The organism is Acholeplasma sp. ORD1043, from assembly GCF_057808485.1.
In genome coordinates this window covers 1-57,671 of record NZ_JAQLOJ010000004.1, presented here as the reverse complement: position 1 = coordinate 57,671, position 57,671 = coordinate 1, and the positions used below count along the sequence as shown (strand labels likewise).

At 31.9% G+C, this 57,671-nt stretch carries 52 protein-coding genes (1 of these 52 running past the window's edge); 5 read left to right on the top strand and 47 right to left on the bottom strand.

Annotated features, from left to right (window positions below; translation table 11 throughout):
* Nucleotides 1-515, top strand: partial view of an aminomethyl-transferring glycine dehydrogenase subunit GcvPA gene (gene gcvPA, locus PG914_RS02410; RefSeq protein ID WP_488822090.1) — the 3' portion only. It extends 799 nt beyond the left edge of the window; only the last 515 of its 1,314 coding nucleotides appear in the window; its start codon lies beyond the left edge, outside the window; it ends in the stop codon at nt 513-515.
* The gene (gcvPB, locus tag PG914_RS02405) at nt 512-1,966 is read left to right on the top strand and encodes an aminomethyl-transferring glycine dehydrogenase subunit GcvPB (RefSeq protein ID WP_488822089.1); all 1,455 of its coding nucleotides are present in this window, start codon (nt 512-514) and stop codon (nt 1,964-1,966) included. The genes gcvPA and gcvPB overlap by 4 nt, the downstream gene beginning before the upstream one ends.
* 46 nt (nt 1,967-2,012) lie before the next feature.
* Here the strand turns inward: gcvPB and PG914_RS02400 are convergent, their stop codons facing one another.
* The 15 genes from PG914_RS02400 to PG914_RS02330 all read right to left on the bottom strand — a co-directional run bounded on the left by PG914_RS02400 (nt 2,013) and on the right by PG914_RS02330 (nt 18,545).
* A complete protein-coding gene (locus tag PG914_RS02400) occupies nt 2,013-4,658 on the bottom strand; it encodes a starch-binding protein (RefSeq protein WP_488822088.1) in 2,646 nt (881 codons plus the stop codon).
* Nucleotides 4,659-4,806: 148 nt separating this feature from the next.
* Nucleotides 4,807-5,154, bottom strand: a complete 348-nt coding sequence (locus PG914_RS02395) for a hypothetical protein (protein WP_488822087.1) — start codon at nt 5,152-5,154, stop codon at nt 4,807-4,809.
* Between the two features lie 30 nt (nt 5,155-5,184).
* The gene (locus PG914_RS02390; RefSeq protein ID WP_488822085.1) at nt 5,185-5,532 is read right to left on the bottom strand and encodes a hypothetical protein; all 348 of its coding nucleotides are present in this window, start codon (nt 5,530-5,532) and stop codon (nt 5,185-5,187) included.
* Nucleotides 5,498-6,388, bottom strand: coding sequence for a DegV family protein (locus PG914_RS02385; protein WP_488822084.1), 891 nt, complete (start codon nt 6,386-6,388; stop codon nt 5,498-5,500). Before PG914_RS02385 ends, PG914_RS02390 begins: the two co-directional genes overlap by 35 nt.
* 2 nt (nt 6,389-6,390) lie before the next feature.
* Nucleotides 6,391-7,236, bottom strand: coding sequence for an SDR family NAD(P)-dependent oxidoreductase (locus PG914_RS02380; protein ID WP_488822083.1), 846 nt, complete (start codon nt 7,234-7,236; stop codon nt 6,391-6,393).
* Complete coding sequence (locus tag PG914_RS02375) at nt 7,211-8,272, bottom strand: hypothetical protein (protein ID WP_488822082.1); 1,062 nt, start codon at nt 8,270-8,272, stop codon at nt 7,211-7,213. The genes PG914_RS02380 and PG914_RS02375 overlap by 26 nt, the downstream gene beginning before the upstream one ends.
* Before the next feature lie 11 nt (nt 8,273-8,283).
* Nucleotides 8,284-9,918, bottom strand: a complete 1,635-nt coding sequence (locus PG914_RS02370; RefSeq protein ID WP_488822081.1) for a uridine kinase family protein — start codon at nt 9,916-9,918, stop codon at nt 8,284-8,286.
* 12 nt (nt 9,919-9,930) lie between these two features.
* Complete coding sequence (gene parC / locus PG914_RS02365) at nt 9,931-12,507, bottom strand: DNA topoisomerase IV subunit A (RefSeq protein WP_488822079.1); 2,577 nt, start codon at nt 12,505-12,507, stop codon at nt 9,931-9,933.
* Nucleotides 12,504-14,459, bottom strand: a complete 1,956-nt coding sequence (gene parE / locus PG914_RS02360) for a DNA topoisomerase IV subunit B (protein WP_488822078.1) — start codon at nt 14,457-14,459, stop codon at nt 12,504-12,506. Before parE ends, parC begins: the two co-directional genes overlap by 4 nt.
* 87 nt (nt 14,460-14,546) lie before the next feature.
* On the bottom strand, nt 14,547-15,386 hold the full coding sequence (locus PG914_RS02355; protein WP_488822077.1) for an aldo/keto reductase: 840 nt from the start codon (nt 15,384-15,386) through the stop codon (nt 14,547-14,549).
* Nucleotides 15,387-16,442 (bottom strand): M42 family metallopeptidase, encoded by a 1,056-nt coding sequence (locus PG914_RS02350; RefSeq protein ID WP_488822076.1) that lies wholly within the window; start codon nt 16,440-16,442, stop codon nt 15,387-15,389.
* Nucleotides 16,435-17,043 (bottom strand): tRNA (guanosine(46)-N7)-methyltransferase TrmB, encoded by a 609-nt coding sequence (gene trmB / locus PG914_RS02345; RefSeq protein ID WP_488822075.1) that lies wholly within the window; start codon nt 17,041-17,043, stop codon nt 16,435-16,437. Before trmB ends, PG914_RS02350 begins: the two co-directional genes overlap by 8 nt.
* The gene (locus PG914_RS02340; RefSeq protein WP_488822074.1) at nt 17,024-17,923 is read right to left on the bottom strand and encodes an undecaprenyl phosphate translocase family protein; all 900 of its coding nucleotides are present in this window, start codon (nt 17,921-17,923) and stop codon (nt 17,024-17,026) included. Before PG914_RS02340 ends, trmB begins: the two co-directional genes overlap by 20 nt.
* Nucleotides 17,920-18,192 (bottom strand): HPr family phosphocarrier protein, encoded by a 273-nt coding sequence (locus PG914_RS02335; RefSeq protein ID WP_488822073.1) that lies wholly within the window; start codon nt 18,190-18,192, stop codon nt 17,920-17,922. Before PG914_RS02335 ends, PG914_RS02340 begins: the two co-directional genes overlap by 4 nt.
* Complete coding sequence (locus PG914_RS02330; RefSeq protein WP_488822072.1) at nt 18,189-18,545, bottom strand: PTS sugar transporter subunit IIB; 357 nt, start codon at nt 18,543-18,545, stop codon at nt 18,189-18,191. The genes PG914_RS02335 and PG914_RS02330 overlap by 4 nt, the downstream gene beginning before the upstream one ends.
* A gap of 110 nt (nt 18,546-18,655) precedes the next feature.
* Here PG914_RS02330 and PG914_RS02325 point away from each other — a divergent pair, with 110 nt between their 5' ends.
* Nucleotides 18,656-19,486: an undecaprenyl-diphosphate phosphatase gene (locus PG914_RS02325; protein WP_488822071.1), complete on the top strand. Its 831-nt coding sequence runs from the start codon at nt 18,656-18,658 to the stop codon at nt 19,484-19,486.
* Here PG914_RS02325 and queA read toward each other — a convergent pair.
* Genes queA through ruvA form a run of 3 tightly spaced genes read right to left on the bottom strand, consistent with a single transcriptional unit; the run spans nt 19,479 to nt 22,076 of the window.
* On the bottom strand, nt 19,479-20,498 hold the full coding sequence (gene queA, locus PG914_RS02320; protein ID WP_488822070.1) for a tRNA preQ1(34) S-adenosylmethionine ribosyltransferase-isomerase QueA: 1,020 nt from the start codon (nt 20,496-20,498) through the stop codon (nt 19,479-19,481). The genes PG914_RS02325 and queA overlap by 8 nt on opposite strands.
* The gene (gene ruvB / locus PG914_RS02315) at nt 20,495-21,505 is read right to left on the bottom strand and encodes a Holliday junction branch migration DNA helicase RuvB (protein WP_488822069.1); all 1,011 of its coding nucleotides are present in this window, start codon (nt 21,503-21,505) and stop codon (nt 20,495-20,497) included. The genes queA and ruvB overlap by 4 nt, the downstream gene beginning before the upstream one ends.
* A 10-nt stretch (nt 21,506-21,515) precedes the next feature.
* A complete protein-coding gene (gene ruvA / locus PG914_RS02310) occupies nt 21,516-22,076 on the bottom strand; it encodes a Holliday junction branch migration protein RuvA (RefSeq protein ID WP_488822068.1) in 561 nt (186 codons plus the stop codon).
* 90 nt (nt 22,077-22,166) lie between these two features.
* Here ruvA and PG914_RS02305 point away from each other — a divergent pair, with 90 nt between their 5' ends.
* Nucleotides 22,167-25,739, top strand: a complete 3,573-nt coding sequence (locus tag PG914_RS02305; protein ID WP_488822067.1) for a hypothetical protein — start codon at nt 22,167-22,169, stop codon at nt 25,737-25,739.
* 30 nt (nt 25,740-25,769) lie between these two features.
* On the opposite strand, the gene obgE is transcribed toward PG914_RS02305, so the two are convergent.
* From obgE to PG914_RS02170, 27 genes are all read right to left on the bottom strand, one after another.
* Nucleotides 25,770-27,029: a GTPase ObgE gene (gene obgE, locus PG914_RS02300; RefSeq protein WP_488822066.1), complete on the bottom strand. Its 1,260-nt coding sequence runs from the start codon at nt 27,027-27,029 to the stop codon at nt 25,770-25,772.
* 87 nt (nt 27,030-27,116) lie between these two features.
* Nucleotides 27,117-27,395 (bottom strand): 50S ribosomal protein L27, encoded by a 279-nt coding sequence (gene rpmA / locus PG914_RS02295; RefSeq protein ID WP_488822065.1) that lies wholly within the window; start codon nt 27,393-27,395, stop codon nt 27,117-27,119.
* 2 nt (nt 27,396-27,397) lie between these two features.
* Complete coding sequence (locus PG914_RS02290) at nt 27,398-27,712, bottom strand: ribosomal-processing cysteine protease Prp (RefSeq protein ID WP_488822064.1); 315 nt, start codon at nt 27,710-27,712, stop codon at nt 27,398-27,400.
* A 1-nt stretch (nt 27,713) separates the two neighbouring features.
* Nucleotides 27,714-28,013, bottom strand: coding sequence for a 50S ribosomal protein L21 (rplU, locus tag PG914_RS02285; protein WP_488822063.1), 300 nt, complete (start codon nt 28,011-28,013; stop codon nt 27,714-27,716).
* Nucleotides 28,014-28,175: 162 nt separating this feature from the next.
* Nucleotides 28,176-29,114: a DUF697 domain-containing protein gene (locus PG914_RS02280; RefSeq protein WP_488822062.1), complete on the bottom strand. Its 939-nt coding sequence runs from the start codon at nt 29,112-29,114 to the stop codon at nt 28,176-28,178.
* Between the two features lie 31 nt (nt 29,115-29,145).
* Nucleotides 29,146-29,826 carry a RadC family protein gene (gene radC / locus PG914_RS02275; protein ID WP_488822061.1) on the bottom strand — a complete coding sequence of 227 codons (681 nt, stop codon included), beginning with the start codon at nt 29,824-29,826 and terminating at the stop codon, nt 29,146-29,148.
* A 32-nt stretch (nt 29,827-29,858) separates the two neighbouring features.
* The gene (locus PG914_RS02270; RefSeq protein ID WP_488822060.1) at nt 29,859-30,548 is read right to left on the bottom strand and encodes a DUF6320 domain-containing protein; all 690 of its coding nucleotides are present in this window, start codon (nt 30,546-30,548) and stop codon (nt 29,859-29,861) included.
* On the bottom strand, nt 30,548-31,825 hold the full coding sequence (locus PG914_RS02265; RefSeq protein ID WP_488822059.1) for a hypothetical protein: 1,278 nt from the start codon (nt 31,823-31,825) through the stop codon (nt 30,548-30,550). The genes PG914_RS02270 and PG914_RS02265 overlap by 1 nt, the downstream gene beginning before the upstream one ends.
* A 17-nt stretch (nt 31,826-31,842) precedes the next feature.
* Nucleotides 31,843-32,838, bottom strand: a complete 996-nt coding sequence (locus PG914_RS02260; RefSeq protein ID WP_488822058.1) for a P-loop NTPase — start codon at nt 32,836-32,838, stop codon at nt 31,843-31,845.
* Nucleotides 32,831-34,213: an ABC transporter permease gene (locus tag PG914_RS02255; RefSeq protein WP_488822057.1), complete on the bottom strand. Its 1,383-nt coding sequence runs from the start codon at nt 34,211-34,213 to the stop codon at nt 32,831-32,833. Before PG914_RS02255 ends, PG914_RS02260 begins: the two co-directional genes overlap by 8 nt.
* Complete coding sequence (locus PG914_RS02250; RefSeq protein WP_488822056.1) at nt 34,200-35,105, bottom strand: ABC transporter ATP-binding protein; 906 nt, start codon at nt 35,103-35,105, stop codon at nt 34,200-34,202. Before PG914_RS02250 ends, PG914_RS02255 begins: the two co-directional genes overlap by 14 nt.
* Nucleotides 35,106-35,218: 113 nt before the next feature.
* The gene (gene thrS / locus PG914_RS02245; protein ID WP_488822055.1) at nt 35,219-37,147 is read right to left on the bottom strand and encodes a threonine--tRNA ligase; all 1,929 of its coding nucleotides are present in this window, start codon (nt 37,145-37,147) and stop codon (nt 35,219-35,221) included.
* Nucleotides 37,148-37,418: 271 nt separating this feature from the next.
* Nucleotides 37,419-38,216 carry an ATP-binding protein gene (locus tag PG914_RS02240; RefSeq protein ID WP_488822054.1) on the bottom strand — a complete coding sequence of 266 codons (798 nt, stop codon included), beginning with the start codon at nt 38,214-38,216 and terminating at the stop codon, nt 37,419-37,421.
* Nucleotide 38,217: 1 nt separating this feature from the next.
* A complete protein-coding gene (locus tag PG914_RS02235; protein WP_488822053.1) occupies nt 38,218-39,426 on the bottom strand; it encodes a DnaD domain protein in 1,209 nt (402 codons plus the stop codon).
* A gap of 21 nt (nt 39,427-39,447) precedes the next feature.
* On the bottom strand, nt 39,448-40,812 hold the full coding sequence (gene mutM, locus PG914_RS02230; RefSeq protein ID WP_488822052.1) for a DNA-formamidopyrimidine glycosylase: 1,365 nt from the start codon (nt 40,810-40,812) through the stop codon (nt 39,448-39,450).
* A 12-nt stretch (nt 40,813-40,824) separates the two neighbouring features.
* Entirely contained in the window at nt 40,825-43,461 is a 2,637-nt protein-coding gene (gene polA, locus PG914_RS02225) for a DNA polymerase I (RefSeq protein ID WP_488822051.1), read from the bottom strand.
* Between the two features lie 113 nt (nt 43,462-43,574).
* The gene (ffh, locus tag PG914_RS02220; protein WP_488822104.1) at nt 43,575-44,981 is read right to left on the bottom strand and encodes a signal recognition particle protein; all 1,407 of its coding nucleotides are present in this window, start codon (nt 44,979-44,981) and stop codon (nt 43,575-43,577) included.
* Nucleotides 44,978-45,292: a YlxM family DNA-binding protein gene (gene ylxM / locus PG914_RS02215; RefSeq protein ID WP_488822050.1), complete on the bottom strand. Its 315-nt coding sequence runs from the start codon at nt 45,290-45,292 to the stop codon at nt 44,978-44,980. Before ylxM ends, ffh begins: the two co-directional genes overlap by 4 nt.
* Nucleotides 45,292-46,248: a signal recognition particle-docking protein FtsY gene (gene ftsY / locus PG914_RS02210; RefSeq protein ID WP_488822049.1), complete on the bottom strand. Its 957-nt coding sequence runs from the start codon at nt 46,246-46,248 to the stop codon at nt 45,292-45,294. Before ftsY ends, ylxM begins: the two co-directional genes overlap by 1 nt.
* A gap of 138 nt (nt 46,249-46,386) precedes the next feature.
* Nucleotides 46,387-46,878: a thiol peroxidase gene (tpx, locus tag PG914_RS02205; RefSeq protein ID WP_488822048.1), complete on the bottom strand. Its 492-nt coding sequence runs from the start codon at nt 46,876-46,878 to the stop codon at nt 46,387-46,389.
* A 63-nt stretch (nt 46,879-46,941) separates the two neighbouring features.
* Entirely contained in the window at nt 46,942-47,715 is a 774-nt protein-coding gene (locus PG914_RS02200) for an ABC-2 transporter permease (RefSeq protein ID WP_488822047.1), read from the bottom strand.
* Nucleotides 47,696-48,439, bottom strand: coding sequence for an ATP-binding cassette domain-containing protein (locus tag PG914_RS02195; protein ID WP_488822046.1), 744 nt, complete (start codon nt 48,437-48,439; stop codon nt 47,696-47,698). The genes PG914_RS02200 and PG914_RS02195 overlap by 20 nt, the downstream gene beginning before the upstream one ends.
* A 268-nt stretch (nt 48,440-48,707) precedes the next feature.
* On the bottom strand, nt 48,708-50,498 hold the full coding sequence (gene topA, locus PG914_RS02190) for a type I DNA topoisomerase (protein ID WP_488822045.1): 1,791 nt from the start codon (nt 50,496-50,498) through the stop codon (nt 48,708-48,710).
* Between the two features lie 177 nt (nt 50,499-50,675).
* A complete protein-coding gene (rnhB, locus tag PG914_RS02185) occupies nt 50,676-51,281 on the bottom strand; it encodes a ribonuclease HII (RefSeq protein ID WP_488822044.1) in 606 nt (201 codons plus the stop codon).
* Nucleotides 51,265-52,119, bottom strand: coding sequence for a ribosome biogenesis GTPase YlqF (gene ylqF / locus PG914_RS02180; RefSeq protein WP_488822103.1), 855 nt, complete (start codon nt 52,117-52,119; stop codon nt 51,265-51,267). The genes rnhB and ylqF overlap by 17 nt, the downstream gene beginning before the upstream one ends.
* A 2-nt stretch (nt 52,120-52,121) precedes the next feature.
* Complete coding sequence (locus PG914_RS02175) at nt 52,122-54,215, bottom strand: DNA translocase FtsK (RefSeq protein WP_488822043.1); 2,094 nt, start codon at nt 54,213-54,215, stop codon at nt 52,122-52,124.
* Nucleotides 54,202-54,981: a hypothetical protein gene (locus tag PG914_RS02170; RefSeq protein ID WP_488822042.1), complete on the bottom strand. Its 780-nt coding sequence runs from the start codon at nt 54,979-54,981 to the stop codon at nt 54,202-54,204. Before PG914_RS02170 ends, PG914_RS02175 begins: the two co-directional genes overlap by 14 nt.
* Nucleotides 54,982-55,104: 123 nt before the next feature.
* On the opposite strand from PG914_RS02170, the gene PG914_RS02165 reads away from it, so the two are divergent.
* Nucleotides 55,105-55,917 carry a Cof-type HAD-IIB family hydrolase gene (locus PG914_RS02165; protein ID WP_488822041.1) on the top strand — a complete coding sequence of 271 codons (813 nt, stop codon included), beginning with the start codon at nt 55,105-55,107 and terminating at the stop codon, nt 55,915-55,917.
* A 111-nt stretch (nt 55,918-56,028) separates the two neighbouring features.
* On the opposite strand, the gene PG914_RS02160 is transcribed toward PG914_RS02165, so the two are convergent.
* Together PG914_RS02160 and PG914_RS02155 are read right to left on the bottom strand one after the other, a co-directional pair.
* Nucleotides 56,029-56,790, bottom strand: coding sequence for an SHOCT domain-containing protein (locus tag PG914_RS02160; protein WP_488822040.1), 762 nt, complete (start codon nt 56,788-56,790; stop codon nt 56,029-56,031).
* 12 nt (nt 56,791-56,802) lie between these two features.
* Nucleotides 56,803-57,567, bottom strand: coding sequence for a hypothetical protein (locus PG914_RS02155; protein ID WP_488822039.1), 765 nt, complete (start codon nt 57,565-57,567; stop codon nt 56,803-56,805).
* Nucleotides 57,568-57,671 lie beyond the last annotated feature (104 nt).

The following is a 57,671-nucleotide window of genomic DNA, read 5'->3' as shown; positions in this document are numbered from 1 at the left end:
CATTTGGTGGTGCTTATATTGGTTTCTTAGCTGCTAAAACACCACTACTTCGTAAGATGCCAGGTCGTATTTGTGGTATTACAACAGACCAAGATGGAAAACGCGCTTTCGTCTTAACATTACAAGCAAGAGAACAACACATCCGTCGTGCAAAAGCTAACTCAAATATTTGTTCAAACCAATCGTTAATGGCTTTATCAGTTGCAATTTATCTTTCGAGTCTAGGTCGTCAAGGTTTCAAAGATCTTGCAAGATTATCACTTGAAGGTGCATATTATTTAGAGTCTCAATTATTAAAAACAGGTCTATTTAAAACGGTTTATAATCAAACACATTATAAAGAATTTGTTTTAGAATCAAAAATTGATCCAGATAAATTTGATAATTTCTTAATTGAAAAAGGTTATCTTGGTCCACAATATTTAGGTGATGGTAAATTCTTATTTGCAGTAACTGAAAAAAGAACAATGTCTGAGATTAATGAATTTGTGAAAGTTGTAGGTGATTTCAAATGAAATACTACGACACATTGATTTTTGAAATCTCAAAACCTGGTAGAGTTGGATCAAATCTACCAAAAAATGAATTCCCAAAAGTCGAATTAGATTCATCACTTCTTCGTGAAGTTGATGCTAATTTACCTGAAGTTTCTGAATTAGAAGTTGTCAGACACTATACGAACGTTTCACAAAAGAACTTTGGTATTGAAACAGGCTTCTATCCACTTGGATCATGTACCATGAAGTACAACCCTAAATTAAACGATGACCTTGCAACCCTTCCAGGTTTTGCAAGTATCCATCCTCTACAACCAGATAAAGTATCCCAAGGTTTCTTAGAAATTTACTTTGAACTTTCAAAATATTTATCTGAATTAACTGGCATGGATGCTTATTCATTAAATACATATGCTGGTGCACATGGTGAACTTGCAGGTTTAATGATTATTAAAAAATATCATGAATTAAGAAATGATTCAAACCGTAATTTAATTATCGTTCCAGACTCTGCTCATGGAACAAACCCAGCTTCTGCTACTGTTGCTGGTTTTGATGTTATAGAAATCAAATCAAATCCAGACGGAACAGTAAATATCGATGCATTAAAAGAAGTTTTATCCGATAATGTTGCTGGATTAATGTTAACGAATCCAAATACTGCTGGAATCTTTGAAAAAGATATTGCTGAAATTTCAAGATTAGTTCACGAAGCTGGTGGTTTAGTCTACTATGATGGTGCGAATTTGAATGCATTACTTGGTGTATCAAGACCAGGTGATATGGGATTTGACATCACTCACTTAAACTTACATAAAACATTCTCAACACCACACGGTGGTGGTGGCCCAGGTTCTGGTCCAGTTGGAGTTAAAGCATTCTTAAAAGAATTTTTACCAGGACCAGTTGTTGAAAAAGTTGGAGCAGATTATAAATTTGTTCAACCTAAGACATCAATCGGTGCACTTTCTGCTTTCTACGGTAATGCATCAGTTTACCTCAGAGCTTATGTATACATTAGAACATTAGGTATTGAAAACTTAACAATGATTGGTAAACTTGCTACCTTAAATGCAAACTACATTAAAGCATCCCTAGAATCGTTCTATGAACTTCCAATTAAAGGACATGCAATGCATGAGTTTGTATTCGATGGTTTAAAAGACCAATCTACAGGTGTTAAAACACTTGATATTGCGAAACGTCTCTTAGACTTTGGTATGCATGCACCAACTATCTACTTCCCATTAATCTTTAGTCAATCCATGATGATTGAACCTACTGAATCTGAATCAAAAGAAACATTAGATCAATTCATTCAAGCACTAAAAGATATCGCAGAGGAAGCAATTTCTAACCCAGATTATTTAAAATCAGCACCTCACAATACAATTGTTAGAAGATTAGATGAAGCTAAGGCTGCTAGAAACCCAATTGTATCATTTAAAGATATTCATAAGTTTATTTAAAAATAAGGAGTTTCCGTTTTGGAAACTCCTTTTTACTTACATATTATTAAGCAAGTACTGCTTCAAAACTATCATATCCTACGCCATTAACATCAAAATAAACATGATTTGGATTTGATTGATTCAGATCTCCAGTGTTATGTGTATTGTTGTCATGAATAATATAATTGATACCATATCTTGTGTACATAATATGGACAGGTATGATTACTTTAAACCATCCATCATGGCCTTCTAAAGCAGTTGCTTCTACGCCAGGCCAAATAGATTCTTGTCCTTGTCCATCAATCTTTAAAAACCAATAATGTATATAAAGTGTTGGAGTATTCAATAATGAATTATACACATAAAATGTTGTTTCATTTACAAAAGTAGCTAACGCTTCTTCTGCATCTGTTTTAGTTTCAAATGAACCAAAGTATGTGACGAATACTCCACTTTCAATTGTTAAATCTCTTGTTTGTTGATTATCACCATTACTAAATAATAGTCCTTGTACTAACTCTAAATTAAATTCTACATCAACATAGAACCAACCTTCATCTTCTAAGTCAGATGTTAGTACTTGACCTGGCCAACTACCAACTAAACTGTTGCCACCTTCTTGCCAAGCCCAAATATAAATATTTTCCCAGTCTAAAGTATTATAGAAATAAATTTTTTCTAATAGCGGATCTTCTGGGTCTTGTGGTTCTTCTGGTTCAACATCCAATAAAGCTTCTGCTTCTGCTGACGCTTTTGAGTTATACCAAATGCCATTATAAAAATATATATACTCCGTATTATCTAATACTAAATCTATAGTTTGGTTATCAAAGCCTGTAAGACCATTATTAAAAATTATGTTTAAAGGTAATATAACATTTTCAAATTTAAAACTATACCAATCGTCTGCTTCCTCTATCATTAACGTCCCTGGATACTCACCGACGATTTCTGGACTAAATGTAAAAACCTTTAAAGTTTCCCATTTTTGTTTAGAATTTAGAAACCATATTTCAACATCAACTTCTACCTCAGGTTCAAGCTCGAAAACTGCTTCCTCAGCCGCATCAAATGAACTATAAATACCTGCGAGTGATGCATAAACATTTTCTTCTGTAACGATTAAGTCATCTGTTTTTCTCTCATCAGCATTTGATAAACCATTACTGAAGAGAATTCCAAATTCACCTTCAAATGGTACTTTAACCATAAACCATGAATCCTTACCTTCTATAACTTGTGCTTTAATTCCTGGCCATGTTTCAAATGCATTGCCACCCGCATTCCAAGCCCATGCATAAACATCTGTCCAATTGTTTGAATTATAGAAGTATACCGTTGTAGGTAGAACTGGTTCTTCAGGTAGTGGATCAATTACTGCTCCACCATTTGCTGTATGTGCATCTTCTTTTGATGCATACCAAGTACCATCAAAGAAATAAACATTTGTATCATTTGTCACTTGTAAGTTAGCAGTCTGGTTAGATTCACCACCACTACCATTATTAAAGATAATATTCACCGGTAAGATCACATCTTCTAATAAAATTTGATACCAACCATTACTTTCATATGTCATTTCAGTTCCTGGCCATGTACCAAATAACTCTGGACTAAATGTATAAACATGTACCTTAGCCCAATTGGATTTAGCGTTAAAGTAATAAACCATGACATCTTGTGGAACTAACGTTTCAAGAGATGCCTCAGCAGCACTATATGAACCATAAATACCTGCAAGTGACACATATTTGAGTGTCGTTGTCACTGTAACATCTGGGGTCTTTTTTTCATTACTCTCACTTAATCCATTATTAAATAATAACCCAAACTCACCTCTTAAGACATCAAATGGTACAGTCGCAACATACCAACCAGGTTTACCTGAAACTGGAGTTGCTAACATACCTGGCCATGTTGGATATGCATTAGTTGTTTCTCGCCATGCCCATACATAAACTGTTTCCCAATTATCCGAGTTAAAGAAATACACATCTGTTGAACCTTCTGGTTCATTCGGATTTCCAACACTTGCTTCTGCATCTTCTTTATTATTATAAGGACTACCTTGAGCATTCATTGTCACATATAATGCGAATCTTGAATCAATAAAGATATCCTCTGTTTGACGACCTTCGCCACCAGTACCATCATTAAAGATGATAGTAAATTGATCACTATTAACATCTAATTCTACATCAATATAGTACCAGCCACTTCCTAAGTCATCAACATCAATAACTGCCGCTGTACCTGGCCATGAACCCATAGCCTCACTGGTTGGTTCACCATAAAATACATAAGCATATACTTGCATCCAACCATTTGTATTTAAGAAATAAACTCTTGTTTTAGCATCATCTAATCCGGAAGCTTCTGCTTCTTCAAATGATGTGAATTGTCCATTTAAACTAAAGTAAATGGCAGTCTTTGTAATAAGTTCAAATTGAACTTTTTCTAAACCGACTGCAAATTCTAAGCTCAAATCTAAGTTATCTATCGATTCAACTTTAAAAGTTGCATAATACCAACCTTCACGATCATGTGAAGACATTGTTATTTCATTATCCTGATCGACTTTCAAAACCGCAGGTGCATCACCAGGATGATAAAAATAGACTGTGAAGTCTTCTAAAGATGATGATGTACATGAAACTAAAATCATTACAAAAACCATCATCGTTATAAGTGATAATATTTTGTTCATTCTTATTCCCCCTGAACAATTTTAACATACATATTATAATATGTAAGCGCTTATATTCATAATGAATTGAACTATAAACAGTTATGGAAAGGTTTCCTTAATCATTTTAATAAAAAAATACACTCCTGATGAGTGTATTTGATTTTAATTATTCAGCGTCAATATAATCTTTTTGCTTCTTTTTGTTCTTTTTAATTTGTTCAAAGATTCCAGGTCCAAATAATGTGTAATAGATTGGGATTAATAAGAATAACACCCACCCTGGATGCCACCAATCGAATACAAACCCAAGAACTAAATATACAGCAATAATGATTACAGAAAAACTAATCTTTATTTGTTTTAAGCCGACAATAAATGGAGATAATGGAATTAATAAAAAGACTGCTGCCGATGGAACCCAAGCGTCGGTAATAAATCCAAGCATTAAGAAAGCGAATAGTGAAATCATTGGTGAAGCAGCGACAATTCTTTTCTGCCAGTTGTATTGGAACATATTTTTAATTTCCTTTCATATAGATTCATTCTATAAAACTTCTTCGATTTTTACAATTAATTTATCTAATAATTTAGGAATCATACCGTTTTTATAATACATAAGATATGTACTATTATCAGAAGACATATAATCAGTTCTATAAATTACTGTTAATCCCAAGATTAAATCTTCATAATCTGCATCATCAATTAAATGTTTATTTGATTCTAATTCAACAAATCTTTTCATTTTAGAAATGTAATTTTTCTCTAATAAATGATTGTCATTTAAATAATTCATCAATAAAGATACCGTAAAGTATACATCAGTGTCATTTTTATTCAGTTCTTCTTTAATCATTTTAAAGTAATTCAAATGATTTAAAAACGTCTTCAAAGCCATCTTTAATAATATACCCTACACCTAAAATTTTTGATCCAATGTGTGCACCTACTGTTGGTGTAATTGTTGAAACCAACACATTATTCGCACATGAAATTTCTTCTTTAATTTTTTGACTTAATTTAATCGCATCTTCAAGCCTTCCAGTATGAAGTACAATAAAGTCTGCATTTTTTACATCTTTAGTTTCATCGACAATGAGTTCAAACATTCTACTAACTGCTTTTTGATGGGTTCTGATTTTTTCTTTTGTAGTAATTCTACCTTCGCTGTTAAGCGTTAAGATAGGTTTTACTTTAGCAAGAATACCAATCGTACCAGAAAATGATGAAAGTCTACCATTTTTAATCAAGTATCTTAAATCATCTACAATAAAATAGGCATTCATTTGAGTTCTTATTTTACCAATGATCTCTTTGATTTCTAAAACATTTTTACCTAAATCAGCTAAATGTTCTGCAATCTTGACTAAATATCCTTGCATCAAAGTTGCAGAATATGTATCACATACATGAAAATGAATACCTTCAATATGTGGGTCAATGAGCTCTTTTAAGTTTTTACCATAAGCGGATAGGTTAGTTGAAATCGGAAAATGAATGACATCTGTGTATCCCATTTCTTTAAGTGTTTCAACTTGTGTTAAAACTTCACCTAAAAGCGGTGCAGAGGTTGTTGGTATAATATCTGTTTTTTCTAATTTTTCATAAAATTCATCAGTGGTGATATCGACACCATCAACTAATTCTTCATTACCAAAATGTATTGTTGTCTTAGTAATTAAAGCCTTAGTTTTAAATGGTGCATATTTCAAACCTGAGGATGAATCTGCTGTAAAACCTATTTTCATATCTACTTATCTCCTATGATTTGATATGCATATTGCATAATCTCTTTTTGCAGTTTTACATTTTTATAGATATCAGCGTGGCGATGTTCTTTAGCATTTTTATATAAGGTAATGTTATTATTCTTACCTAATTCAATTGTTTTTAAAATTTGTTTGGCAATCGTCTTTGGCTCATATGAAATGAGTTTTATTAATGGTGATGCCCATTTTGCCCATTCTGGCATCATACCTTTTGTTGTGTTGGTATAAACTATAAATGGATCAATTAATTTATATGTAATTGAGTGATCTTTACTATAGTAATAATAGTAACTCATGTTACTCATCATCTTAGTGATACCATAGGCCTTAATTCTTCCATAGGTATCCATCTTCTCTAAATCACTCATTTCGAAACTTGTTGCAGCTGACATTGAAGTCGTATGAATCACAGTTTTTTCATTAGACTTATATAAAGCAGACAATAATGTTTCAAAAAGGATTAGAGGTGATAAAAAGTTTACGATGATCGCTTTATTTAAATCCCCTTGATTATCTGCCTTTTTACTTGGAACCATCGCTGCATTTTGAAATAGATAATCAATGACAGGATGATCCTTTAATATCTTCTTAGATACTTTCTTGACTTCATCAAGTTTTAAAAAGTCAGCTAGATAATAATCAACCTTTAACTTGTCATTAACAAGACGAAACTCATCAATGGAATCCTTGATGAGTTGTTCATTTCTAGCAACAATAATCAAATGGTAGGTTTTCTTTTCTGCAAGTAGCCTCGCTACTTCTTTACCAATACCATTTGTTGCTCCAGTAATTAAGATTTTTTTAATCTGTGAATTGGAAGATGTCAAGTTGTCTACCACCTTTACGTCTGTCTTCTGGAATCTTTTGCCACTTAGATGTTCTACCTTTACCAAGTGGTTGAATTAGCCCTTCATCCTTAAGTCTTTTTAAGGTACGGTCAATGGTGATTTCTGAGACAGTTGGATGCACAGCTCTAATGTCTTCTTTTGAAAATATTTCTTTACCATTTCTAATGGTTGCTTCAATGTTATCACTTTTGTTTAACTTTTTCTCAAAACTATATTCTCTTGAGAAATCATTAACTTCTTCATATGCTTGATCTAAAATATCAATGATTAATCGATTTAACAAATCTGTGTTTGGAAAGCCCGATTGATAAGCATAATTTGCTTGGGCTAATGCCATTTGATATTGACCAAAGTTTTTATAAAAATATTCGAAGAATGAAACATATTTAAAGACTGAAAAGTCTCTAATTAGAAATGCATATAAACCCATATACGCAACAACATCATTATGCATGGTAAAGAGATTTGCGTTAACAAAGTCAATATAGAAATTTGAAATTAATTGGGTTAATTCATATGACTTCGTTTTGTTTTGCTTGTTATACTCACTGATAATCGCTTCTAAGTCTTCTTTTTTACCTTGTGCCTTGGTTGAGGTAAATAAGGTTCCATCTGTTTTTTTCTCTTTACTTTCAAATTTAATGGGTTCATAATTTTTTGATAATGCTTTTGCAAGATTATCAAACTCATTCGGTAGTAACTCGAAATCTTGTGGGTTCTTTTGAATAGCTGTTAATGCACCCTTGATATTTAAGAGGAATGTTTCTTTCTTATTCTTAGCGACTAACTTCTTTTTTGAAAGAAGTTTAAGTCTAGCATCAGTTAAACCTAAATCTAAGATTTTACCAAAAAAGTAAATATTCTTTTCAATAGTTTTCCTTAAGAAGACATCACTATCTCTTTCAAAGAGTTCATCATAGTAAAATGATTTACCCTTTGCTTCATAAACCTTCAGTAACAACAGTAATGTTTCTGTTGAAACTAAAAGACGGGACATATTAGATAAAGCTTTCATTAATTAACCTTTTAATCGTGGAATGGAGAACCACCGATGAACTCAAGTAGTAGTGAATTTGATGGGATTAACTTCTCATCAATATCTTTAAAGTATTTTAAGAATTTAACTAGACGGTTGGCGGTTACGAAGTTTTTATCAGTGCGTTCGATTTGTTGTAAGTGCGGAATTGCATATTTTTTAAGTACTAATAACTCATATGATAATTCTGAGTTGAAGACATAGTTAACGCCTTCTTGGTTTGGATAAATCCAACGGAATTCACCACGACGGACAGATGGCCACATATCAATGGTCATATTAACCGGCGTTGATCTATATTTTTGGTCACGAACCATCCTTCTTAATAAACGTAAGTCTGTTAAAGAGATTGGGTTGTGGTCATCAATATGGATTTGAGTTTGTGGTGCAATGAAAATCTTGAATTTTTGGTGAGAAGGAATTAAAGTGGTTAATCTATCGTTTAAAGCATGAATACCTTCAATTAAGATTGGAGAATTCTTTTCTAGTTTAATTTTTGGACCTTCAACACGTTTTCCAAGTTTGAAATCAAAGTGAGGAAGTGAAACTTCTTTACCTTGTACAAGTGCTGCCATATCATGGTTGAAACGCTCAACATCTAACGCTTCAACGTGTTCTAAATCTGGTTTACCATCAGCATCTTTTGGTGCTTCATGTTTTGGCTTATAATAATCATCCATTGAAATCATCTTTGGCTTGATACCTTTTGCCATTAATTCAATACGTAATCTATTGGTAAAAGTAGTTTTACCAGATGATGAAGGACCAGCAACTGCAATTAACTTAATATCTTCTGCTGCTGCAGCAATCATATTACCAAGTTCTGCTAATTGATCATTATGTTTTGTTTCACAAAGGTTCACAAAATCAACCTCAGCATCTCTTGTTTCGACATGTTTGTTGATATTAGCAATTGTGTCACCACCGATGATTTTACCCCATTTGTAAGCTTCTTTTAAAGTTTTACCAAATGTTCTTTGATCAACAAACTCAGGTAACATGCCTTTTAATTCTGCTCTTGGGTAGAAGATTAAGAATCCTGGATTATAGAATTTTGTATCAAAAACTTGTAAGTAACTTGTGTTAGGTAACATATATGAGAACATGTAGTTAACATAGTTGCCAGCTTGATAAAGATTAACATTATCTTCTTGACGAAGTTTTAATGTTTCAATTTTATCTAAATAGCCATAATTTGAATAGATTTTAATTGCCTCAGCTTTAGAAACAGATAAACGTTTAATTTGTAATGATTCTTTAACGATTTCTTTAACAACTGAAACAATTTTTTCATATAATTCAACTGTTAATTCTGCATTATCAACAGTTGCTAAAATTGAACGTGATACTGAGTATGAGAATCTAATCTTTAATGATGGATTAATTCTATATATTGCCATAGCAAATACATAACGTAATGATGCTTCATAAATACGCATACCATCATGTGTATCAAGACCTAAGAACTCAACGTCCGCATCTTCATTCAATATGTATGTTAACTCACGAATACGACCATTTACTGCCGCACATACTGCCCCTTTATGACCAATTTCATTAGCAATTGCTTCTAAAGTCATCTTTCCTGCAAACTCATAAGAATTTGCATTTATGTTTAATTTCATACTTTATCTCCTTTATTCATCTTCATCGAATAGATCTAATCTCGACAGACGGATTTGTTGTTTGCTTTTTGTCATAATCGCCTCTTCGACGACTTTTGCTTCTTGTTCTTGTTTCTTAGTTTCTTTCTTCTTTTCAACGACGATAATTTCTTCTTCATAAGAAGATTTATCGATTTCCAAGAAATAACCATCATCAATCATCTTTTTACCAAATTTATTTGGTGAGTATTTAATTTCAGATAATGGAATGTAGACTGCTTCTTTATTACCAACAATTCTAACTTTTACATCTTCTTTAACTTGTGCTTTAGAAAGTCTTGAACCAGCAACAACTAGATGTGGTAATGCTTTTAATCTTTCTAAGATGATGACACCACGGCGTCCTCTTGCATATTTAGGTAGTTCTTGAACTGTGTCTTTGATAATATGTCCACGAGATGTTAAGAAATAGAAATCATCATTGCTTCTAGCATAGAATGCACATGCTAATGTGTCATCATCACCTAAAGTCATTGATTTCACACCACCTGCTTGAAGTCCATATAATGGTAATTCATCCGTATCAAATCGAAGTCCATAACCTTTTTCACTCATGGCAATTATTTGATCCTTTTGACCCATGTCAACGGATTGTACAAAGTCACCATCAGCTAGTTTCATTGCACGAAGTGGTTTGTTATAACGTGTCACTTCAAATTCAGAAAGGTTAACTTGTTTCATTTGTCCTTGACGTGTTGCTATTAAAACTTTTTCATCTTGTTTAAAGTTTGAAATGACAAGTACTTTGATTAATACTTCAGTTTTTTCTATTGGAACAATGTTATTAATATAAACCCCTAGGTCTTTCCATTTTTGTTCATCAATCTTATAAACAGGTAGGAAAATATATTGTCCTAAGTTTGTGAAGATTAATAAAGTGTCTAATGTGTTGACTTCTTTTTCAAAAATAAATGCATCATTTTCTTTTAAGCCTGGTTCTGAAGTTGCTTGATAACTACGTAGTGATGCTCGTTTTACATAACCATCTTTAGTAATACCAACGATTGTTTTTTCTTCAGTAATTAATTCACGGTGATCAATCTTAATTGCTTCAATCTCATCTTCAATGACTGATTTTCGATCATTACCTAAGATAGCGTGTACTTCAAGTAACTCATTCTTAATTGTCTTCATTAAGATTTTTTCATTAGAAAGAATTTGGTTTAATTTATCCATTTCTTTTAATAGAGTTGCTTGTTCATCGCGTAGTGCTTGAATATCAGTTGTTGATAAACGATAAAGTTGTAACATAACTATCGCTTCTGCTTGTAGTTCAGTAAAACCAAATTTATTTTGGATTTTTACTTTAGCATCTGCTTTATTTGATGATTCGCGAATGGTCTTAATTACTTCATCAACCACAGATACCATCTTGATTAAACCATCAACGATATGATATCTTTTTTGAGCACGTTCTAATTCGTAATTAGAGCGGTTGGTGATAACTTCTTTTTGGTGGTCGATATAAGTTAATAACAGTTCTTTAGCACCAACTAAAACTGGTCGATGGTTAAGAATTGCGACCATGTTATAGTTGAAGGCAATTTGTAAATCGGTATTCTTAAATAGATAGTTTAGAATAAATTGACTATCTGCACCTTTTTTAAGGTCAATTGCGATTCTTAAACCTTCTTGGTCAGTTTCATCACGTACTTCTAAAATATCATCGATATTATTGTTTACACGTAGTGTATCAATAGTTCTGACTAGTTCTGCTTTATTCACTTCATAAGGAATTTCAGCAACAACGATTCTATCTTGTGACTTAGAAATTTCTTCAATAAAAGTTTTAGAACGAATAATGACTTTACCAGCACCAGTTGTTAATGCTTGTTTTATACCATCTTTACCTTGAACAATACCTCCCGTTGGGAAGTCAGGTCCTTTAATGAAATTTAAGACCTCTTCAATTGATGCATCTGGATTGTCAATTAAATGAATCGTTGCATCAATAACTTCTCTTAAGTTGTGGGGTGGAATTTTTGTTGCATAACCAGCTGAAATCCCCATTGCACCATTCACTAAAAGGTTTGGGAATTTAGCAGGTAAAACTGTTGGTTCTTGTTCTTCATCATCAAAGTTAGGAACAAAGTTAACCGTTCTTTTATCAATATCTTTTAACAGATATTCTGCTTCTTTAGAAAGACGTGCTTCAGTATAACGCATTGCTGCAGGTGAATCCCCGTCAATCGAACCATTATTACCGTGCATATCAACTAAAGGTAGTCTCATTTTAAAATCTTGAGACATACGTACAAGTGCTTCATAAATTGATGAGTCACCATGTGGATGGTATTTCCCCATAACTTCACCGGCAATTCTAGCACTCTTTTTATAAGGTTTGTTGTAAGCTAAACCCATTTCACCCATCGCGTATAAAATACGACGTTGAACAGGTTTTAATCCATCTCTTGCATCAGGTAAGGCACGATCTTGAATAATGTATTTTGAATAACGTGCAAAACGACTTGAGACAACGTCTTCAAGTAACATTTTTTCTACACGTTCATTGACGAACTTATCGACTTGTTCTAGTACTTTTTTACTCATCTTGATTTACCTTCAATGTCAAAGTCATCTGTGATTTCAAAATCTACATTACGTTCAATCCACTCACGACGTGGTAAAACTTGATCACCCATTAAAACAGAAATATGCTTATCAGAGACACCAAAATCTTCAATCGTTACTTGAATTAAAGTTCTTGATTCTGGATTCATTGTAGTTTCCCATAGTTGGGATGCATTCATTTCACCTAGACCTTTATAACGTTGAATATTATATGAACCTTCGGTATCTTGGATTAAGTTCTTTAATTCTTCATCGCTCCAAGCATAAATAACTTCTTCTTTCTTTGAGCGTTTTCTTGTGAGTTTATATAATGGTGGTTGAGCAATATAAAGTCTACCATCTTCAATTAATGGACGCATATATCTAAAGAAGAATGTTAGTAACAATACTTGAATATGGGCACCATCATCATCGGCGTCGGTCATGATAATAATCTTTTTATAATTACTCTTCTTTATATCAAAATCTGGACCAAAATCTGCACCAATGGTGTAGATGATGGTTGAGATTTCTTCGTTTTTTAAGATTGTTTCAGTATTCGTTTTTTCAGTATTAATAACCTTACCACGTAATGGAAGGATTGCTTGAAAGGCTCTGTTTCTACCTTGTTTAGCAGAACCACCAGCAGAATCCCCTTCGACTAAGAATAATTCATTGATTTCCTTATTCTTACCTTGAGCAGGTGTTAATTTACCTGATAAAATAACTTCTCTTTTACTCTTCTTTTTATCTGCTCTAGCATCTTCTCTGGCTTTTCTTGCTGCTTCTCTAGCTTTTGATGCAGCAACTGCTTTTCCAATAATTTTTGATGCAATATCTCTGTTTTCTTCTAAGTAAGTATTAAACTTTTCATAGAATACAGATTCAGTTGCATTTCTAGCATCAGGAGTTCCAAGTTTACCTTTGGTTTGTCCTTCAAATTCTAAGATGTTTTCAGGTACTCTTAATGAGATAATTGAAGTCATACCTTCTCTGATATCAACGCCATCTAAATTATCATCTTTTTCTTTTAGTAAGCCGTATTTTCGCGCATAATCATTAACTACTTTGGTCAATGCAGTTTTAAAACCAACTTCATGTGTACCACCATCTTTGGTTCTTACGTTGTTAACAAACGAAATGATATCTTCTTGATAACTGTCAGTATATTGAAGTGCCACTTCAACTTCAATTTCAGCATTTTTGGACGCTTTAAAAACACCTTCAACTGCTTTAACTGGATGAATCGGATTACGTGATTGATTTAACAGTTCAACATAAGCTTTAACCCCCTCATCATATTTGAAGGTTTCTTTGATATTTTTTCTTTGATCGACTAAAGTAATCTTTAATCCTTTAATTAAAAATGCTGATTCTCTTAAGCGTTCTTTAATGGTGTCATAATTGTATAAAGTTGTTGAAAAAATTTGTGGATCTGGCTTAAACCAAACAGTTGTTCCTGTTCTTTTTGATTCACCAATTTTTTCTAAAGGTAAGATTTTTTTACCGCCGTTTTCGTAACGTTGTCTAAAAATGCCACCATCTTTATACACTGTAACTTCAAGTGCTGTTGATAAAGCATTAACAACAGAAGAACCTACCCCGTGTAAGCCCCCTGCTACTTTATATCCACCTTCAGTACCGAATTTACCACCAGCATGTAAAACTGTAAAAATGACTTGAGTTGTTGGTACACCTGATTCATGCATTTTATAAGGCATACCACGTCCGTTGTCAATAACTTCAATTGAGTTATCAGCTTTAATTGTAACGGTGATTTCGTTACCAAAGCCTGCTAAAACCTCATCCATTGCGTTATCAACGATTTCCCAGACTAAATGGTGCAACCCTCTGTGATCGGTTGAACCAATATACATACCTGGACGTTTTCTAACTGCCTCTAGTCCTTCTAGTATCTGGATGGATTTTTCATCATAATTCTTCTGTGCCATGGACTATCCTCATCTGTTTAATATATGTCTATTATACAATAAAAAAGATAATCATTCAAATAGAATTGATTATCTTTAAGCGTAATTTTATTCTGTAAAATTGTTGTTATCTGGATCTGAATAAACTCTTTGTGCGCGATTTAGTTTTGTGATTCTTTCAACATCTTCGCTGCTTAAATCAACAAATTGACCATCAAAGTTTTCCTTTAAACGTTCAACATGAACACTCTTTGGAATCATCACGATATCACGTTTTAATCCCCATGCAACAATCACTTGTGCAACAGTCGCTTTGTATTTATCAGCAATCTCTTTTAAGATATCAAAAGTAGGTGATTCAAAGACTCTGCCTTTACCAAACGGACCATAAGATGTCATTTGGATGTTATGTTCTTTTAAAAACTCTAACATTGCATTTTGAGTTAATAATGGATGACATTCAATTTGATTAACTGTTGGTTTGATTTTAGCTGTTTTTAAGAGTTCAATTAAATGATGTTTTTGGAAATTTGAAACACCGATTGCACGAAATTTTCCTGCTTGATAGTATGTTTCAAAAATTTTCCAAACCACACTATTTATCTCATATTTTTGGTTTGGCCAATGCATTAAAAGTAAATCAACATAACCAATATTTAGACGATTTAATGAGCCATCAATATCGGCTTTGATTTTCTCTTCATTACCATTATATTGTTTAACAACTTTAGTTGTCACAAAAATTTCTTCTCTAGGGATGCCTGATTCTCTAATTGCACGTCCAACATCTTCTTCATTTTGATACATCATTGCAGTATCAATGTGACGATAGCCAATCTTAAGTGCATTCAATACTGTTTCGTATGTTGACTCTCCCGCTTCGACTCTAAATGTACCAAGTCCGAAAGCTGGCATTTTTACACCGTTATTTAAGGTGTATGTCTTCATTTACATTAGCTCCTTTAGTCCCTTTATTTTATTACTATCTAAATCCTCTAAAAGTCTAAATAACATTTGTCTTGCTTGATCTAAATCAAAGTAATCAGCCATTGCGACAGATGCATGAATATATCTTGCAGGCAGACCAATTGTTGTTGCAATCACACCTTCATGCATATCAATTGCCTTAGCTGCATCGGTACCCCCCAATGAGAAGTATGCTTGATATTTAATACCGTGTTTCTTAGCTAATTCTTCAAAATAATTTTTAAGTGGGAATAACATAATGTTTTTTGGATCATATACTCTAAGTAAGAATCCATCACCAAGTTTTCCAACTGCTGTTTTATCATTGATATCATTTAACGGTGAAGCATCAAGTGCAATAAACATTGATGGTTTAAATAAATTCGTAATTGTTTCAGCTCCGCGAAGGCCAACTTCTTCTTGAACTGTGGCACCAATTGCGATATTGAAATCAAATGATTTGCCACTAAAGTATTCGATTGCTTCTAACGCAAGTCCACAACCGTAACGGTTATCAATTGCTTTAGCAATCCATCTTTTACCATTAAATGTCTCGATATAAGGTGTATCAAATAAAACCATATCACCTAATGAAATGCCTAAGTCTAAAACCTCTTGTTTAGTTGTTGCACCTATATCTAATGTTAAAGATTCAATGCTAATTTGATTTGCTACTTTTAAATGTGGTGGAACCGCACCAACGATGCCAGGTATTTTCTTTCCATCTTTCGTATAGACATATAAAATTTGTGAAATGAAAACCTCACCAGCTAAGCCACCAATACCTAAAAGTTTGATTGAACCATCATTGGTAATTTCTTTAACCATGAGTCCAACTTCATCCATATGACCAGCAACTAAAACGGTTGGTGCATTTTCATTTTTTGATTTTTTATATGCAAAAACACTACCAAGTTTATCTTGAATGATTTCATAGTCTGGATATTGTTTCATCACATTTAACATATATTCTCTTACACGTTTTTCATGTGATGAAATTCCAGGTATTAACATGAGTTCTTTATAATGATTAGTCATGTTTTATTACTGCCACCAATTGATAGATTGGACCTAATTGACGTTTCTTTTCTTCATATTCAGTCATATATTTTGAAGGTTCTAAGTTCCAATTACATTCCTTTATTTCCCAATTAGCATCTGCAAAATAACTGAATGAATCGTTAAAGAAATCAACATGGTCGGTTCTGAATATAATTTTACCACTTTCTTTTAAGAAACTTTGATAAAGTTTAATCTTAGTAGGATAGGTTAATCTTCTTTTATGAAGTTTTGCTTTTGGCCATGGATCTGAAAAATTCAATTGAACAACATCCGCTCTTGTTTCACCCATGTACTCTAATAAGTTTTGAGCATCATCTAGGATTACGATTAAATTATTAAGTTCCATAATATCTTTTTTCTGAGCTAAACGGTAACACGCATTCTTATCTTTTTCAACAGCGATAAAAAGCGTATCTGGATAGTCTTTTGCAAGGTTTGAAATAAATTGTCCCTTGCCAGAACCAATCTCCATCATTACTTGTTGGTCTTTTTCTACTTCAATGACTTTTGGTGCTACAAGTACTCCTAAATTCATTAAATTTTCAATTGTTGCATCTTTAATTTTCTTTTGTCTCATTTTTGTCCTTACCGAATAAACTTGCTAAATAAAATCCAACCGGGATTAGAATTAATCCAATTAACCACATATACCATTGTTCAGAATAGTTGAAGATATCAACAGGTTGATCTGAAGTTTTTAAATCTTCATAAAGTGAAGCGATAATATTAACTGGTGCTGCAATGATTATACCTAAAATAATTTGATAAAACGCCTTTGGATATTTTCTTAATATCCAGTTTAATAATTTGGATAGTACGATGAAGGCAAAGATTAACCCAATGCCAACAAAGACTAAATTCCAAAAGTGTGTAAAAAACAATTCAAAGTCAATTGATATCACAGCTTCAATTAACGATTTACCCATGATCAATAATGGTCCATAATATCCAATCATCAATAGTAACATCGTTCCTGATAACCCCGGAACAATAAGTGAAACTGATAAAAGGATACCGACTAATATCCATAGAAAAAGACTTGTGTTAGAAACATCTTCAACTTTAAACAATGGAAGGATAAATGTTAATGAAATCATGATAATAGCAGTAATTGCCACGATCAATATTGATTTAACACTTATTTTATCTGTTTTTGCTAAATAGTAAATTTCTGAAATGCCACCTAATATTAAACCAATAAATAGGAGGGTTAATGGGATTGGAATCAAATAAAATATATAGGCAATTGTTACAAAGCCTACTAAAATACCTAAAGCAATGCCAACTAGGTACTCCCAAATCGATAAAACAGCTTTGATGGGTTCTTTTGTCAACCTGTCAAGTGCATCAATTAACTTGCTGTATATATTGAAAGCGGCAGCAATCATGCCACCACTAACTCCAGGTAAAATAGATCCAATACCGACAAGAGACCCTTGCAGTATCTTCTTTATCATTCTACGATTTCGCCTAACCCTTCAGTAACCATAAAGTCTGCAAGGCTAGCAACAGCTTGTTTTTCGTCTGCACCTTCTGCTGAAATCTCAATGATTTCACCATGGTAAATACCTAAACTCATAACACCCATAATACTTTTTAAGTTTACAGTACGGTTGAATGCTGTTAAGCTAACTTCTGATTCAAAAGACATCGCTTGATTAACTAGTCTTGTCGCAGGTCTAGCATGAAGACCATATTCTGATACGATTCTAAACTTTTGTTTCATTTAGATACCTCACTTATAAGTTGATCGAGTTTTGTTTTAACATTTAAGGGATTATCCTTAATGAGTAACTTTAATTCCTTACCAGTTAAAAATCCTGCAATACCCATCGACTTAAGTAGGGTTTGAGAAACTAGTTTAGGATTAGCTAGTGTAAGCTTTAGTCGCTTGTTATCAAGCGCGGTTGCAAGAATATTCTCTTTTCCACCTAAAGCTTCTAGTAAAGTTTTCACTTCAATGGATGGTTGAGCTGCCGTTTTTTGCTTGGATTTTCTGATAAATAGAAAAATAAATCCGAATCCACTTATTGCTACGACAATAGCAATGATTAATGTTATTATTTGTCCGTCTGTCATGGCATCACATCCCTTTGTATTTATTATATGTGTTTTCACCTCAAATTACAATGCTTTAACTACCCCATTATGTTATAATGAGGCTATCAAATGGTTAAAGGAAAACTAACATGGAATATTTTATCGAATTACTAAAATACATAATCTTAGGAATCATTCAAGGAATTACTGAAATCTTTCCGGTATCTTCTTCCGGCCACTTGGTAATCTTTTCTAAACTTTTCATGGGAGGACAAGATTTAGAAAACGAACTTACCTTATTCTTAATGATTACCAATATGGGGTCATTCCTAGCACTGGTTGTATTCTATTTTAAAGATATCAAATCTTTAGTTTCTGATACTTGGAGTTTTGTTTTCAATCCCTTAACAAGAAATAACAGAGAAACAAGATCAAGTTTCTACTATGCTTTAAAGTTATGTATCGCTGTTATACCTTTAGGTATCATGGGTTTATTATTTAAAGATGTGCTACCTACAAATTTACTTTCTGTTGGTATCTCATTAATTGTTACATCATTATTATTATTCACTGTGTTCATGTTTAGAAATGTCGAATTCACTGAAGAATTAACTTTCAAAAATGCAGCGATGATTGGTTTATTCCAAGCCTTTGCAGTATTCCCTGGTTTATCACGATCAGGTATTACAATGGTAGGTGGATTAAGTCAAAGAGTTAGACTTCAATATGTCTTAAAATTCTCATTCTTATCCTACATTCTAATCTCAATTCCTGTTTCCGCTTTAGGTATCATAGATGCATTAAAAAATCCAGGTGTCATTGACATCCCTGGATTCATTCTTGCTTTTATCTTTAGTTTTGTTTTCTCATTATTAACAATTAGAACACTTAAGAAATTTGTTACAGTTAAGAGTTTAATTTACTTCTCAATCTATACACTAATCATGGGAAGTTTTGCTATTATCTTAAATTTTATTTAAGAAACATTGAATCACCAAATGAGAAGAATCTGTATTTTTCTCTAATTGCTTCTTCGTAAATATCGATGATTTGTTCTCTATTATAAAACGCTGAAACCAACATAATTAAAGTTGATTTTGGTAAATGGAAGTTAGTTATAATTGACTTAACAACCTTGAATTCATAACCAGGATAAATGAAGATATTGGTTGTGAAATGACCTTGATGGAACTTTCCATCAAAATTAGATTCTAATGTGCGAACCGTTGTGGTACCAACTGCAATGATTCGCTTTTTATTTTCTACTGCTTTATTTAACTTTTCACATGCTTCACTAGATATTTCATAATCTTCATAATGCATATGATGAGCATTGATATCATCTACTTGAACAGGTCTAAATGTACCTAGACCAACATGTAGTGTAATCTCAATGATTTCTACACCTTTAGCTTTAATTTTTTCTAATAAATCTTTAGTAAAATGAAGTCCAGCAGTTGGTGCTGCGGCACTACCTGGAATATCTGCATAAACTGTTTGATATCGATTTTGATCAGCAAGTTGTTCTGTGATATAAGGTGGTAGTGGCATCGTACCAAGTTTGTCTAAAACTTCTAAAAATATACCTTCAAATTTAGATTGGTATACTCTAATACCTTCTTCTTTTTCTTCTAAACAAGTTAACTCTAAAAGTCCATTTCCAAATGAGATAACAGTGCCAACTTTAACTCTTTTTGCAGGTTTTGTTAGTGCTTCCCAAACACTTGGTTTAATTTCTTTTAGAAGTAAGACTTCTATTACAGCATTGGTATCTGTTTTATGACCAATTAAACGTGCAGGAATGACCTTTGTGTTATTCATTACTAACACATCATTTTCATTAAGCTCATCTACAATATCATAAAAATGGTGATGTTTTCTTTCACCAGATTTCCTATCAATAACAAACAGTCTTGAATGATCTCTTTTTTCTAATGGGTGTTGTGCAATTAATTCTTTTGGAAGATTAAAATCAAATAAATCTATTTTCATGTGTCGAGTATGCCTTTGTAGTATTTTTTACCGAGTACATTATATGCAAGCTCGGTTGCAACCCTACCCCTAGGTGTACGTTTGATATAACCTTCTTGAAGCAAGAATGGTTCATAAACGTCTTCAATTGTCCCTGGCTCTTCCCCAATTGTAGATGCCAAGGACTCAAGTCCAACTGGACCGCCATTAAATCTTTCAACAATACCTCTTAGATACATGTAATCACCTTGGTCAAGACCACGATGGTCAATACCTAATTTAGATAATGCTAGATTTGTAATATCATATGTCACAATTGAGTCGGATAGAATTTCAGCAAAATCACGAACACGTCTAAATAAACGGTTGGCAATACGTGGTGTACCACGGCTTCTTTTTGCTAATTCTAATACAGCTTCTTCTTCAATTTCATTATTATAAACTTTAGCTGTTCTTCTAACAATTTTAGCAATTTCTTCTTGAGTGTAGTATGAAAGTCTCATAACTGCACCAAATCTTTCACGTAGTGGATGTGATAAATCACCAAATCTGGTGGTTGCTCCTACTAATGTAAATGGTGGTAAATTGACTCTAATACTTCTTGAACTTGAATCTTTATCAAGTACAATGTCAACAACATAATCTTCCATTGCACTATATAAAACCTCTTCAACAAATCGAGGCATTCTATGAATTTCATCGATAAATAAAACATCTCCTGGTTTTAGTGCAGATAAAATAGCAACCAAATCACCGGTTTTTTCAATTGCAGGTCCAGATGTAATTTTAATATCAACTTTTAGTTCATTGGCAATAATTTGAGCCAGTGTTGTTTTACCTAAACCAGGTCCACCATAAAGTAGAATATGATCTAAAGATTCTTCTCTTTTTAGTGCTGCCTGAATATAGACAGATAACATTTCTTTGACATCATCTTGTCCAATATATTGATTTAAGTATTGGGGACGAAGCATCAATTCATCATCTTGTTTTGAAGTTAAATCCCTTAAAATTGATTGGTCTTCCATTAAATCATCCTCATCTTAAAAGATATGCTAACGCTTCTTTTAATGCACTTTCAACAGGTTGGTCAACGTTAATATGTTTGATTGTTTTCTTAATATCATTCTTGTTATAGCCTAGTGCTTCAAGCGCAGCAACAACATCCTTAGAATTATCATCTAAAATTCTAATATCGGATGGATCTTCAACAAGTTTGCCTTTTAAGTCTAAAATAATTTGTTGCGCAGACTTCATACCAATACCAGGGAACTTAACTAATGTTTTAGTATCGCCTGTTTCAATCGCTTCAACAATTTTTCTTGAATCATCAAATGCAACAATACTTAATGCACTTTTTGGACCAATACCTGAAACGCTAATTAACTTTTGAAATAGTTTAAGTGTATCTTCATCTTTAAATCCATATAATGCAAAAATATCTTCTCTAACATGAAGATAGGTAAAAACTTTTACCTCTTCATCAAGATGATATTGATATGGCGTTGGACTTAATATTAAGTAACCAATACCACCATTATCAATAATAATATGTTCTGGTGAAACCTTTTTTACAATTCCTTTGATATAGCCGTACATAACTTCCACCTTACTAAGTATTTGTTCTTAAATTATTATATCATTTTTTGTTATCTTTATTATGTTATAATAAATTTAGTAGGTGAAAAAATGACGTTTGAATTTGTTAATGAAGCCGTAAACAACTTAAAAAATCTATCCAGTAAAGACAAGAAATATAAACCAATTACAGATAGACTAACTAACATACTCCAAGATTTATCAAAGGAGTTTTTATCATTTAAACAAAGCCATGAAAAAGTAACTTCAGATACAATTAAGTCACATGGCCAAGTTCGTCAAAATCACCAAGATAAAATCCAAATCTTAAAAACCGAGTTTGTTACATTTGAAAATAAAGTGAGAGATGAAATTAAAAAGGTAAATACTGAAAGAGATCAAAACATTACCTCGATTAAAAATCAGTTCTCTCTTGAAATCGAACGCCTAAATCAAGAAATTAATGAACTTGAATTAGACTTAGCTAACTTAAATAAAACTGCATTAAACACTAAGTCAAAAGACTTAGCTTATATTGAAAAAGTCATTGCTGATATTAAAAAACAATCAGCTAAATCGATGCATCAAATTAAACAAAATGCACAAAATGACTTAGCAAAAATCGAACAACAATACCAAAAAGATGTCGAAGAAATTGAACAAAATGTTTTAGCATTCGAACAAAACGTTAAACTTCAAAAAGAACGAATTAATCAATCTAAACAAGTTTATCGTGAACAATCAGACTCTAAATACTTATCTGTTAAAAATGATTATCATCAAGCATCAACTGTTTTTAATAAAAAGGTTGACCAATTAAAAAAGAAAAAAGATGATGCGATCCATAAGTTAAAGAAAACTTATCAAGAATCTTCTTTCCCAATTACTCAAGAATTAGCAGTAATTGAAGCTGAATATCAAGAAATCAAGGCTAAGCACGAACAAACTTATCAAGAAAAAATTGAAGCACATAAACAAGAAATTGTTGTGATCATCGAAAAATATAACGAGAAAAAAGAACATATCATTAAAGAAACAAGTGAATCTATTTCGCTTTTTAACTCTAAATTATCAGCTTTTAGAGAAGCTTTATTAAAAGACCGACAAGAACAACAAAAAGAATATAATTATGCACGAAACGCTGCTTCTTCCGAAGAAGAAAGAAAGAACATTTATCGTGATTTTAGACGAAAAGTTGCAGCACAAGATAATGAATTAAATAAACAAGTTTTACGTACAAGAAAAGACACTTTAAGTAAAACTAAAGAACAATACGAACGATTAAATCAAGCAGAAATCGAATTCTTAGAAATGCGTTCAAAATGGCGTGTGGAAGGGAAAATACTGCTCATCAACGAAAAGTTAGAAAGTTATTATAACGAACAAAACTATGAGTACAAACTAAAAGAAGTTGATGCTAAATTAAAAAAACTAAAACATATTTTAGATTATGAATTAGAACTTTTAGAAATCAAACATTTAGAACTGATTGCTCCACTTGATAAAGACTTAGCAGTTGCTAACTCAGTCTCAGAACGTGATATTAATTTATTATCTAATGATACCAACTATCACTTAACTCACTTCCAACATCAAGATGATTTAATTGATCATAAGCTTACTTTATATAAATTAGAAAACCAAGAAAAACTTGAAAAACTCAAAGTTAAGTTAGAACATGATAAAAATGTTTTAATGATGACAGAACAGTTATCACTAGAAAAAGAAACAGTCATTCAAGAACAAAGACTTAAAAATCAAGCCTTAAAACAAGATTTAGTTCTAACTACATTTGAAATGACAAATCTTTCTAATGAACTTGATTATTTACTTGATAAGATTGATTTAACAACTCAAATCAATTATAAAATTAAGGAACAACAGTTTGAAAACAACTTCTATCACGATGAAGCATCTATCCTACAAAAAAAGTTAGAAACAGATATTGAATTTGAGAAAACTAAGATTTACTATCAAGATCAATTATCGTTAATTGATACTGAGGTTGATATCTTAAAACAAGAGTTAGATGTCATTCACTCAAGAATCCACTTCCTCTTCAATCAAGTATATGTCATTTATAATGTGCATCATCACTTCATGATAGAGTTAATCAATTTGTATCAATTACCAGCACATCCAGAGGATGTTAAACAATATATCAGTTTATACCTAGATGTATTTAGAGAATTATCAACCATTCAAACATCAGCAATTGATGACTTCTTAGTTGATATGCAACAATACCATGAAACAAGAATCAATGATTTAACAAACCATCATTATCAATCTAATTTAAAAGTATTAACCACCACGCTTCAAGATAACTTAAAAGCTTTGGATACTGAAGAAAATACTTACCATTTAGAAATTAAAAAGATTGATAATCAAATTCTTGTTCTTTCATCTAATATTGATAGAATTCAATCTAAAATCAATCAAGTTGAAATTAAACAAGCTGAAACTCAAGATAAAAAGGAAATCAAACAACTTCAATCTAACATTGATGATCTTCAAAAACAAATTAACTCGATTGAATCCGAGATGCAAAAATTGGATAAAGAAATTCAAAAGTTCAACAAACCTATTGATAAGATTAGATTTCAAAAAGAAAATCTTCAAGCCAAATTTGAAAAAGATAAAGAAACACTTGCTACCCAACAACAAAGTGATGCTAAGGTTTACTTCCAACAACTATCTTTCTATAAGAACTTAATGCGAAAGATGACAGGACTCTTTGTTACATATGAATCAAAAGTCCAACCTTTAACAGAAAAATTAAATCAACCTGTCTACATTACCGATGATATGATGAAAGATTATGAAAAGAACTTCAAAAAGTTAGAATCATTTTTCGAAAGACAATCTCATGAATTCTATCAAGCATTACTCAAAGGTTCAATTGATTTATTTGCCAAACTCAACAAAGACCAAATCAACTTAAAATCAAGTTTCTTAAAAGACCAAAAAGAAGATTATGATGCATACGAGAAATTTACTTCAAGTATTAAACCTCATTTAGATGCATTAAAAGAAAAACTAGGTACAGATTTAGTTAATCTAGAAAATGAAAAACAAATTTCAATTACCACTCAATCTAATCAGGTTAAGAAAGAAAAGTCAGCTTCAATTGAAGAACATAAGGCTTTAATCAAAGCTTATGAAACCCAAATTATGACAACTGAACAAAAGATTACAACAGAACTTTTACTTATTGACTCAAACCTTAAATCCGTTTTAACTCAACTTGATAACGAGTATCAAAAGAATCTTTTAAAGGTTACAGAAACATCTCTTAAGAATACCTCTAAGGCCAACGATCAAATCGAATTAAAGATTAAGAACTTAAAACAACTTGAAGAAACAACTCAATTAAAAAACAACTTGTTAAATACTAAATTCCAACAAACTGAGCTTAAACTTGGTGAACAACTAAAAGAAAAGTTAGCAAATTATCAAGAACAAACTACTAAGAAGAGTCAACTTCAACAAAAACGTATTTCAACAATCGACTTTGAATTAAAAGCTGCTTTTGAAAAGATGGAATTATCCATTTCAAACTATCAAAAGAAATCAGCCCTAAATGCAACTAAACTTCAAAACGAAGAAAAACGCGTTTTAGAGCGTGATTTAAAAGATGCTAATCAAAGTTACCTATTTAAACAAAAATCGTTAAAACTCTAATAGAAAATCCCCTTTAAAGGGGATTTATTTTTATTCTAAGTATTCAAATTCATAAGTGAAGATTCTAACGACATCGCCGTGTTCAACCCCGGCTTCTTTTAGTGCCTCTTCAATACCAATACTTCTTAATTGTCTAGCAAAACGTTTAACCGCAGATTCAGAGTTAAAGTCTGTTCGATTAAAGAATAGAGCGACTTTATCACCTGTCACATCAAAGATACCATCAGCACCTTTAGTAATGATGAAATCTGGTGTTTTCTTTTCTTCTAAGGTATAAACCTTAGTTGCTACTTTAGGTTCAAGTTTTGGAATTTCTCTTAGGACTTCAGCTATTTTATATTTTAATTCATTTAAACCTTGTTTAGTTAATGCTGAGATTGGGAATACTTCAACATCACCTAATTGCTTTTTGAATTCAGCTAATTTTTCTTTTGCACCTTCAACATCCATTTTATTCGCAACAACAATTTGTCTGCGATCTTTTAATGATTCATCATATGAGACAAGTTCGTTGTTGATAATTTGATAGTCTTTAAATGGATTTTCTGATTCCATTGATACGATGTGAAGTAAGACTCTACAACGTTCAACGTGTTTTAAGAATTGGATTCCAAGACCCACACCTAAATGTGCAAATTCAATTAACCCTGGTAGATCAGCTACAACGAATGATTCTTCTCCAACATTAACCATACCGAGTTGAGGTGATAATGTTGTAAATGGATAATCAGCAATTTTAGCTTTTGCATTTGAAACAACTGAGATAAATGTTGATTTACCAACAGATGGATATCCAAGAAGACCAACGTCAGCTAGGACACGCAATTCAACTTTAGCTTTAAAGGTTTCACCTAAGTCACCATTTTCAGCAAAGTCTGGTGCTTGATTTCGGTTTGTAGCAAACGCAATATTTCCGCGTCCACCACGTCCACCTTTTGCTACTAATAATTCTTGGTTATGGTAAAGAATTTCACCAATTAAACTACCATCTTCATGATAAACAACAGTTCCAAGTGGTACTCTAACATAAGTATGTTCGGCATTTGCACCGTGACAACCTTTTGTTTCACCATTCACACCAGCATTACCACGAATATGTCTGTTATATTTAAGGTCAACTAAAGTATTTTTACCTGAATCACCAATAAAAATGATGTCCCCACCATTGCCACCGTTACCGCCAAATGGTCCACCAAATTCAACGTGTGCTTCGCGGCGGAATGCTACTTTACCATTTCCACCTTTACCCGCTTTAAGTTCTACTGTTACTTCATCTATAAAAACACTCATAATCTTCCTACTCCTACTTCGATAGTTACTACTATAATTATATCAATAATTATTTCAATAAAAAAAGGTAATTGAATTACCTTTTAGTTATACGGCATAAACTGAAACTTGTTTACGGTCTTTACCGATACGTTCATATTTAACGATACCTTCTACTTTAGCGAATAAAGTATCATCACCGCCACGGCCTACATTGTTGCCTGGGTGAATTTTAGTACCACGTTGACGATAGATAATCGCACCAGCTTTGGCTACTTGACCATCAGCTAATTTTTGACCTAAACGTTGAGAATGAGAGTCACGACCATTACGTGTTGACCCTACCCCTTTTTTAGACGCGAATAACTGTATATTGAGTTTTAACATGGTTATTCCTCCTTTAGATTTTTAATATGGGAATTGTATTGAGCTTCAAGCTCACTAAATGTGTATTTTAAATTTTGGAGAAGTCCTTCGACCGTTGGGTTATATTTCTTAACCTTTAATTCAAAGTCTCCACTCTTGACCTTAGTTTGAATGTGATCATTCAATCCTAAAATCTCAATTGCGTTAGCTGTCATAATTAAAGCAGTTGATACGGATGCACACACGATATCAGTTCCATAGTCCCCGAATAATGCATGTCCTTTAACTTTAATATGTTTTATTTGATCATTCTCTGTTTTGAATTCAAATTGGATCATATTATAAAACGATTGATTTGATAACTAACTTTGTATATGGTTGACGATGACCTTGTTTTCTACGTAAGTTTTTTCTTCTCTTGTATTTGAAAACGATGATTTTCTTTTGTTTTCCTTGTTTTACAACTTCGGCAACCACTTTAGCGCCTTCTACTAATGGTGATCCCACTTTAGTATCTGTAGCTAAAACTTCTGTAAATTCGTAAGTTTCACCTGGATTTACATCTAGTTTTTCAACGTAGATTTCTTGTCCTTCTGTAACTTTTAATTGTTTACCGCCAGTAACGATTACTGCAAACATGCTGTTCCCTCCTTTTATTTTTATGTTTTGAAGACTCACTATTAAGGTAGCATTAAGCATTTAAAACCTTTTCTACGTGGTACAACGCGAGTGTTATTATATGTGATTCAAGAGATTTTGTCAAGTAAATATTTATATTTACAAGAAAAACCATACATTATTTTACTCACCATCTAATTCTTCTAGCTTTTTAGCTTTTGGCTTAAACATATTCCACATAGATTGTGGGAAAATCATCAAACCATCTGCAATTACCATAGGTAAGTGTTTAGCAGCTTCAATTAAAGCACCAAAGCGAATTTTTTCTTTCGTTAAGTCTTCTGCATCATCAAATAGATACTTTCTAGTGACAATACCAATTCTTAATGTAAGTAAGGCATTACTCATCCCTTCAACGACTGATGAAATGACTGGTTTAATAAATGGCATTTCACCTAACATATTCATCGTTGATTGAGGTAATACATCGGTAATTTTTAAGTTATCTAATCCCTCTGCAATAAGAGCGGTTGTAAAGACATTAATAACTAATTTGGATAAATTTCTGTAACTTGGTCTAAATCCACACATCACAACCAAATCTTTAATCATTCTTAGGTTTACAACAATCACTGTTATAAAATCTAGGCGACCATTTTGAGAAATGGCAGTTGAAACCATGACTGTTTTAGCATGATTTCTTATGACTTGGTTCATTTGCTTTTTAATATGGTGATTATATGCGTGATTTAATGCATCTCTTAATGCTTTTGGGTCTTTTAGTGATTTCTTGATCAGTTCCTTTTCACCGGCTGGTAAGTCATCATTATCAAGCAATCTTTTTGCGACTAATTTAAATGTTTTATATGTTTTTCTTGGATGTGAATCGAGCGTTGTATCAATTGAAAATGCTGGAGAAAATAAAATAATTAAGACCGGTCTTATAAGTAAGAACCAGATTAAAATGACGGCCAGCCCATAGAAACCATAAGAAACATATGGATGTAATGTTGCTAATTGATTACCAATTTGAAGGATTGATGATGTAATCATCATGATAATTAAGATTAATGCACCAATACATGCTAAATACCAAAGTTTTTTTGTGGAGTCTTTTTTCATTGATTTTACACCTCTATCTCTTTAGATTATATCAAACTTTAAAGAGATTTTGTTCTTTATATGAATAATATTCATACTTTCCAATGATTATATGGTCAATTAACTCAATGGATAAAATACCAGATGCCTTCTTAACTTTCTCAGTTAATAAATCATCTTGAAGTGATGGTTTAGCATCACCTGTTGGATGATTATGAACCATGATGATACCATAAGCACCAAATTTAATTGCCGTCTTGAATAGATCTTTAACTGAAACAGTAATTTGTGTCGTTGTTCCAATATAAACTGTTTCTTGTTTTAAAACATTTCCTTTTATATCTAAAGTGATAATAATTAAATGTTCTTGTTCAAGATATTCCATTTCTTCTTTTAGTAAATGGTAAATATCTAATGTCGTAGCTGTTGCTTTTGCTTTTTCGTATTTTACCTCATGTATTCTTCTGCCGAGTTCAATTGCAGCAAGTATTGTTGTACCTTTAGAAATTGAAATACCTTTGATTGACATCAAATCTTCAATTTTTAATTGTTTCATATAATTTCGATGAGGATATAAGTTCATAATTCTTTTTGATAATGTTAAAACATCCGATTCCTTTGAACCTGTACGAAGTAGGATTGCAATGAGTTCATAATCCTCTAATGATTTAACACCTAGTTTAATTAATTTTTCTCTTGGGTTATGTTCCATATAAAATAAAAAACCTTTCATACTATAGTAGTAAGAAAGGCTTTGAATATCTTTTAGATTCTAAAGATTTTAACAAGTTCAGTATATGTTGTCTTTCTAGCAAAGATGAACATAATTGCTAGTAAAGTAATACCAACAGTTGCTGACATCATACCTGTCCATAAAACGTCTGTAACCATCCAATCTGTAACAAACGGAATGATACCAACAAATAAGTCAAAGATGATTAATAGCAACAAACTTCTCACATGTAAGAAATATTTTTCTGGCATACTTGCAACAATAATTGGCAACAGTAGGGTAGTTCCAGCTAAGACAAATGGAATAACATAAGTTAATGCCCATTTGGAATATCCAGTAAAGATATCAATTAAGATCAAAATAATGGAAACACTGATGACTTGTCTAAGTGTTTTAGTTGAATAGAAATGTTTAGACATAAACACTTGATTAAACAGTAACCATACATATAAGAGTGAACCGATGACAATCAAACTCCAGAGTTCTGGATACTCATTATAGGTAATAAAATTAATCATAGCAACCAGTAAAGATGTACCAATTGAGATTGCTCCAAAGATTCTCAATGCAATATCTCTTTTGCGTTTAACAACCTTAATTTCTGGATATCCTACAGTAATGACATTATCTTTAGTTTCAACTGGTTTCATAATGCGGCCACAAACAATACAAGTTTTTTCATTGTGGTCATGGATAATGTTACAACGTTCACAAAATTGCATTATACTACCTCCCAGTTATTGGCTTCAATACGCGATAAAATACCTTGTTGTTTAAGGATTTCAAAGAATGCAATTTCGAAGTCACGATTAATAATCTTTGAGATAAATGAAAGACACAATGTATCACCAAAAGAAATAACTGATGCCGCTTTTGGTGTGTCATTAGAGGTTGCGATTGTGAACTGATAATGAGAAATATATTGCTTCATCCCACTTGGTAATTCTACTTTACCAAGGTTTGAAATATCATATGAATTTAATGTTTCACCGACCATACCATAAACACTTCGCATCGCTGGAATTTTAACAAAAAGTGGAGCCATGCGTAGGATTTTATTTTGTTCAGTTTTAACATTTGTAATAATTCTGTTAACCATAAAATCAGGGTCAAGTTCTTTTTTAAATTCATCTTTCACAATTTGTACAATGTCTTTCAATTCTTGTTCTTGTTGATTTAAATCATAGTTAATTCTGACATAACTGACAAAGTTACGAAGCGAAACGGTTGGAAAGAACTGACGTAAATTAACTGGAATAAATACTCTAAAGAGTCGGTTGTAATGTTTACCAATACCACCACTTCTTTTAGCCGCTAAGATAATCATACCAACGATAAGTTCAGTCACTGAGACGTTTAAGTTTTTAGCAACACCTCTTATTTGCTCGACTGATATATAAGCATGCATTAATGCATTGTAGTGGTTTGCATAAAAAGTACCTTTTAAGTGGTAAGCTTTAGGTTCTTTGACTTTATAAATTTTTTGTTTGTTATAAAGTTGTTGAAAAGCATCTTGTACTTCTTGGAAATTTCCTTCAACATCAGCAGTAATAATGATCCCTTCTGGATCAATTTTAGCTCCACGAAGTGTGAGGTATTCATAAGCAAGTGAGTTAATAAATTCTAATGCACCTTTACCATCAGTTAATGCATGGAAAAACTCAACTGATAATCGGTTCTTATAATAGAACGTTCTAAAAAGGAAGCCATTATTTTCTCTTGGGTCTAAATATTCATTTATAAGTCCATTTTCTTCTCTTAAAATTGGATTATTTAGATTTTCTTCGAAAAAGAACCAAAAGAGACCTTTACGAATTCTTACGTTTAAATGCTTGAAACGTTTGGTGATTCTGTTTAATGCTTTTTGTAGATCTTCTGGTACGATTTCTTCTTTTAAGACGATAGATAATCTAAACATATAGCTTCTATCTTCATTTGCAACGACCGGGAAAATCTTGGCAGCATTATCAAGATCATAAAATTTTCTTAACTTTGCCAATGTTTTTAAACCTCACTTCATATCATATTTAGGATGTCTTGTGCGAGCTTGAAATAAAGTTTTCCATTCATATCTTCAAGACTGAATAAGTAACTTGATTTATCTAATGGTTGATTAATTGGAATTTGAGTTAATAGTGGGGCTTTTATCAGTTTTGAAACTTCACTTCCGCCACCTTCGCCAAATAGGAATTCATTCTTGCCATTTGATTCATTATAATAGTAACTCATATTTTCTACAACACCTATGACTTGGTGACCAATTTCTTTTGCTCCTAATCCTGCTTTTAAAGCTACATGGATAGCATTTGGGTGTGGTGTTGTAACGAGAATCATTTTTGCATCAGGAATAAATGATTGAACATCTAGTTGAACATCACCTGTTCCAGGTGGTAAGTCAACAAAGATATATTCAGTATCTGGATCCCATGCAACATTATTGAAAAAGTGCATTAACAATTTGCCAAGCATTGGTCCACGCCACATTAATGGCTGGTTTTTTGGCATGAAAAATTCAGGTGAGATAATTTGAATACCATTTTTTTCAGCAGGTATTAATTCATCATCTTCAGTGGTATCCAGTGGTTCTATTGGAAGACTAAAGATTGATGGTAAGGATGCACCATAAATATCTGCATCAATGACACCAACAGTTTTACCTAAGCGTTTAAACGCCATTGCAAGGTTAGCAGTAACTGTTGATTTACCTACCCCACCTTTACCTGATATCACACCAATATATGTAATTTTTCTTTCCTCATCTTTTGAGAACTTAGAATCAGAAAACTCAATTTTTAATCCTGGAAAACCAAACTTGATTTTTACAATTCTTGCAATATCAAGTTTAATCTTTGATTCATCTTTCTTTCTTGATTTTAATGCAACTTGCAGTTCAACTACATTAGCATCATTAATGGATAAACTAATTAAACTACCCGCTTCTTTAAAAGAAAGGTTTAAGGATGGATCGACTAATTTTTCTAATTCAAGTTTTAAATCTTCATACTTACTCAAGGGTATTCTCCTCGTAAAGTTTTTGATTCTCTTTTAGTGCTTTTGCTTGCTTAATTGTATTCTTAATACGTTTGAATAAATTAGATTGGTCGTAAGAAAGAATACTTGCACGATATAATGGAGAAATTAATGTCATTACAATCGCAATTGTTGCAACAATAATAACTAAACCAATCACAGCTTCTAAGAGAGTTATATAACCCATAGCAAGCGTTACAGGTAATACCATTGGTGTAAAGAATGGAATATATGCAAAGATTAAAATTAATTCTTTAGAACCGAATGCACCAGCAAAGATTGAACCCATATAACCAATCATTAAAATTAACATTACTGGTGTTTGAGTTTGTTGATAGTCTTCTTGGTTGATTGAAAGTGAACCAATGAACGCACCAAACACAGCATATAAAGTTGCACCTAAAAGTGCACAGAATAACATAACAATAATCACAGGAACAAAGTTAATATCTAAGCTTGCTGAAATTGCACCCCAAGATGCATCTGCTGCACCACCTGCAATGATTTCATTAATCATTACTCCAATGACACCATAAAGTGCATAAAGTGTTAATTGAATAAGTTGGAAGAGCATAATTGCTAAGATTTTAGCAATAAAGTGTGTTCTTGGCTTCACTGAGGCAATAATAATTTCGATTGCTTTTGTACTCTTTTCTTCAATAATTTCAGCACCAATTGCTTGGAATGCGAAAGTAATTAAAATAAAGATTGGTACGATGACAATTGGAGCGATACCTGCTAATAATTCATCAGAAATAGCACCTACATTGTTAGGGTCAGCTACAAATTCAGGAATTAAATCTTTAACTAAATCATCATTGAATGTTGGATGATCGATACTATACTTAATTCTTTGAATATCTTTAATACCAGCTGTTAACATTTGTAAAACAACAGGTTTCATACCTTTATCATAGATTTGAACTTTAATAATCAGATTATCGACATTATCTCCTGGTAAACTTGGATCAATCTTTTCTTCATAGATATAAACGATACCTACATACTCAGATTCATTTTCATAGAATGAAACATCTGGAACATCATCAAGATCGGTTGATAATGTAAAGCGGTCACGTACTTCATAATTGTTTGGTAATGCAATTAAATTATAGTAAGTAAAATTTCTTAAATACATTGCCATATCTGCATCGCCACCATTATAAGACGATGTGTTGACAATAAGAATTGGATCATCTAATCTTTCACCACGACCACCAGTTACACTGGAAATAATTCCAGGTAACATTGTAATAGCTAAGATAATTAAACCTACAACCACATTAGCTACTAGGAAAGCTTTAGATTTAAGACGCTTCATTAAACCATATTTTATTAGATAACTAAGCTTCTTCATACTTCTTACCTACTTTCGCGATAAAGATTTGTTCAAGACTAGCTTCTTCTACATCAAACTTTTTAATGTTTGATAAAGTCTTAACATACTCGAAAACATTTGCTGCTGCTTCTTCAGTCTCAATTCTTACAATCCATTCATTAGCATTTTCAATGACTTCAAAAACACCAGGAACTTTAAGTAATTCATCTTTTTCTATTCCATCAGCAACTAACTTAATGTTATGTTTTTTGAAATCTTTTTTGATATTTTTAATTAACCCTGATAAAACCATCTTTCCTTTTTGTAAAACAACTAAACGTTCACAAAAAGATTCAACATGGTCGATTTGGTGACTTGAGAAGATAATTGTACAACCTTTTTCTTTGTATTCTCTAATCACTTCAACAAATAATTGCATATTAATAACGTCTAGTCCAGAGAATGGTTCATCAAGTACAAGTAGGGTTGGTTCATTAATTAAAGCACTAATAAACTGAATTTTTTGTTGGTTACCCTTAGATAATTCTTTAATTTTCTTGTTCTTATAGTCTTTGATATCAAAACGATCTAGCCAATAATCTAGACGATTTAAAATATCCTCAACGGATACATTTTTTAATTGACCAAAGTATAACATAAGATCTTTAACTGTCATTTTTGTTAATAAACTTCGCTCTTCAATCATATATCCAATTTTATCTACGGTGTCATATGATACAAGTTTTCCATCATATTTGACATAACCCTTTGAAGGATATAAGAGACCCATAATCGTTCTAAATGTTGTTGTTTTACCAGCACCATTTGTCCCTAATAGTCCAAAGATTTCTCCTTTATTAACTTCAAAAGATAAGTCGTCTACAGCGACAAAATCACCGTACTTTAAAGTTACATTTTTAACTTCTAACATTACCTTACCTCGTTTCATATTTTCTACTACTATGATAACACATAAAATGTGTAATCATTCCGTTTACCAAATAAAATACAAAAAAAGCAGTATGAACTGCTTTTCTTTGAGTTTTAAGCTTTATTTTGGATTCTTTCATTCAATAACTGAATGAATTCATTAAGTGATACTGTGTGTTGTAGTGTTTGACCATATTCACGGTAAGTCACTTTATTTTCAGCCACTTCGTTATCTCCAATAACGAGTTGGAATGGAATCTTCATTGTTTGAGCTTCACGAATTTTGTAACCAAGTTTTTCATTTCTAAAGTCAGATTCAACACGTACACCCATTTTTGCAAACTTCTCAACTAAACCTTTTGCATAATTACCATGTGCATCAACAGAAACTGGAATAACCATTAATTGAACTGGAGCTAACCATAATGGGAATGCGCCTTTGTATTCTTCAATTAGGTATGCAACAAATCTTTCCATAGTTGAAACAACACCACGGTGGATAACAACAGGACGTTTATCATTCTTACCATCTTCACCAACATAAGTTAAGTCAAAACGTTGTGGTAATAAGAAGTCAAGTTGAATAGTTGATAGAGTTTCTTCCATTCCTAAAGCGGTTTTAACTTGAATATCAAGTTTAGGTCCGTAGAATGCAGCTTCACCAATTGCTTCTTTATAAGGCATACCTAAATCATCCATAACTTGTTTTAATTTAGATTCTGCATTCTTCCACATTTCGTCATCATCAAAGTATTTTTCAGTGTTTTCTGGGTCTCTATATGATAGACGGAATGAGAAATCTTTAATCTTGAAATCTTTATATACTTCAAGAATTAAATTAACTACACGTTTGAATTCTTCTTCAATTTGGTCGGGACGAACAAAGATGTGCGCATCATTTAAGGTCATTTCGCGAACGCGTTGTAACCCTGATAATGCACCACTCTTTTCGTATCTATGCATCATACCTAGTTCAGCAATACGAATTGGAAGTTCACGGTATGAATGCAGGTCTTTCTTAAAGATCATCATATGGTGAGGACAGTTCATTGGACGTAGAACTAACATTTCACCATCGCCTAAATCCATTGGAGGATACATGTTTTCGTGATAATGATCCCAGTGACCTGAACGTTTGTAGAAATCAACGTTGGCCATGATTGGTGTGTAAACATGTAAATAGCCTAATTCGATTTCTTTATCAACAATGTATCGTTCAACTAAACGACGAACAGTTGCACCTTTTGGTAACCAGAAAGGTAGGCCTGAACCAACATCATTATTAACCATGAATAAATCAAGTTCTTTACCTAATTTTCTATGGTCCCTTTGTTTTCTTTCTTCTAATAATTCTAAATGTTTCTTTAAATCATCCGCAGTAAAGAATGCAGTACCATAAATTCTTGTTAACTGTTTATTCTTAACGTCACCTCTCCAATAAGCACCAGCTAAACTTAAAAGTTTAAAGTTCTTAATGTGTGAAGTAGATGGCACATGGCCACCACGACAAAGGTCAGTAAATTCACCTTGAGAATAAACTGATAAACCATCTTCTTTAAATTGTTCAATCAGTTCTAATTTATACTCATCACCTTTAAAGATTTCTTTAGCTTCTTCATATGAAACATCACGGCGTTCAATTTTGTAATCCGCTTTTGCAAGTTCTGCCATCATTTTTTCTAGTTCTGGTAATTTTGCATCACTAAAATTATGATCACCAAAATCAACATCATAATAGAAACCTTCTTCAATCGCTGGACCTACACCAAATTTAGCATGTGGATACAAACGTTTAATCGCTTGCGCCATTAAGTGGGCTGCAGAGTGATTTAAAACATCTAAAGCTTCGTTATCTTTTTGAGTGATTAAAACCAATGAACCATCTTCAACTAATGGACGATTTGATTCAGTTAAATGTCCATTAAATTTAGCTGCGATTACTTTTTTTGCTAAACTTGGTGAAATTGATTCAGCAATTTCAAATGGTTTAACACCTTTTTCAAATTGTTTAATACTTCCGTCTGGAAATGTAATTGAGATCATTTTTTTCCTCCTAAAAATAAAAATCCTTACATACAAAAATATGTAAGGACGAAATAACTATTCCGCGGTACCACCTTAGTTCCAGAAATAAGTTCTGGCACTTCATTTAAATCTTTAACGCAGACAATACGGACTTATTGGTTTAAGTCAGCTCAAAGGTGGTAATCTAATTCTATTTTGTAGGCTTTCACCGTTCCTACATCGCTAGGGGCGAATTAAATCGTGTCCTTTTCAACGCTCTGTTAATATTTTACTCGATATTATATAAAAATCAATCAATTTTGAATGTTTTTACAAATTTAAATGACTTTGTCATATCTTCAATTCGCTTTATGATTCTAAATGCCTTCATCGGATTCTCATCTTTTTCTAGGTGCATTAAAGTTGCTAGTTGACTTACCGATGAATTACTTGAAATAAAGACTGGTGAATTGGCATTTAAACGGTAATGAAGAATTGGTAAGAGTATTTCATCTCTAAACCACATCGACATATTTTCACCACCTAAATCATCTAATATTAAGACATCACAACGTTTTAAAATATTAATTTTCTTTTCAAGTTCAGGTGAACCAATTGACTGCTTGATACTTCTAATTAAATCCGGTAAAAAGACATAAACGACATCAATATGACGTTTGGTGAGTTCTTTAGCTAGACCTGAAAAGAAATAACTTTTACCACTGCCATATGGTCCATAAAGATACATCCCTTTTGTCTTTTTAGGGTCTCTCAAATACTCTTTAACATAAGCCATCGCTTTTTCATGGAATTCATCACTCACGATGAAATCGTCTAGACTAGCATCTTTAATATAAATATCACTTTCAAAGGTTTCTAAGTTTTGCCTTAACTGTACTGTTAATTCTTCTTCCCTTTTTTCCTTCGTTGGAGCATAGTTAATATGAAGGAAAGGCTTTGTTACAAGAATAGGGCGGAAACCTTTAAGTGAATTACCATCTCTTAAGAGTAGATATTGATAAGCAGTCAAAAGATCTTGATCATTTAACTCTAAATCTTTAGTTTCTGGATCTTTTTTAATGATTGCTTTAATTTCACTTAATTCCATACTATGCCCCTTCCCTTTCCTCTTTTTCTTTTAATTCTTTTAGATAATCATTAACCCATTCAGGTGTAATATTATCTTTCTTAACTTGTTTAGAACCAGACTTCGTAGTTTGCTCTGGTACTTGATTATTTAATACCGTATTGTACGCATCTTCAGTTGTACGAATACCTTTTTTTAACCAAGTTTCTAATACTTTTTCCAAATATGTGATATGTGGAAGTTCGCCTTCTTTATGTTTTAAGATGTGTAGTAATAATGCATTAATCACACCAACTTCAACTTGGTTTCTATCCATTAACTGCATGACCGTTTCTGTTGCCATTAACTGATAATCACCCTTGGCATAAACTTCAACTATACGAAGTGGAGATTGGGTTTTTAAATAGTGTAAAAGTTGCCCATTTCCATTTAACTCTTTTTTCTCTTGTACAACTGGAATATCACTCTTCTTATCAATGTAATATTGTTGTGCTTTAAAGTTTAATTGGCCTAAATCAATATTACCATTGGGTTGAACTGTATTTAAATAAATCTCAGCCATTTCATCCATTGATAATTGATAAATAAAGATTAATTTTTGAACAGCTTCTTTGGTATCATGACGGATTAAAATAGGCTTTTTAACTCTATCTGGTAGTCTTTCAACAAATGTATCGTAATTGATTTGTTCTTGGATTTTAACGCCTGTATTACTTCTTTTACCTAGATACATAGCAGTATCCACATAATCATTTGATGCTACAAAGTTAAAGACATCATCAAAGTTCTTAGTGATTTCTTGATAGTTTTCAAGTTCTACTTTTTGAACTTTAAATAGGTTTGTTAATTGATCAAACATTTTACCGCCAACTTCAGTTTGAAGGAATTGTCCTAAAACTGTGTCTTTAAAAAATCCACGTGGGGTTAACGGGGTTTTAAGCTTATAAATAAAATGTTCTTGGTCTTGGAAAGTTGATAAAAGATTTAAAGCTTCTAATTTTTCTTTTGCTTCTTTTAACTTATCATACTTTTCATTTAGCATATCAGATAAGAATTGATGGGTAAAAACTTCTGACTGATAATTCTTTTGATTTAGGAGATGATAAAAAGTGTGGTACATCGAAAATGCTAATGTTCCCATTAATGGTTGATATAAAAGTCCTAAAACTTTCCACTCATCACTTGATAAGGCTGATTGTGCTAAGATTGAAAATGTTTGTTTCGCTTTCATTACTTCCCCCCCGTTAAATGCTTAAATCTTCATCAGGATTTCATCTAGTTGTTTAAATAATTCTTTTAATGATTTGTCATTGTATATAACAAAATCAGCTAATTTTTCTTTTTTCTTTAATGGCATTTGAGCATTAATTGATTGTAATGCTTTTTCATAGGTCACTTTGTCTCTAAACATTAAACGTTCAATTTGAATTGAAGGTTTAGTTGTCACCATAACCGAATAATCATAGATATCATAACCAGTTTCAAATAACAGTGGAATATCTAAGAAGATCATATGGTCAAAGTTGTTTTTAACAAATTCATCAATTGAATCAAAAACATAAGGATGAAGGATTTTTTCTAGTTTACGTCTTTTTGACTTGTCACTGAAAATTAAATTTCTGAGTGCTCTTTTATTTAATGTGCCATCCGCGTTTGCAACATTAAATTCTTTAGCGACATTTTTAGAAAAGTATTTGTTTTCATATAATTCTTTAATCGCAAGGTCACTATCAAATACTTTAAATCCTTTTTTAACTAAATATTTTTTAACTGTTGTTTTACCAGTTGCAATACCACCAGTTAAAGCAATCACATATGATTTTTGACAGTTTGGACAAAAGTATGTACCTCTACCTTTTAACATGATCTTTTCAATTGGTGTTTCACACTTAGGACATGGTTCACCAGCTTTACCATGCACTTTTAAATGACTTTGGAATGAACCTCTATGACCTAAGGTTTCAAACGTATCAATGGTCGTTCCACCAAGTAAAACTGCTGTCCTCATCACATCTTTAGATACTTCTAGAATTTCTTCTATTTCTTCATCGCTTAATAAGAAAGCACGTTTGGCAGGATGAATCTTACATCTAAATAAGATTTCATTTGCATAAATATTACCAATCCCACCAATAACGCTTTGATCAAGTAAAACTTCTTTAATCGTTTGACTTCTTTTAACTATATTCTTTTTAAGTGTTTTAAAATCCATATACTTTGGATCAAAGGCTAACCCTTTATTTCTAAAGTATTGATCCACTTGATTCTTTGGAATCAACTCAAATCTGCCGAATTTCCTTGTGTCATGATAACCTAAAACGCGACCACTTTCAAGATAAAATTCAACATGTGTATGCTTAGGATCTCTTTTCTCATCTAACATATACTTACCTTCCATACGAAGATGAGAAATTAATGCATAATCATCAAGCATATAAATTAAATATTTTGCACGACGATCAATACCATGAATTGTTTGTCCCTTAAGTTTTGACTCAAACATTTGATCATTAGAAACAATTGGACGATAATAAACAACCACATTTTTGATGGTGTCATTAAATAACTTTTCTTCTAAAATCTTACGGTTAGTTTCAACCTCAGGTAGTTCTGGCATTTTAACCCTCTTTTACTTTAGTTCATACCAATTCTTACCAGTGTCACATGATGTTGATAACTCAACCTTTAATGGGTAAGCTGTCTTCATGATCTCTGGTACCATTTGTTTCATTTCTTCTAATTCATCTTCTACACAATCTAGAATCAGTTCGTCGTGTACTTGTAAGATGAGTTTTGATTTCTTATTATTTTTAACTAAATATTCGTGAAGTTTGATCATGGCTACTTTGATGATATCCGCTGCAGAACCTTGAATTGGTGCATTTAACGAAGTACGCTTACCAAATTCTCTTACTGCATAAACTTTTGATTCAAGTTCTGGAATATATCTTCGACGTTTCATAATTGTTTCTACATAACCATGAGATTTCGCATATTCAACGATATCTTTCATATACTTTTTAATTTCCGGATAAACTTCTAAGTATTTTTCAATAAATGTCTCAGCCTCTTGAACAGAAACATTAATATCTTGACTTAAACTCCAAGCACCAATACCGTAGATAATTCCAAAGTTAACTGCTTTTGCACGACGGCGAAGTTCGGATTCTACTTTTTCAACATGGAATACTTTTTGAGCAGTTGAAGTATGAATGTCCATGCCGGTTTCAAATGCATGACGTAACTCTTTAACATCAGCCATATCTGCTAATACTCTAAGCTCAATTTGTGAGTAGTCAGCACCTAGTAAATAGTTCTTTTGACTTGGAACAAATAATTTTCTAATTTGTCTGCCTTCCTCAGTACGAATTGGAATATTTTGTAAGTTAGGTTCTAATGAGGATAGACGTCCTGTTAATGTTAGGGCTTGGTTGAAGATTGTATGTACTTTTCCATCTTCAAAAATTGAATCTTTGATACCAATTAAATAAGTTGAATAAAGTTTTGTTAATTGGCGATATTGAAGGATTTTATCAACAATAGGATGTTTATCACTTAGTTCATTTAAAACCTCTGCATCCGTTGAATAACCAGTCTTAGTCTTTCTACCATTTGGTAATCCTAATGTTTCGAATAAGACATCACCTAATTGTTTTGGTGAATCGACATTGAAATCAAGACCAGCAAGTTCAATAATTTCTTTCTTTAAAGTTTCAATTCTAGTGCTTAAATTAAGTGTTTGACGTTTGAGTTCAAGTTGATCAACATAAACACCTTCAAATTCCATGTCAGCAATTACATTTGATAACGGTAATTCAACGTCATTTAATAAATGTAGTTGTTCTCTTTCTTCTAATGTTTTAAGCGTGATTGGTTTTAATTTTGAAATAATCGAAGCTTTTTTAGCAATATGTTTTTGATAAAGCGCTTGATCCTCAGGTAAACCTTTCTTAGCACCTTTACCATAAATTTCTTCATCATATGATAAATCATTGATTTCAAAACTTTGAGCAATCGCGGTAAAGTCTTCTTTACCAATCGATGATTTTATGATGTATGCTGCAAGTAATAAATCGTAGGTGACATTAGAAAGCTTTATTCCTTGCCACATTAAGTAGACTTTCATCGCTTTAAAATCAAAGGCATATTTTTCATATGTATTTGATGCTAAATAGTTTTTAAGTACATCACTTTGAAGGAGTGTCTCTTTTGATACAAAGTAATGGTCTTTTCCATTTGATAATCCAATACCCCAAAGTTCAGCTTTATGATAATTAAACTCTGAAAATTCAAAATGGATTGATAAGTTTTCATTTAACACAGCAGATAATTCTGCTTCATTAGTAAGTTCTTTATATTCAAAGTCACTTGATTGATCAACTGTAAATAAAGTATCTTTTTTTCTAAAACCGATAACAAGTTGTTTTAATTCTAATCGTTTATAGAAATTGACTAAACCATCTTCATCCACTGGTTTTACTTCTATTTCATTTAAACCAAAAGGTAGTGGTGTATTCGTATCAATTGTTGATAATTCTTTTGAGAACATTGCTTGTTCATGGTAAGTTCTAATATTCTCACCAAGTTTACCTTTAATTGAATCTTTATTGGCAATCATATTTTCGATGGTGCCATATGTTTGAAGTAGTGAGACTGCTGTTTTTTCACCTACCCCTGGAACACCAGGAATATTATCTGAGGCATCACCCATTAAAGCCTTTAAATCAACAAATTGTTCATGCGTTAATCCATATCGTTCTAAGAGTGATTCTGGAGTATAATGATCAACTACTTTCATCCCACTTTTTAGCATATGGACTGTAATATTTTCTGATACAAGTTGAAGTAAATCACGGTCAGATGAATATACATCAACTTTATAGCCTTCTTTTTCTGCCATCTTAGCTAATGTTCCGATGATATCATCTGCTTCATATCCTTCAAAACTAAATTCTTTAATGCCTAAATAACCAATGAGTTCATGAATTAAAGGAATTTGCTGAGCAAGTTCTTCTGGCATTGCTTTACGTCCTGCCTTATAACCTTCATAAGCAAGGTGACGTTTAGTTGGTGCACCTGTATCAAACGCAATTAGCATATGGCTATCGGCAAGTTCAATAATTTTATCTAACATATTAGAGAATGCAAAAACGGCATTCGTGTAAATGCCACTTGATGTTTGTAACAACTTAGCCCCTGGATATGCTGTTGCATAATATGCTCTGAAGAGGAGTGAGTTTCCATCTACTAAAGTTAATCTTTTCATATAATCCACCCTTCTTTGTATGTTATTTTAACATACTACTTTTGAAATTTTTTCCACAATATTTGTGGATAAAATGAAAGGTAATTTCATTGCTGAAACTACCTCTTAATTTACTAGAATCTAAAGCCGCCTCTGTTTTTCCCTTTACCTTTTTTAACTTTGGTTTGTGGGATTGGCATGCTGTTTGGATTTTTAGACATTCTTTCAATATCTTTTTCATCCATTTTAGACATTTGTTTCATCATTGTTTTTTGTTGTTCTAATGCCTGTCTTAAGCGGTTTACGTCTGCTACTTGAACACCAGCACCTTTTGCAATTCGCTCTCTTCTACGAGAAGATTTTTCAATTAATTCAGGATGTTTTCTTTCATCTTCTGTCATAGATTGAATGATCACATTGATTCTATCAAACTGCTTATCATCGACTTGTGATAAAGCTTGTTTCATATTTCCAAGCCCTGGAATAAATCCTAAAATCTTAGAAATTGACCCCATACGCTTAATCATTTTAAATTGTTTTTGTAAATCTAGATAGTTATATGAGTCACTCATCATCTTTTCCATCAATGATTTAGCTTCATCTTCATCAATATTTGATGTCACTTCTTCAATTAATGTTAACATGTCACCCATACCTAAAATACGAGATGCCATACGTTCAGGATAGAATTGTTCTAAACTATCTGGTTTTTCACCACTTGATGCAAACTTAATTGGAATTTGTGAGATTTCTCTAATAGAAAGCGCAGCACCACCACGGGTATCACCATCCATTTTAGTAAGAATTACCCCAGTTGCACCAACTTGATCATGGAATGATTTAGCAACATTAGCTGCTTCTTGTCCCATCATTGCATCAACAGTTAATAATACTTCATTTGGATTTGCTATCTTTTTAACATCAATTAATTCTTGCATCATTTCACTGTCAATTGTTAATCGACCAGCGGTATCGATGATGACAACATCATATTTATTAGCTTTCGCATAATCAAGACCATTTTTTACGATCTTTCTTGCGTCTTTAATGCCTTCTTCATAAACATGAATGCCTAAACCTTTACCTAGGGTTACTAATTGATCAATTGCGGCTGGACGGTAAACGTCAGCAGCGATAAACATTACATTTTTCTTTTCTTTTTTTCTAATCCAAAGACCTAACTTACCAATTGCAGTTGTTTTACCTGAACCTTGAAGACCGATTGTCATAATCGTAGTCATACCGGTATTTGCGTAAATTAAACCTTCTGCTTCATCTCCCATGACTCTTTTTAATTCATCATGAACGATTTTAACAACTTGTTGTCCAGGATTTAAACCTTGAAGAATCTTTTCACCAAGCGCTTTTTCTTTTACATTAGCAGTAAATTGCTTAACAATTTTAAAGTTTACATCAGCTTCTAAAAGAGAAAGTCTAACCTCTCTCATCATTTCTTCAATGTCATCTTCATTTAAACGTCCGCGTCCAGTAACACGACGGACAAACATTTGTAAGCGATCAGATAATGAATTCGCCATTATTCATCCAACTTTCTTAATTCATCAATGTATTTTAAATCTTTTGTTTCTTCTATTTTGTCTAGAAGTTCTCTTCTTTTATTTGCAAGTTTAACAAGTCCTAACTTTTCTTCAAAATTGAGTAAATGTGTTTCTGCTTGTTTTAATTGGTCATGAATTGCATTTCTTGAAACATTATAGTTTTCTGCAATCTCAAAAAGAGATAAATCTAAATGGTAGTAATCTGTAAAATATTTTTGTTGTTTTTCAGTCAATAAACTACCATAATAACTAAATAATTGATTTAGATATTCAGTTTTCTCAAAGTTTTCCATTAAAAGAATCCTTTAAATAAATTATAAATATAATTTTCAATATCAAATGGTACTAAATCATCAATTTTTTCACCTAAACCCACATATTTAATGGGTAGATTATATAAGTGACGAATTGCAAGTACGATACCACCTTTTGCAGTACCATCGAGTTTTGTTAAAACAATACCTGTAAGCTCTGTGACTTCATTAAAGATATGTGCTTGATTCATACCGTTTTGACCGGTTGTTGCATCAATTACAAGTAAAGTTTCTTGTGGACTATCTGGTAATGCTTTTTGAATAACGCGTTTCATTTTAGCAAGCTCATTCATTAAATTAACTTTATTTTGAAGTCTACCTGCTGTATCCACTAAAACTAAATCATAGTTTTCTTTAACTGCTACGTTTAGTGCATCAAAGATAACTGATGATGGGTCTGAACCAGGATCTTTTGAAAAGAATGCAACATCCGCTCTTTTACTCCATTCACGGAGTTGTTCAATGGCACCAGCTCTAAACGTATCACCAGCAACCATCATGATTTTCTTGCCTTCTTGTTTGTATTGTTTAGCTAATTTACCAATTGTTGTTGTTTTACCAACACCATTGACACCAACAAATAAAAAGACATTGGTTTTACCTTCTTCAAATTTTAATGTTGTATCTACAAATTCATCTTTTAAGTAAATTTCAAATAATTTATCAACGATAATTTCTGATAACTGTTTTGGTGAATCAAATCCTTGACGTTTAACTTCATCACGCAATGCATTGGTAAAGTAGAGTACTGTTTCAACCCCAATATCTGCAGAAATTAGTAAGTCTTCGATTGAATCAAACAAGTCGTCATTAATGGCATCCGATTCATCTAAAAGTTTTTTTAGATTATCAAAAGAGGCTTTACTTTTATGTAAACCCATTTGATACTTATCATTCTTTGGTTTCTTTTTAAATAGATTGGCAAAAAACCCCATGTGTAATTCTCCTTTTTGCGTCGATTTATTATAACATGTAAACCCTTTTAACGTAATACCTTAGTATTACATTTAATATAAAATGAAAAAAATGAGATATTAATTATCTCATTTTCTTTCGACTTTAATTATTTATAATTAATGAAGTGTTTCGATAAACTCAAATACTTTATCATAATCTGGATGTTTACTCATCTCATCAAGATATTCAACATAGATAACTTCTCTTGCTTGATTTAAGATAAATAATGCACGAGCAAGCAATCTTTTCTCTTCAATCACAACACCATATTTAAACCCAAAATCAAGAGCAAAGTGATCTGATAAAGTTGTAATATTTAAACCCTCTTGACCACACCATCTTTTTTGAGCAAATGGTAAGTCAACCGAAATTGTTAAAATATCCAGTTTATCGTATGATGCTAATCTTTCATTAATTGTTCTTGTTTGTAGGCTACATACTGATGTATCGAGTGATGGTACCACAGATACTAATACATATGGTTTTTTATAGTCTTCAATTGACTTCCAAGAAGATGCATTATCCAGAGCTTTAAAACTTCCCGGTTTGTCACCGACTTTTAAGATTCGTCCTAAAACTGTAATTGGATTACCTTTCATAGTTTTCATAAATGAAACCTCCTATCATAATTACATTATATGTTTGAAATCAAATATGATATGAGAATATGCCTAACCATTTTTAAGATTCAACTTATGTGTTAAATACTTTTTAGTAATTAAGAAGCAAGCTATGCCAATCCCAAGTGAAATTACTGCATTAACGATTAAAACAGGTAAGAGTGATGCAAGTAATTGGTTTGGGTCTTCAAGTGTTAAAAGATTAGGATTAAAAGCTAAATTAATACCCAAATTAACCGCACTTAGAATTTGTGTTGCACCATAATAGATTAGGATAAATAAGAAGACATATAACCATTCTTTTGAATTAAAGCTAAACCCAAAGGAAAGCGCTGCATAAATCACTAGTATAATGACTAAAAATGAAATAAATGATAACAAAACAGTAAAGATTAAATAACCAAACATATCTTTTGATAAGTCATTTAACATCATGAGTTCATCCCAATTAATAATCTTTAGTAAGAACATGAATAAAAGACCAACTCCAAACATCAGTAAAAACATTAATACACCTGCTAAATATTTAGCTAAAATGATTTTAGTTTTACTAATCGGTAGTGTATGGGTAAAATACCCTTCATCTTTTAATACCGATGTATAGTATCTTCTTAAAACTAAGAAATATGCATAAACTATCATAGCAACAATACCAATTACTGTAAATGTTAATGTCGTATTATATAAATAATCAACTGCTACATTTGATTCTTTTAAAATCATAAATAGATATGTTGTTAATCCTAAGAAGATTGTACCTATTAACATCCATTTCATTTGATTAAAGTAATAGATGAGGTCCCATTTAAATAATTTCTTCATCATATTTAAAGACCTCGTTGAAATATTGACCAAGCGTCATTTGGTATTTTTTATTGAGATTTGAAACTGAATCATAATCAATGACCTCACCTTTTTTAAGTAAGATCGCCTCATCTAATTGTTGTTCAATATCTGAAATTTGATGGGTTGAAATAATAACCGTTGAATCTTTTTTAATATATTTTTTAATAATCTTCATAATAAAATCACGGCTTGCTGGGTCAATTCCATCTAGAGGTTCATCAAGAATGTATAAATCAACTTTACGACCAAGGATTAGTGATAACATCACTTTTCCTTTTTGTCCTTTTGATAACTGACCTAATCGTTTATTTAAAGGAATTTCAAATATTTTTAAAATGTGTTTAGCATCTTCACTGATAAAGTCTTCGAAGAAATCCTCAAACATCTTAATTGCATCACTTACCTTTTGAGTTGTATCTAGATAACTTCTTTCTGGTAAATATGCGACATGTTTTTTTGTTTCAAGTGAAATCTTTTCACCTTTAATTTGAATAAAACCTGCAGTAGGTGTGATGAGTTCATTCACTAATTTAATTAAAGTAGTTTTCCCACTTCCGTTTGGTCCAAGTAAACCAATCAGTCTATTATTTTCTATCTTTAAATTAATGTTGTTTAGAACTATCGTATCCCCATAAATTTTGGTGAGATTCTCGATTTCAAGTAGTACCAAAGTAATCACCTCTTCATGTATTGTTATCTTCATTATAGTATATAATGATCTTTTTAACTTAAAAAATAAAAAAAATCGACCCCCTGACTAAAGGCCAGGAGGTCATAAAGGGGATTTGTGTACCTATAGTACACTAATAGGGGATAAGTAGCACCCATTGGTATGGATGCACGTGTATTATATTCCCTAAATAAACCGAAGTAAAGATTATTACTTCAATATGTATTTTTTTACAAACTTTGAAAATTTTTTGGGTTTTTTACACATTTATGTGTGAGAAATCTATAGGATTTGACCACAATTATTTAACTTCATTTTGTTCGATATGACGACATTTTGGATAACCTGAACAACCATAGAACATGCCATATTTACTCTTACGAAGTACTAATTGTTTACCACATAATGGGCAAACTTTTTCTGAGATTTGTGGTTTAACTTTTTCCATTTTCTCATTAGCTATTTCTAGTTGTGGGATGAAGTTATCATAGAATGCTTTAAGTAATTTTCTTCCATCTACCTTACCTTCAGCGATTTGGTCTAGTCTAGACTCCATACGAGAGGTATATTCAACATCCATAATACTCGTAAAGAATTTTTGAAGTTCACGAACGGTTAAGCGACCTTGTTCAGTTGGTTTAAATCTACGCTCAACAACTTCCACATAATCTCTTGATTTTAATGTTTCAATCGTTGTTGCATAAGTTGAAGGACGGCCAATACCTTTTGCTTCTAATTCTTTAATTAAAGATGCTTCATTATAACGTGTTGGTGGTTGCGTAAACTTTTGGATAGCCTCAACATTTGATGCAATGAGTTCTTGACCTTGTTTTAGTTTCGGTAATACTTTATCCTTTGTCTTATCATTTAATACTTTTTGGAAACCATCAAAGACAAGTACAGCACCATCTGCTTCGTATAGATTACCTGATGCATTTAATGTTACTTTAGTTTGTTCATAAACAGCAGATGCCATTAATGATGCTAATGCACGATCATAGATACGTTTATAAACTTTAAATTCATCTTTATCTAACAATCCTTCAAGACTCTCAGGTGTTCTTCTAATATCGGTTGGACGGATGGCTTCGTGTGCATCTTGTGCTGAGTCAGACTTTTTCGTACGATAATGTCCCAAATAGTTTTTGCCGAATTTTTCTTCGATAAATTCATTTGTTGGACGCACAAATTCTTGACTTAAACGATCAGAGTCAGTTCTCATATAAGTAATCAAACCGACTAACTCACCATTAATTTCAACACCTTCATAAAGTTTTTGAGCAACTCTCATAACTCTAGATGATGACATATATAAATTATTAACAGCATCTTGTTGAAGTGTTGATGTGATGAATGGTGGTTTTGGATTGCGTTTTGATTCTTTAACTTCAATTGATTCAACGATAAATAAATTTTTAGATTTTGCAAGAATCTTATCTGCTTCATCTTTTTTAATCATATAGTCTCTTGGAATAATGTAATCTGCTTTAAAGCCATCAAATTCAGCATGAATTGTATAGTATTCTTCTTGAACGAACTTTTCAATTTCATCTTCTAAATCACAGATTAATTTTAAAGCGACGCTTTGAACACGTCCTGCAGATTTAGATTTAATTTTTGATTGAAGTAATTTAGATAATTTGAATCCAAGAATTCTATCTAAAATTCTTCTTGATTCTTGTGAGTTCACCAAGTCAAGATTAATTGGTCTTGGATGATTCATTGCTTCTAAAATAGCTGGTTTAGTAATTTCTCTAAAGATAATACGATTTGATTTTGTTAAGTCTAATTCTAATACTTGAGCTAAGTGCCAAGCAATTGCTTCCCCTTCTCTATCGGGGTCGGTTGCAAGAAATACTTCTTTACCTTTAGTTTTCTTTAAAAGTTCTTTAACTAATGCATTCTTACCACTAATCACTTTATAATTAGGATCAAAGTTATTTTCAACATCGACACCTAGACCATCTTTACCACTAGTGGCTAAATCTCTAATATGTCCGACTGAAGATAACACAATTACTTGGTTCTTAAAGTAACTGGCTATTGTCTTGCTCTTTGCTGGTGATTCGACGATGATGACTTGTTCAGACATACTAAAAACCTCCCTTTTTCTTTGCATCTTTACCTCATACATTATATAAGGATATGATATTATGTCAAGCGTTTAAAATCAGCATTTTTCCCTTCTATATAAATGTATTATATAGAAAGAAATTTATCAAAATTTCACACAATTTTTGTCCAAATAAAAACCATGACATGCATGGCTTTATTCCTTTATATATTGACTAACAGGTTTGAACGTAATTCTGTGAATTGGTGATGGTCCAACTGCTTTTAATTGTTCTAAATGATGTTTGGTTCCATAACCTTGATTTTTCTTGAAACCATAATCTGGATAAATTAAATCATACTGCTCCATAATTTCATCTCTTGTTACTTTAGCAATAATACTTGCTGCTGCGATTGATAAACTTTTTTGATCGCCTTTAACAATTGATTCGTGAGCTAAATCAGGTAGTGTCATAAAATCAGTTAAGATAAAGTCTGGTTTGACTTTTAAATCTTTTATCGCTTCCAAGAAAGCAAGTCTTGCTGCTTCTAAAATATTTATTTTGTCAATGACCTTCTCAGAAACAATACCAATACCAATCGCAATCGCTTCATTTTCAATGATTTTCTTTAACGCTTCACGCTTCTTTTTTGATAAAGCTTTTGAATCAAAGACTTCTTGATGATTAAAGTCTGGTTTTAAAATGACCGCAGCAGCAACCACCGGTCCTGCTAAAGGTCCTCTTCCAGCTTCATCACAGCCAGCAATTAACTTAAATCCCTGGCTCCAATATTTATTTTCAAAATCAAAGTTGGCGTGCATCAAATGATAAACTTCCTAATGCTTTAGATCTTATGTCCGTTAAGATAATTGAAAAGATGCGATCATAATCATATTCTCCACCCTTAATTTTAGCTCCTCTGACATCACCAATTTTGTCGATGATTTCATGTTCAGTTAAAGATTCTGGGTTTTCGATATTATATCTTTCAGTTAATCTTCTTGAATAATGTTTCTTTATATAAGATAGCGCGTAGACTACAACTTTATCAATTGGTAAGGTATCATCTTTAATTGCACCAGTTACAGAAAGTGCATAACCTACTTTTTCTTCTTCGAACTTTGGCCATAATACACCAGGTGTATCTAACAATTCAAAGTTTTCATTAATTTTAATCCATTGTTGAGCTTTAGTTACCCCTGGTTTATTTCCAGTAACTGTAACTTTTTTCTTCACCATTTGATTGATTAAAGTTGATTTACCAACGTTTGGTATGCCTAAGATCATGCCACGAATGACTTTAAATTTCATACCTTTCTTAAGAGCACGTTCAATTTTATCGACTAGGATTTCTTTTGAACGAGCATAAATTTTATCTACATTAAAACCTGTTTGACTATTAATAGGTAGGGTATAAAATCCTTGTGCTTCGTAATACTTTTGCCAATACTCTAATGAACGGCGGTCTGCTAAGTCCATTTTGTTAAACAGTAAAAGCGTTGGTTTATCACCAACGATTTTTAAAATTTCTGGATTCATTGAAGAGTATGGAATACGAGCGTCTAATAAAACATAGACGATATCCATAAGTTTGATTTTTTCTTTGATTTCCCTTAAGGACTTAAACATATGTCCAGGAAACCATTGGATTTGTTTCATCATTATACAATGCCTGCTTGCTGTAAGATTTGTTCTAATTCATCAAATGTGACTAAAACTTCACGTGCTTTGGTGCCTTGAGATGTGGATACAATTTCATATTGTTCTAGTAATGATACTATTTTTTGAGCGCGATTGAAACCAATTTCGAATTCTTTTTGAATTGTGTTAATTGAACAGTTTTGTTCACGCACAACAAAATATGCAACTTCGCTAAATAAATCATCATTTACAAGTTCTTTTGCTTCTACTCTTGTCTTTAAATCATCATGGCGAAGAATATATTCTGGACCTCTTTGATCTTTAATGAAATCAATGACTTGGTCAATTTCATTATTAGAGATAAATGCCCCTTGAAGACGAATTGGACGTTCAGCTTCTTTTAATAACATATCCCCACGGCCTAACAGTTGTTCAGCACCGGCACTATCTAAAATCGTAATTGAGTCGGTAAATGACGCCACACGGAAGGCAATACGGGTTGGAATATTTGATTTAATCGTACCACGTACAACGTCAACCGTTGGTCTTTGAGTTGCAACCAGTAAATGGATACCTGCAGCACGTGCCTTTTGAGTAATTCTTTGGATCGCATCCTCAACATCATGAGCTGCAACCATCATAAGGTCTGCTAATTCATCAATCATAATAACGATATTAGGCATTTTAACATCATCTACATATCCTTTTCTGATGTTTTCATTATAAGAACGAATGTCTCTAGATCTAGAATCTGCAAACTTCTTATAACGAGATTCCATCTCATCAACAACCCAATTTAATGCAGTTGCTGCCATCTTAGGATCAGTGATGACTGGTGTAATTAAGTGTGGTAAATCATTATATGGTGTAAGTTCTACCATCTTAGGGTCTACTAAAATTAGTTTTAAGTCTTCCGGCTTATTTTTCATGAGTAAAGAAACTAAGATTGTGTTCACACAAACTGATTTACCAGAATTCGTTGCCCCAGCAATTAAACCGTGCGGCATTTTAGCAATGTCAACATAGATATTTGTACCATCAATGTCTTCACCTAATGCAACACGTAAAGGATGATCAAAATCATTTAAAAAGTCATCTGTATCAACTACATTACCATATGAAACAATGTCGGCAACTTGGTTCGGCACTTCAATACCCACGAATGGTTTACCTGGAATTGGTGCTTCAATACGTAGTGTTTTTGCAGCTAAGTTCATCATGATATTATCTTGAATAGCTGTCACACGTTTAACTGGAACCCCAGGTTCTAAGGATATTTCATATCTTGTAACTGTTGGACCTTTTTTAGATCCGGCAACTTCACCATCAACTGCATGGTCTTGTAATGTTCGATTAATAATTTCAATTTGATCTAATAACCATTGAGGTTTTTCATCATTGTTTCTTTGAGTCTTTTTAAAAATAGAAACTGGTGGTAATTGGTATTGTTTAGAGAGATTGGTTGATGAAGACTCATAAGGTTTAGGTTTTTCAACTTTAGGTGTAGAAACAACAGTTTCTTTTCTTGGTTGAACAACCGTTTCTTGAAAATCAGAAACTTCTGGTTCATAAGCATCAGCACCAAAATTGGCTTTAATCTTAATGCCTTTTTCAGTATCTTCACGTTTATGCGTTTCGATTTTCACATCATCTTCATAATCGCCATCTTGTTCAACTGTTCTTGTTTTCATCCACGATGGTAATACACGTGTGGTATCAATCACAGGTTGTGGTTTAAATGCTTCTTTCTCTTCTACCACTTTAACTTCTGGTTCATTTGATTTTTTATAAGTATCAACACCAAATAGTTCTTTTCTTGTTTCTTTGGAGATAAGCGAGTCGTTGAATTCATAATACTTAGAACCATTCTTTTCGGTTGCTTGTTTTTGATCCATTTTAGGTTGTGTTCTAAATGCATCATATTTTTTAACTTTATCCCCGATGACATGAACAACAAACGGAACAGAAACTTCATCTTTTACATCACTACCAAAAAGCGGAGATACAAAGCGTTCTTTTATATATTTATGTGCACCTCTAATACCATCAATTTTTGGAATTTGTGGAATGCGGAAGACTTCTAAAATTTGTTCTTTGTTTTTATTCTTCTTCACCTTTGTTATCCCCCTTCATTGCATTTTCGATATCATGATAGATATCTTCAATACCAGAATCAAGTTCACGAACTTCATTAAATACTTTCTTAGAATAGATTTTATATGTCTCTTCACCAGTTAGTGAAATAACAACAAGTCCTAGTTTCACAAGAATGACGTTTGTTAAATTACCAACCACTAATCTTTTAAACCAATATATAGGATTAATTACATTAAGAGCCATAAAAGTTTTATCCCAAATTTGCTTAACTTTCCATTTATTTGTAGTCTTTACAATTAAGTTATTATCAAACTTTACTTTCGCATCATTTAATGTCATTAATCTTCTTAAGGTAAAACCCTTTAACATTTTTAAAAGTGGTTTATCTAAAAATTCATTTAAACGATTAGATACATATCTCATTAACAAAATAGATTCATCAATTGTTAATTCTAAAAATGGATACTTAGATTTTGGATAAAACTTAGTTGCAATATCCTTAGACAAATCAAGCGTCGTATTTAATAAATGCGGTCCATAACCAACTGCATTTCTTTTTTCTTTATCTTTAAACACTTTGTGTGCATCATCAATTAACCATTTAATTTCTTTTTCATCGATATCTTCAACATCAGCTGGTCTTTTTTTAGCTGATTTATTTAGTGATGCGATTACAGCAACTAAATACCATAAAGATACAATTAAAATACCGGTAAAGACACCAGTGAAAAAAGCAAGAAGCCATCCTATATCAATTGTTATTGGGCCTAACTGAAATTGCATTTACTAAAAAACCTACCTTCTTTATATAATTATACTATAATTATGAGAATTTTCTAAGTCCTTTGATGCTTGTTTAAAAGCTGGAGTTATGCGATAATAGGGAAGACAAAGGAGTTGGACATTATGGATAAACACTTAATTGCATTAGATATGGATGGAACTATCTTAAATAGTGACTCTAAACTAACTGATTTTACAAAAGAAACTTTAAAAAAGGTGCAAGATTTAGGTCATTTGGTTGTTATTTCAACAGGTAGACCATATCATGCTTCTGTAGATTATTATCACTCAATTGGCTTAACTGGTCCCATTATCACTGATAATGGTGGTAATATTAGAGAACCTTTAAACCCAGAATTCCAAACAGTTATCGATGGAATTCCAGTAAAAATTCATCATGAAATCTTTGAATTTTCAAAACCATTTATTGAATCTGCCTTCTACTCATATGGAGATTTTGTATATTCATTTAAACACCTAGAAAGATTACATAATATTTTCTTAGATTCTCAAAAAGCAACCATCATACATGCTGATTTTAGTGAATATGATCATAACCCAACAGGTATGATTTACCTAATTGATATCGCCTTTAAAGATCAATTTGAAAAATATTTAACTGTTGATATGAATGAATACGTTAACTTTAGATTATGGGGTGCAGATAGTAAACATGCAATCTATGAAATCTATAAACGCGGTTCTTCTAAATTATCTGGTATTCACTGGGTTGCAAGACACTACGGTGTAAAAGAAGAAAACATTATGGCATTTGGTGATGGACTAAACGACATTGAAATGCTATCAGGTATTAAAATGGGTTATGCAATGTCAAATGCTAATGAAGAAGTTAAAGAAAAAGCCTCTAAGTTATTACCTTATTCAAACGATGAAGATGGTGTAGCTAGATTCTTAATTGAATATTTCAAGTTATAACATTAAAGAGTTCTTTTATAGAACTCTTTTATTTTCCCTTTAACTTATGTTAAGATAGGTTTAACTATTCATACAAAAGAGTTCGTAATAAAAGGCCTCATAAAGAGACCTTCACTGTTTTAAAAATTCTGATAAAATATCTTTCTTCTTTTCGTTATATTCTTCTTGTGTAATATAACCTTGATCATATAAACTTCTAAGTTTTTCAAGTCTTTGAACAACTGTTTTTGATTCCAATAGAATATTTTCTTGAGGCATTGACTTAATTTTAGTTTGACCAGATGAAAACATCCATTTACCCCCATCATCTAGTGATATTGCACTTGCAAAAATGAGTGCAATAAAGGCAGGTATATAAATAGCTATCGCAAAAATCTGATTGAAGTAAATACCAACTATAATAGGCATAGCAGCAGTTATAGAAATTGTTCCAAATAAGAAATATTTAATAATTCTTAATTTTAAGAAGTTTTGAATTCTTACAATAAATAACACTAATGTTATTGTTAAGAAATAACTATGAATTGTTTGTGTTAAATCCATGATGATATTTTCATCATATGGCGTGATATCAACTAACGTATGTGTCCAATAATAATTTCTTGTTTCAATTGATTCCATTAAACTTAATAAATTACCGTTAGCAATCGTAAAGCTTAATACAAACGCTATTGCCAAAAGTGTAGTCGCAGTTATTTTATATGCTCTCATTGGTATAAAAACCAATCCAAAGCTTACTGCAATAAGCAAATATAACAGTGTATATGGCCAATTAATTATTGTGTTGAAATAGGTTAAGTCTTCATTGATGACAATAATTGTCAAACTTAAGAAAAATATTGAAACAAATAAATACGGAATTTTCTTTATCATTATTCTTTTCCTCTAGATTTGATTAATTATTTCTTTACGTTTATCATCATACTCTTCTTTTGAGATGAGTTGTTTTGACAGTAAAAATTCTAATTGTTTCAATTTATCTTCAATACTTAATTCGAAATTGTTTACATTTGTATAAACTTTAGTTTCTTTGATTTTTGGTACATAAATCTCTTCTTCACTTAAATCAAGTCTGACCACTAATATTAAAATTACATAGGTTGCAATAGCTAAGAGTGATTTGAAGTAATGTTCAACAGTATGTATATCAGACATAATTGTTAACAATAAACGAATGACACCAGCACCAATCAATAATCCCATGATGATATGTTTGGCTGCAACAAATCTTTTAAAGTTTTGAATCTTAACTATATAAATGATATATACTGCAATGAGAATTGTATCAAGTAGTAGACTAAATGTTTGAAGTGTAATTAATTGTAAGTATAATTCAATTGTATTGTAGTTTGGATATATTAAACTTATTTCATTCGTATATTGTTCCAAATACATATTTAATAAACTTGTCGTGCCAACTAATTGTAAAAAAATCATCCCTGATGCAACTGCTAATAAAACGGTGGCAGTTACTTTCCAAGCATTTTTATTTTTAATCACCGCTAAAACAAAGGTGGTTCCTAAAACAACATTGGTAATAAAGGCATATGGTAAACCATAAAACCCATATTGAAAATAAGAAATTAAAATTAAAAAAGATTGAACATAAAACAAAATTGACAATGTCAAAACTAAAGCTTTTTTATTCATTTATATACCTCTGTAATTTGATATTTCAAATTGATTATAACATATATTATGGAATGTGTCATTTATCATAATAAAAGGCCTCATAAAGAGGCCTTTATTATCTT

What these genes read in the sequence shown, in the direction of transcription:
- gcvPB (WP_488822089.1), top strand. Translation starts at nt 512, where the DNA reads ATGAAATACTACGACACATTGATTTTTGAAATCTCAAAACCTGGTAGA.
- PG914_RS02400 (WP_488822088.1), bottom strand. Translation starts at nt 4,658, where the DNA reads ATGAACAAAATATTATCACTTATAACGATGATGGTTTTTGTAATGATT.
- PG914_RS02395 (WP_488822087.1), bottom strand. Translation starts at nt 5,154, where the DNA reads ATGTTCCAATACAACTGGCAGAAAAGAATTGTCGCTGCTTCACCAATG.
- PG914_RS02385 (WP_488822084.1), bottom strand. Translation starts at nt 6,388, where the DNA reads ATGAAAATAGGTTTTACAGCAGATTCATCCTCAGGTTTGAAATATGCA.
- PG914_RS02375 (WP_488822082.1), bottom strand. Translation starts at nt 8,272, where the DNA reads ATGAAAGCTTTATCTAATATGTCCCGTCTTTTAGTTTCAACAGAAACA.
- PG914_RS02370 (WP_488822081.1), bottom strand. Translation starts at nt 9,918, where the DNA reads ATGAAATTAAACATAAATGCAAATTCTTATGAGTTTGCAGGAAAGATG.
- parC (WP_488822079.1), bottom strand. Translation starts at nt 12,507, where the DNA reads ATGAGTAAAAAAGTACTAGAACAAGTCGATAAGTTCGTCAATGAACGT.
- parE (WP_488822078.1), bottom strand. Translation starts at nt 14,459, where the DNA reads ATGGCACAGAAGAATTATGATGAAAAATCCATCCAGATACTAGAAGGA.
- PG914_RS02355 (WP_488822077.1), bottom strand. Translation starts at nt 15,386, where the DNA reads ATGAAGACATACACCTTAAATAACGGTGTAAAAATGCCAGCTTTCGGA.
- PG914_RS02350 (WP_488822076.1), bottom strand. Translation starts at nt 16,442, where the DNA reads ATGACTAATCATTATAAAGAACTCATGTTAATACCTGGAATTTCATCA.
- trmB (WP_488822075.1), bottom strand. Translation starts at nt 17,043, where the DNA reads ATGAGACAAAAGAAAATTAAAGATGCAACAATTGAAAATTTAATGAAT.
- PG914_RS02340 (WP_488822074.1), bottom strand. Translation starts at nt 17,923, where the DNA reads ATGATAAAGAAGATACTGCAAGGGTCTCTTGTCGGTATTGGATCTATT.
- PG914_RS02335 (WP_488822073.1), bottom strand. Translation starts at nt 18,192, where the DNA reads ATGAAACAAAAGTTTAGAATCGTATCAGAATATGGTCTTCATGCTAGA.
- PG914_RS02330 (WP_488822072.1), bottom strand. Translation starts at nt 18,545, where the DNA reads ATGACAGACGGACAAATAATAACATTAATCATTGCTATTGTCGTAGCA.
- PG914_RS02325 (WP_488822071.1), top strand. Translation starts at nt 18,656, where the DNA reads ATGGAATATTTTATCGAATTACTAAAATACATAATCTTAGGAATCATT.
- queA (WP_488822070.1), bottom strand. Translation starts at nt 20,498, where the DNA reads ATGAAAATAGATTTATTTGATTTTAATCTTCCAAAAGAATTAATTGCA.
- ruvB (WP_488822069.1), bottom strand. Translation starts at nt 21,505, where the DNA reads ATGGAAGACCAATCAATTTTAAGGGATTTAACTTCAAAACAAGATGAT.
- ruvA (WP_488822068.1), bottom strand. Translation starts at nt 22,076, where the DNA reads ATGTACGGCTATATCAAAGGAATTGTAAAAAAGGTTTCACCAGAACAT.
- PG914_RS02305 (WP_488822067.1), top strand. Translation starts at nt 22,167, where the DNA reads ATGACGTTTGAATTTGTTAATGAAGCCGTAAACAACTTAAAAAATCTA.
- obgE (WP_488822066.1), bottom strand. Translation starts at nt 27,029, where the DNA reads ATGAGTGTTTTTATAGATGAAGTAACAGTAGAACTTAAAGCGGGTAAA.
- rpmA (WP_488822065.1), bottom strand. Translation starts at nt 27,395, where the DNA reads ATGTTAAAACTCAATATACAGTTATTCGCGTCTAAAAAAGGGGTAGGG.
- PG914_RS02290 (WP_488822064.1), bottom strand. Translation starts at nt 27,712, where the DNA reads ATGATCCAATTTGAATTCAAAACAGAGAATGATCAAATAAAACATATT.
- rplU (WP_488822063.1), bottom strand. Translation starts at nt 28,013, where the DNA reads ATGTTTGCAGTAATCGTTACTGGCGGTAAACAATTAAAAGTTACAGAA.
- PG914_RS02280 (WP_488822062.1), bottom strand. Translation starts at nt 29,114, where the DNA reads ATGAAAAAAGACTCCACAAAAAAACTTTGGTATTTAGCATGTATTGGT.
- radC (WP_488822061.1), bottom strand. Translation starts at nt 29,826, where the DNA reads ATGAAAGGTTTTTTATTTTATATGGAACATAACCCAAGAGAAAAATTA.
- PG914_RS02270 (WP_488822060.1), bottom strand. Translation starts at nt 30,548, where the DNA reads ATGCAATTTTGTGAACGTTGTAACATTATCCATGACCACAATGAAAAA.
- PG914_RS02255 (WP_488822057.1), bottom strand. Translation starts at nt 34,213, where the DNA reads ATGAAGAAGCTTAGTTATCTAATAAAATATGGTTTAATGAAGCGTCTT.
- PG914_RS02250 (WP_488822056.1), bottom strand. Translation starts at nt 35,105, where the DNA reads ATGTTAGAAGTTAAAAATGTAACTTTAAAGTACGGTGATTTTGTCGCT.
- thrS (WP_488822055.1), bottom strand. Translation starts at nt 37,147, where the DNA reads ATGATCTCAATTACATTTCCAGACGGAAGTATTAAACAATTTGAAAAA.
- PG914_RS02240 (WP_488822054.1), bottom strand. Translation starts at nt 38,216, where the DNA reads ATGGAATTAAGTGAAATTAAAGCAATCATTAAAAAAGATCCAGAAACT.
- PG914_RS02235 (WP_488822053.1), bottom strand. Translation starts at nt 39,426, where the DNA reads ATGAAAGCGAAACAAACATTTTCAATCTTAGCACAATCAGCCTTATCA.
- mutM (WP_488822052.1), bottom strand. Translation starts at nt 40,812, where the DNA reads ATGCCAGAACTACCTGAGGTTGAAACTAACCGTAAGATTTTAGAAGAA.
- polA (WP_488822051.1), bottom strand. Translation starts at nt 43,461, where the DNA reads ATGAAAAGATTAACTTTAGTAGATGGAAACTCACTCCTCTTCAGAGCA.
- ylxM (WP_488822050.1), bottom strand. Translation starts at nt 45,292, where the DNA reads ATGGAAAACTTTGAGAAAACTGAATATCTAAATCAATTATTTAGTTAT.
- ftsY (WP_488822049.1), bottom strand. Translation starts at nt 46,248, where the DNA reads ATGGGGTTTTTTGCCAATCTATTTAAAAAGAAACCAAAGAATGATAAG.
- tpx (WP_488822048.1), bottom strand. Translation starts at nt 46,878, where the DNA reads ATGAAAACTATGAAAGGTAATCCAATTACAGTTTTAGGACGAATCTTA.
- PG914_RS02200 (WP_488822047.1), bottom strand. Translation starts at nt 47,715, where the DNA reads ATGATGAAGAAATTATTTAAATGGGACCTCATCTATTACTTTAATCAA.
- PG914_RS02195 (WP_488822046.1), bottom strand. Translation starts at nt 48,439, where the DNA reads ATGAAGATAACAATACATGAAGAGGTGATTACTTTGGTACTACTTGAA.
- topA (WP_488822045.1), bottom strand. Translation starts at nt 50,498, where the DNA reads ATGTCTGAACAAGTCATCATCGTCGAATCACCAGCAAAGAGCAAGACA.
- rnhB (WP_488822044.1), bottom strand. Translation starts at nt 51,281, where the DNA reads ATGCACGCCAACTTTGATTTTGAAAATAAATATTGGAGCCAGGGATTT.
- ylqF (WP_488822103.1), bottom strand. Translation starts at nt 52,119, where the DNA reads ATGAAACAAATCCAATGGTTTCCTGGACATATGTTTAAGTCCTTAAGG.
- PG914_RS02170 (WP_488822042.1), bottom strand. Translation starts at nt 54,981, where the DNA reads ATGCAATTTCAGTTAGGCCCAATAACAATTGATATAGGATGGCTTCTT.
- PG914_RS02165 (WP_488822041.1), top strand. Translation starts at nt 55,105, where the DNA reads ATGGATAAACACTTAATTGCATTAGATATGGATGGAACTATCTTAAAT.
- PG914_RS02160 (WP_488822040.1), bottom strand. Translation starts at nt 56,790, where the DNA reads ATGATAAAGAAAATTCCGTATTTATTTGTTTCAATATTTTTCTTAAGT.
- PG914_RS02155 (WP_488822039.1), bottom strand. Translation starts at nt 57,567, where the DNA reads ATGAATAAAAAAGCTTTAGTTTTGACATTGTCAATTTTGTTTTATGTT.